This is a genomic window from Novosphingobium sp. CCH12-A3 (genome assembly GCF_001556015.1).
In the GTDB taxonomy this organism is placed as follows: Bacteria; Pseudomonadota; Alphaproteobacteria; order Sphingomonadales; family Sphingomonadaceae; genus Novosphingobium; species Novosphingobium subterraneum.
This window is the reverse complement of sequence record NZ_LSIA01000018.1, coordinates 1-54,775: the sequence shown is the minus strand read 5'-3', so window position 1 is coordinate 54,775 and position 54,775 is coordinate 1. Positions and strand designations below refer to the sequence as shown.

Annotated in this window: 48 protein-coding genes and 1 riboswitch; of the genes, 21 read left to right on the top strand and 27 right to left on the bottom strand. The window is 63.7% G+C overall.

Annotated elements, in window-relative coordinates; translation table 11 throughout:
* Positions 1 to 112: 112 nt before the first annotated feature.
* The 4 genes from AX703_RS01245 to AX703_RS01230 are packed head-to-tail and all read right to left on the bottom strand — an operon-like array spanning position 113 to position 4,300.
* Positions 113 to 1,180, bottom strand: a complete 1,068-nt coding sequence (locus AX703_RS01245; protein WP_062342058.1) for a PA0069 family radical SAM protein — start codon at positions 1,178 to 1,180, stop codon at positions 113 to 115.
* Positions 1,181 to 1,231: 51 nt separating this feature from the next.
* The gene (gene moaB / locus AX703_RS01240; RefSeq protein WP_039332003.1) at positions 1,232 to 1,759 is read right to left on the bottom strand and encodes a molybdenum cofactor biosynthesis protein B; all 528 of its coding nucleotides are present in this window, start codon (positions 1,757 to 1,759) and stop codon (positions 1,232 to 1,234) included.
* Complete coding sequence (locus AX703_RS01235; protein ID WP_062342055.1) at positions 1,749 to 3,545, bottom strand: lytic transglycosylase domain-containing protein; 1,797 nt, start codon at positions 3,543 to 3,545, stop codon at positions 1,749 to 1,751. The genes moaB and AX703_RS01235 overlap by 11 nt, the downstream gene beginning before the upstream one ends.
* Entirely contained in the window at positions 3,521 to 4,300 is a 780-nt protein-coding gene (locus tag AX703_RS01230) for a uracil-DNA glycosylase family protein (RefSeq protein ID WP_062342076.1), read from the bottom strand. Before AX703_RS01230 ends, AX703_RS01235 begins: the two co-directional genes overlap by 25 nt.
* 110 nt (positions 4,301 to 4,410) lie before the next feature.
* Between AX703_RS01230 and AX703_RS01225 the strand changes: the two genes are divergently transcribed.
* From AX703_RS01225 to AX703_RS01195, 8 genes are all read left to right on the top strand, one after another.
* Positions 4,411 to 6,060 (top strand): electron transfer flavoprotein-ubiquinone oxidoreductase, encoded by a 1,650-nt coding sequence (locus AX703_RS01225; RefSeq protein ID WP_062342053.1) that lies wholly within the window; start codon positions 4,411 to 4,413, stop codon positions 6,058 to 6,060.
* Positions 6,061 to 6,176: 116 nt separating this feature from the next.
* Positions 6,177 to 6,521 (top strand): hypothetical protein, encoded by a 345-nt coding sequence (locus AX703_RS27130; RefSeq protein ID WP_156451868.1) that lies wholly within the window; start codon positions 6,177 to 6,179, stop codon positions 6,519 to 6,521.
* The gene (locus AX703_RS01220; protein ID WP_062342051.1) at positions 6,518 to 7,315 is read left to right on the top strand and encodes a 4-(cytidine 5'-diphospho)-2-C-methyl-D-erythritol kinase; all 798 of its coding nucleotides are present in this window, start codon (positions 6,518 to 6,520) and stop codon (positions 7,313 to 7,315) included. The genes AX703_RS27130 and AX703_RS01220 overlap by 4 nt, the downstream gene beginning before the upstream one ends.
* Positions 7,312 to 8,034 carry an N-formylglutamate amidohydrolase gene (locus AX703_RS01215; protein WP_062342049.1) on the top strand — a complete coding sequence of 241 codons (723 nt, stop codon included), beginning with the start codon at positions 7,312 to 7,314 and terminating at the stop codon, positions 8,032 to 8,034. The genes AX703_RS01220 and AX703_RS01215 overlap by 4 nt, the downstream gene beginning before the upstream one ends.
* A gap of 122 nt (positions 8,035 to 8,156) precedes the next feature.
* Positions 8,157 to 10,004 carry a dihydroxy-acid dehydratase gene (gene ilvD / locus AX703_RS01210; protein WP_039332011.1) on the top strand — a complete coding sequence of 616 codons (1,848 nt, stop codon included), beginning with the start codon at positions 8,157 to 8,159 and terminating at the stop codon, positions 10,002 to 10,004.
* On the top strand, positions 10,004 to 10,360 hold the full coding sequence (locus AX703_RS01205) for a hypothetical protein (protein WP_062342047.1): 357 nt from the start codon (positions 10,004 to 10,006) through the stop codon (positions 10,358 to 10,360). Before ilvD ends, AX703_RS01205 begins: the two co-directional genes overlap by 1 nt.
* On the top strand, positions 10,344 to 11,786 hold the full coding sequence (locus AX703_RS01200; protein ID WP_062342045.1) for a bifunctional ADP-dependent NAD(P)H-hydrate dehydratase/NAD(P)H-hydrate epimerase: 1,443 nt from the start codon (positions 10,344 to 10,346) through the stop codon (positions 11,784 to 11,786). Before AX703_RS01205 ends, AX703_RS01200 begins: the two co-directional genes overlap by 17 nt.
* Entirely contained in the window at positions 11,787 to 12,992 is a 1,206-nt protein-coding gene (locus tag AX703_RS01195) for a class I SAM-dependent RNA methyltransferase (protein ID WP_062342043.1), read from the top strand.
* A 1-nt stretch (position 12,993) separates the two neighbouring features.
* Here the strand turns inward: AX703_RS01195 and AX703_RS01190 are convergent, their stop codons facing one another.
* The 3 genes from AX703_RS01190 to AX703_RS01180 all read right to left on the bottom strand — a co-directional run bounded on the left by AX703_RS01190 (position 12,994) and on the right by AX703_RS01180 (position 14,954).
* The gene (locus tag AX703_RS01190; protein ID WP_039332019.1) at positions 12,994 to 13,428 is read right to left on the bottom strand and encodes an MAPEG family protein; all 435 of its coding nucleotides are present in this window, start codon (positions 13,426 to 13,428) and stop codon (positions 12,994 to 12,996) included.
* A 25-nt stretch (positions 13,429 to 13,453) separates the two neighbouring features.
* Positions 13,454 to 13,885, bottom strand: a complete 432-nt coding sequence (locus AX703_RS01185; RefSeq protein WP_062342041.1) for an MAPEG family protein — start codon at positions 13,883 to 13,885, stop codon at positions 13,454 to 13,456.
* Between the two features lie 64 nt (positions 13,886 to 13,949).
* Positions 13,950 to 14,954 carry a threonine/serine dehydratase gene (locus AX703_RS01180; protein ID WP_062342039.1) on the bottom strand — a complete coding sequence of 335 codons (1,005 nt, stop codon included), beginning with the start codon at positions 14,952 to 14,954 and terminating at the stop codon, positions 13,950 to 13,952.
* A gap of 91 nt (positions 14,955 to 15,045) precedes the next feature.
* Here AX703_RS01180 and AX703_RS01175 point away from each other — a divergent pair, with 91 nt between their 5' ends.
* From AX703_RS01175 to AX703_RS01160, 4 genes are all read left to right on the top strand, one after another.
* Complete coding sequence (locus AX703_RS01175; protein ID WP_062342074.1) at positions 15,046 to 16,251, top strand: saccharopine dehydrogenase family protein; 1,206 nt, start codon at positions 15,046 to 15,048, stop codon at positions 16,249 to 16,251.
* A gap of 108 nt (positions 16,252 to 16,359) precedes the next feature.
* Positions 16,360 to 17,559: a carboxynorspermidine decarboxylase gene (locus AX703_RS01170; protein ID WP_062342037.1), complete on the top strand. Its 1,200-nt coding sequence runs from the start codon at positions 16,360 to 16,362 to the stop codon at positions 17,557 to 17,559.
* Between the two features lie 41 nt (positions 17,560 to 17,600).
* A complete protein-coding gene (locus tag AX703_RS01165; RefSeq protein ID WP_062342035.1) occupies positions 17,601 to 18,827 on the top strand; it encodes a serine hydrolase in 1,227 nt (408 codons plus the stop codon).
* A 172-nt stretch (positions 18,828 to 18,999) separates the two neighbouring features.
* On the top strand, positions 19,000 to 20,223 hold the full coding sequence (locus tag AX703_RS01160; RefSeq protein WP_062342033.1) for a type III PLP-dependent enzyme: 1,224 nt from the start codon (positions 19,000 to 19,002) through the stop codon (positions 20,221 to 20,223).
* Positions 20,224 to 20,280: 57 nt separating this feature from the next.
* On the opposite strand, the gene AX703_RS01155 is transcribed toward AX703_RS01160, so the two are convergent.
* The 5 genes from AX703_RS01155 to murI form a co-directional block, all read right to left on the bottom strand.
* The gene (locus AX703_RS01155; RefSeq protein ID WP_062342031.1) at positions 20,281 to 20,664 is read right to left on the bottom strand and encodes a YkvA family protein; all 384 of its coding nucleotides are present in this window, start codon (positions 20,662 to 20,664) and stop codon (positions 20,281 to 20,283) included.
* A gap of 37 nt (positions 20,665 to 20,701) precedes the next feature.
* Positions 20,702 to 21,385, bottom strand: a complete 684-nt coding sequence (locus AX703_RS01150; RefSeq protein ID WP_197423574.1) for a nitroreductase — start codon at positions 21,383 to 21,385, stop codon at positions 20,702 to 20,704.
* Between the two features lie 117 nt (positions 21,386 to 21,502).
* Entirely contained in the window at positions 21,503 to 22,723 is a 1,221-nt protein-coding gene (gene hemA / locus AX703_RS01145) for a 5-aminolevulinate synthase (protein WP_039332033.1), read from the bottom strand.
* Positions 22,724 to 22,863: 140 nt separating this feature from the next.
* On the bottom strand, positions 22,864 to 23,781 hold the full coding sequence (locus tag AX703_RS01140; protein WP_062342029.1) for an MBL fold metallo-hydrolase: 918 nt from the start codon (positions 23,779 to 23,781) through the stop codon (positions 22,864 to 22,866).
* 26 nt (positions 23,782 to 23,807) lie between these two features.
* Positions 23,808 to 24,620 carry a glutamate racemase gene (gene murI, locus AX703_RS01135; protein WP_062342027.1) on the bottom strand — a complete coding sequence of 271 codons (813 nt, stop codon included), beginning with the start codon at positions 24,618 to 24,620 and terminating at the stop codon, positions 23,808 to 23,810.
* A 94-nt stretch (positions 24,621 to 24,714) separates the two neighbouring features.
* On the opposite strand from murI, the gene plsY reads away from it, so the two are divergent.
* The 3 genes from plsY (at position 24,715) to topA (ending at position 29,080) form a co-directional block, all read left to right on the top strand.
* On the top strand, positions 24,715 to 25,284 hold the full coding sequence (gene plsY / locus AX703_RS01130) for a glycerol-3-phosphate 1-O-acyltransferase PlsY (protein WP_082734337.1): 570 nt from the start codon (positions 24,715 to 24,717) through the stop codon (positions 25,282 to 25,284).
* Entirely contained in the window at positions 25,281 to 26,396 is a 1,116-nt protein-coding gene (dprA, locus tag AX703_RS01125) for a DNA-processing protein DprA (RefSeq protein ID WP_062342023.1), read from the top strand. Before plsY ends, dprA begins: the two co-directional genes overlap by 4 nt.
* Before the next feature lie 86 nt (positions 26,397 to 26,482).
* On the top strand, positions 26,483 to 29,080 hold the full coding sequence (gene topA, locus AX703_RS01120) for a type I DNA topoisomerase (protein ID WP_062342020.1): 2,598 nt from the start codon (positions 26,483 to 26,485) through the stop codon (positions 29,078 to 29,080).
* 21 nt (positions 29,081 to 29,101) lie between these two features.
* Here the strand turns inward: topA and AX703_RS01115 are convergent, their stop codons facing one another.
* From AX703_RS01115 to lepB, 5 genes are all read right to left on the bottom strand, one after another.
* Positions 29,102 to 30,652, bottom strand: coding sequence for a hypothetical protein (locus tag AX703_RS01115; RefSeq protein WP_156451867.1), 1,551 nt, complete (start codon positions 30,650 to 30,652; stop codon positions 29,102 to 29,104).
* A 185-nt stretch (positions 30,653 to 30,837) separates the two neighbouring features.
* Positions 30,838 to 31,662 carry an SGNH/GDSL hydrolase family protein gene (locus tag AX703_RS01110; RefSeq protein WP_082734335.1) on the bottom strand — a complete coding sequence of 275 codons (825 nt, stop codon included), beginning with the start codon at positions 31,660 to 31,662 and terminating at the stop codon, positions 30,838 to 30,840.
* Positions 31,650 to 32,555 carry a GTPase Era gene (era, locus tag AX703_RS01105; protein WP_062342017.1) on the bottom strand — a complete coding sequence of 302 codons (906 nt, stop codon included), beginning with the start codon at positions 32,553 to 32,555 and terminating at the stop codon, positions 31,650 to 31,652. Before era ends, AX703_RS01110 begins: the two co-directional genes overlap by 13 nt.
* Before the next feature lie 61 nt (positions 32,556 to 32,616).
* Positions 32,617 to 33,375 carry a ribonuclease III gene (gene rnc, locus AX703_RS01100; protein WP_231735299.1) on the bottom strand — a complete coding sequence of 253 codons (759 nt, stop codon included), beginning with the start codon at positions 33,373 to 33,375 and terminating at the stop codon, positions 32,617 to 32,619.
* Positions 33,288 to 34,160 (bottom strand): signal peptidase I, encoded by an 873-nt coding sequence (gene lepB / locus AX703_RS01095; protein WP_231735297.1) that lies wholly within the window; start codon positions 34,158 to 34,160, stop codon positions 33,288 to 33,290. The genes rnc and lepB overlap by 88 nt, the downstream gene beginning before the upstream one ends.
* A gap of 155 nt (positions 34,161 to 34,315) precedes the next feature.
* Between lepB and pgi the strand changes: the two genes are divergently transcribed.
* The 3 genes from pgi (at position 34,316) to AX703_RS01080 (ending at position 38,488) form a co-directional block, all read left to right on the top strand.
* Entirely contained in the window at positions 34,316 to 35,839 is a 1,524-nt protein-coding gene (gene pgi / locus AX703_RS01090) for a glucose-6-phosphate isomerase (protein WP_062342015.1), read from the top strand.
* Positions 35,840 to 35,926: 87 nt separating this feature from the next.
* A complete protein-coding gene (gorA, locus tag AX703_RS01085) occupies positions 35,927 to 37,297 on the top strand; it encodes a glutathione-disulfide reductase (RefSeq protein WP_062342013.1) in 1,371 nt (456 codons plus the stop codon).
* A gap of 174 nt (positions 37,298 to 37,471) precedes the next feature.
* Entirely contained in the window at positions 37,472 to 38,488 is a 1,017-nt protein-coding gene (locus tag AX703_RS01080) for an NAD-dependent epimerase/dehydratase family protein (RefSeq protein ID WP_062342011.1), read from the top strand.
* Here AX703_RS01080 and AX703_RS01075 read toward each other — a convergent pair.
* The 6 genes from AX703_RS01075 to crtY all read right to left on the bottom strand — a co-directional run bounded on the left by AX703_RS01075 (position 38,485) and on the right by crtY (position 44,521).
* Positions 38,485 to 39,234: a molybdopterin-binding protein gene (locus tag AX703_RS01075; protein ID WP_062342008.1), complete on the bottom strand. Its 750-nt coding sequence runs from the start codon at positions 39,232 to 39,234 to the stop codon at positions 38,485 to 38,487. The genes AX703_RS01080 and AX703_RS01075 overlap by 4 nt on opposite strands.
* A complete protein-coding gene (locus tag AX703_RS01070; RefSeq protein ID WP_369820977.1) occupies positions 39,231 to 40,079 on the bottom strand; it encodes a cytochrome b/b6 domain-containing protein in 849 nt (282 codons plus the stop codon). Before AX703_RS01070 ends, AX703_RS01075 begins: the two co-directional genes overlap by 4 nt.
* A gap of 205 nt (positions 40,080 to 40,284) precedes the next feature.
* Positions 40,285 to 41,250, bottom strand: coding sequence for a phytoene/squalene synthase family protein (locus AX703_RS01065; protein ID WP_062342006.1), 966 nt, complete (start codon positions 41,248 to 41,250; stop codon positions 40,285 to 40,287).
* Between the two features lie 3 nt (positions 41,251 to 41,253).
* Positions 41,254 to 41,835: a TIGR00730 family Rossman fold protein gene (locus AX703_RS01060; protein ID WP_039332369.1), complete on the bottom strand. Its 582-nt coding sequence runs from the start codon at positions 41,833 to 41,835 to the stop codon at positions 41,254 to 41,256.
* A gap of 14 nt (positions 41,836 to 41,849) precedes the next feature.
* The gene (locus AX703_RS01055) at positions 41,850 to 43,328 is read right to left on the bottom strand and encodes a phytoene desaturase (RefSeq protein WP_062342004.1); all 1,479 of its coding nucleotides are present in this window, start codon (positions 43,326 to 43,328) and stop codon (positions 41,850 to 41,852) included.
* On the bottom strand, positions 43,325 to 44,521 hold the full coding sequence (gene crtY / locus AX703_RS01050) for a lycopene beta-cyclase CrtY (protein WP_062342062.1): 1,197 nt from the start codon (positions 44,519 to 44,521) through the stop codon (positions 43,325 to 43,327). Before crtY ends, AX703_RS01055 begins: the two co-directional genes overlap by 4 nt.
* Positions 44,522 to 44,623: 102 nt before the next feature.
* On the opposite strand from crtY, the gene AX703_RS01045 reads away from it, so the two are divergent.
* Together AX703_RS01045 and AX703_RS01040 are read left to right on the top strand one after the other, a co-directional pair.
* A complete protein-coding gene (locus tag AX703_RS01045; protein ID WP_062342002.1) occupies positions 44,624 to 45,217 on the top strand; it encodes a DUF2585 domain-containing protein in 594 nt (197 codons plus the stop codon).
* Positions 45,218 to 45,358: 141 nt separating this feature from the next.
* Positions 45,359 to 46,879 (top strand): NAD(P)/FAD-dependent oxidoreductase, encoded by a 1,521-nt coding sequence (locus AX703_RS01040; protein WP_156451866.1) that lies wholly within the window; start codon positions 45,359 to 45,361, stop codon positions 46,877 to 46,879.
* Positions 46,880 to 46,913: 34 nt separating this feature from the next.
* Here the strand turns inward: AX703_RS01040 and AX703_RS01035 are convergent, their stop codons facing one another.
* The 3 genes from AX703_RS01035 to AX703_RS01025 all read right to left on the bottom strand — a co-directional run bounded on the left by AX703_RS01035 (position 46,914) and on the right by AX703_RS01025 (position 51,797).
* On the bottom strand, positions 46,914 to 48,338 hold the full coding sequence (locus AX703_RS01035; RefSeq protein ID WP_231735293.1) for an NAD(P)/FAD-dependent oxidoreductase: 1,425 nt from the start codon (positions 48,336 to 48,338) through the stop codon (positions 46,914 to 46,916).
* Positions 48,339 to 48,423: 85 nt separating this feature from the next.
* On the bottom strand, positions 48,424 to 49,707 hold the full coding sequence (locus AX703_RS01030; protein ID WP_062341998.1) for a PepSY domain-containing protein: 1,284 nt from the start codon (positions 49,705 to 49,707) through the stop codon (positions 48,424 to 48,426).
* Positions 49,707 to 51,797 (bottom strand): TonB-dependent siderophore receptor, encoded by a 2,091-nt coding sequence (locus AX703_RS01025; protein ID WP_062341996.1) that lies wholly within the window; start codon positions 51,795 to 51,797, stop codon positions 49,707 to 49,709. The genes AX703_RS01030 and AX703_RS01025 overlap by 1 nt, the downstream gene beginning before the upstream one ends.
* A gap of 142 nt (positions 51,798 to 51,939) precedes the next feature.
* Positions 51,940 to 52,047: riboswitch (TPP riboswitch) on the top strand.
* Positions 52,048 to 52,095: 48 nt separating this feature from the next.
* Here AX703_RS01025 and thiC point away from each other — a divergent pair.
* Positions 52,096 to 53,979 (top strand): phosphomethylpyrimidine synthase ThiC, encoded by a 1,884-nt coding sequence (gene thiC / locus AX703_RS01020; RefSeq protein ID WP_062341993.1) that lies wholly within the window; start codon positions 52,096 to 52,098, stop codon positions 53,977 to 53,979.
* Positions 53,980 to 54,050: 71 nt separating this feature from the next.
* On the opposite strand, the gene AX703_RS01015 is transcribed toward thiC, so the two are convergent.
* Positions 54,051 to 54,775 (bottom strand): DUF2726 domain-containing protein (locus AX703_RS01015; RefSeq protein ID WP_156451865.1); only part of this gene is annotated, 725 nt, incomplete at its 5' end.

Here is a 54,775-nt window from a genome sequence, read left to right as displayed (position 1 = left end):
CCGGGCTTGACCCGGGATCCCGCTTCCTTGGTTCACAGGAAGCGCAGAAGAAAAGTGGGGGCCCGGGTCAAGCCCGGGGCGACGGTAGGTTTGGAGAATGTCTGGTGTGTGCTCAGAACAGGTCCAACTGGCCGTTGGGGCTGGGCTTTCTGAACTGCGCGCAGTCCAGATCGATGTGGGCCCTGCCGATGCCGTGCTTGCGACAGGCGACGCGGAAGCGGGTGCGGATGAGGTCGGCCCAGATGCCATTCGGCTTCATGCGGGTGAAGAACTGCGCGTCGTTGTCCTTGCCGCCGCGAACCGACTGGACGATCCCCATGACTTTCGATGCGCGATCCGGGAAGTGCGTGTCGAGCCATTCGCGGAACAGCGGGGCGACTTCGTGTGGAAGGCGCAGCATGATCCAACTGGCCGACCGCACGCCACGGTCTGCGGCGGCCTCAAGGATGCCTTCCATGAACTGGTCGGTGATCGAAGGAATGACCGGGGCGAGCGAAACATGGGTGGGGATGCCGGCGGCAACAAGCTTTCCAAGGGCTTCCAATCGCTTGGCAGGACTGCTTGCACGCGGTTCGAGAAGGCCGGACAGGCGCGGGTCGAGGCTGGTGACCGAAATGCCGACCGCGGTCAGATTGCTGCGGGCGAGTTCGGCCAGCAGGTCCAGATCATCCAGTACGCGCGCGGACTTTGTGGTGATGGTGACCGGGTGGCGCAATTCGAGGCAGAGTTCGAGAACCTGGCGGGTGATGCGGTAACGGCTTTCGATCGGCTGGTAGGGATCGGTATTTGTGCCCATGGCAATGGGAGCGGGCATGTAGCCGGGTTTGGCCAGGGTTTCACGCAGCAGCTTTGCCGCATCGGGCTTGGCAAAGAGCTTCGTTTCGAAATCGAGGCCGGGCGAGAGATCGTGCCAGGCGTGGGTGGGCCGAGCGTAGCAGTACACGCAGCCATGCTCGCACCCCCTGTAGGCGTTTACCGAACGATCAAAGGGGATGTCGGGCGAGCGGTTGAAGGTGAGGATCGAGCGGGGATGTTCTTCGGTGACCGTCGTGCGCAGCTTGGGACCGGGACCGTCGATATCCTCGCGCGCGTCGAGCCAGTCGCCGTCAACCTCGCGCGTGGCGAGGCCGAAGCGTGTCGGGACATTTGCGGATTGTGCGCCTCTGCCATGGACTGCCATGGCTGGATTGGAACATAAGTGGAACGAAAATGCAATAGCGATTAGAAAGACTTACTTTTCCAGCAGCCTCGGCATCAGTTCGACAAAGTTGCAGGGCCGGTTGCGGCTGTCGAGCTGTTCGTCGAGGATGCCGTCCCAGCCGTCCTTCACCGCGCCATTCGAGCCGGGCAGGGCGAAGATATAGGTGCCGCGCGCGACGACGGCGCAGGCGCGTGACTGGATCGTGCTGGTGCCGATGGTCTTGTAGGACAGCCAGCGGAACAGTTCGCCAAAGCCCGGGATGTCGCGCGTCTTGACGCGGTCGAGCGCTTCGGGCGTCACGTCGCGGCCGGTGAGACCGGTGCCGCCGGTGATGACGACGGCATCGACGGTGCGATCGTCGATCCAGTTGTTGAGGCGGCTGGCGATGCGGTCGGCATCGTCCTTTTCCATGGCGCGGGCAGCGAGCTTGTGGCCCTTGGCCTTGATGCGTTCGGCGAGGATATCGCCCGAGGTGTCCTCAGCCGGGCCGCGGGTGTCGGAGACGGTGAGCAGGGCGATGTTGATCGGCTTGAATTCGCGCGAAGTATCAATTGCCACGCGATGCGATCCTTATGTTCTCGGCGCCTGAAAGGCCGGGGAACTTGGGCCACATGCCCTGGACAAGGCCCATGCGGCTTTCCGACGGGCCGCCCGCCTGCTTTTCGTACATCCAGTAATTGCGCATGACGATGGAAACGTAGCCGCGCGTTTCCCAGTAGGGGATCGATTCCATCCACAGCAGCGGATCGCTGCCGCCGCGGATTTCCGTGTTCCAGCGGCTGATCGGAAGGGGGCCGGCATTGTAGGCGGCCATGACCTTGGGCAGGAGGCCCTGCGTCGCATCGGAATCGCGCAACTGCTGGAGATACTGCTGGCCGAAGGCAAGGTTGACGTCAGGGAGGTCGAGCTGGCGATCGCGCCCGGCCATTGCCGGCTCTACGCGGGCCATGTCCTTGGCCGTGCCGGGGCGGACCTGCATCAGACCCTTGGCCCCGGCCGGGCTGGTGACGGCCGTGCGGAAGTTCGATTCCTGCAGCGAATGGGCAAAGAGCAGCGCGGGATCGACCTTCCAGCCCGTGGCCGGCGTCCACTTCGGCGCAGGGAAGCGCGCGGATTCATCGGGACGGGCCCCTGCCGGGGCATTGTAGGCCATCCACAGCTGGGTGGAGGGGAGGCCCAGATCGCGGGCAAGGCGCGAGAGCGGGGCATATTGCCCGGGCGCGCCGATGCGGGCCTGATGGCGCAGGACTTCGTCGGCAAGGCCGTCTTCGCCGATTTCGGCAAGCTGCACGGCGGTGCGGATGTTCGGAACGTCGCGAAGCTGCTGCCAGTCATTCTGCGAGAAGTCCGGCGCCACCGGCGGCGTGCTTTCGCGCATGCCCAGCGCTTCGGACGCCATCATGCCGTAAAGCGTTTCGCGGAAGCGGGCGGCGTTGCGCAGCGAGGCCGAGACCTTTTCCGGCTTGCGGCAGCGCAGCCAGGCGCGGCTGGCCCAGTAGTGTGCGGCGGACGCCAGTTCGTCGTTCTGGGCTGATCCTGCGGTCTTTTCAAAGGCGTCGGCGGCGGCGAGGCAGTCGCTCAGGCGCCAGCTGGCAAGGCCTGCGGTCCAGTAGGCTTCCGCGACCCACGGGCCGGTGCCTTCGGCGGCGGTGAGCGAAAGAGCGCGGGCGGTGGCGTCGTCGTTCTCGATATAGAAGGCCCAGCCGACCTTCTGCCGCCATTCGGCGCGAGCAGCGGGCGAGAGCGTGGCATCGACCCCATCGAGCAGGACGCGGGCACCGACGGGATCGTCAAACTTGATGCGGTCCTGAATCGCGGCGGCGACGCCGGCCGGCATCGTACCGTCATCGATCGGGCGCGGCTTGATGCGCTTGGAGACGGTGGGAAGGCTGACAAGACGCTGTGCCTGCGGCAGGGCGGGCATGTCGGTGGCGCCGCGCTTCAGGGCGAGGCGACCGAGCTGTTCCGCCCACGGCAGGGCCGGAGCCTTGGTCAGCACTTCAGTGATCGGGGCGAGCTCTGCCTTGGGCGAGGTTGCGGCCAGCATGTACTGGGCGCGGGCTACCGTATGGAGAGGCCCATCGGTCCGCTGGGCGAACAGCGTCTGCACCTGCGTCCAGTCCTCGCGCTCGATCGCGGAGAACAGGCTCTTGTAATAGGAGCGATCGTCGGCGCTCAGCAGCGAGGGGACGGCGGTGCGATCGGCGCGGCCACGGAAATAGTCGACCGCGGCGCTGTTGGCGTGAGCCGGGACAGCCGGAAGCCCAAGCGACGAGGCCGCGAGCGCGAGCAGCGTGAACGTCTTGGCGCGAACCAGCTTCAAATCGTTTCGGTCCCCGTCCATTCGAGCCAGCGGCTCCACAGACCTGCCTTGAGGGCAGGGCGCTGCAGCATGGCTTCGAGATCCCACGCCGGCAGCGCGGGAAGTGGTGGCCCTTCTTGATTAATTGCCCGTAAACTTTGAGCCAAATTCGGCGGGTCGTTGCCGAGAAGCGCCGAAATGCCTGATGCGCCCAGGATCAGCAGTCGTTTCGGAGCGGCAAGAGTGATGTGGTGGAGGAGAACTTCGCCGAGGCCCGACTCCTTGTGGAGGTGCCAATCGGGCATCGGCACGTGGGCTGGAAGGGCAGAGGCGATGTAGGTTCGGGACCGGTCAAGGCCGAACGCGGCCAGCATGGCATCGAGCAATCGGCCTGCACGCCCGGAGAGAAGGGTATCGCCATCGTCTGCCGAGGGCATCGGCACCAGGATCATCAGGTCCGCACCTTGCGCGCCGACCGGAGGCAGGCGATGCAACCCGGCGGGCGCGAGGGCGGGTTCGGCCAACCACCAAGGGGCGAAGGCTCCAAAGGTCTGCGGCCAATCAGCCCTGGCGCTAACCTTGGCCACCTTGGGCGAATCATCGCGCTCTGCCGCCAGTTCACGCAGCGGTTTCATCGGCGCTGACTGAGTGGCTTCCTTGGGCTTGCGCGCTTCGGACAGCCAGTCTTGAGGATCGTCAACGAAGGCATGGTCCACGCCCGCATCGCGCCACCAATCGAGCGCGGCCGTAACGGCATCGCGCCACTGATGATTTTCTGCGTTAGCGATATCGGGCAACCTGTCTTTCCTTCCAGTCCAATTTGCGGTCTTGACCTTGCCTGTGCCCTCTTTCAAGGCACATTCGAAATTCAATCGTGCGTTTAGCAGCAGTCGGGAGATATCGGGGCATGAGCGAACGGGAATCGATGCCGTATGACGTCGTCATCGTTGGCGGAGGGCCTGCGGGCCTGGCTGCTTCGATCCGGCTGAAGCAGGAGAACCCGGAAATTTCGGTCTGCATCCTGGAAAAGGGTTCGGAAATCGGCGCGCACATCCTTTCGGGCGCGGTGATAGACCCGAAAGCGCTCGACGAACTGCTTCCGCAATGGCGCGAACAGGGCTGCCCGATGGCCGAAGTGCCGGTGACCGACAACTGGCACTGGGTGCTGTCGAAGAAGGGCAAGGTCTCGATCCCGCACTGGCCGATGCCGCCGTTCATGTCGAACGATGGCAACTATACCGGCAGTCTTGGCAACCTGTGCCGCTGGCTATCGGAACAGGCGATGGAACTGGGCGTCGAGATCTTCCCCGGCTTCCCGGCGGCAGAGATCCTGTTCGACGAGAATGGCGCGGTCATGGGCGTCGCGACCGGCGACATGGGCATTGCCAAGGACGGTTCGAAGAAGCCCGATTATCAGCCGGGCATGGAACTGCACGCCAAGTACACGCTGTTCGCCGAAGGCGCGCGCGGGCACCTGACCAAGCGGCTCAAGGCGCACTTCGATCTCGAGCGCGATTGCGAGCCGCAGGTCTATGGCATCGGCATCAAGGAACTGTGGGACATCGATCCCGAAAAGCACGTTCCGGGCCGGGTGATCCACACGCAGGGCTGGCCGCTTTCGGAATCGAATTCGTGGGGCGGCGGGTTCCTCTACCATCAGGCCAACAACCAGGTGGCATTGGGCTTCGTTACCGCGCTCGATTACGCCAACCCCTATGTCTATCCGTTCGAGGAATTCCAGCGCTGGAAGCAGCACCCGGAAATCCGCGCGATCCTGGAAGGCGGACGCCGCGTGTCGTACGGCGCGCGTGCGATCAATGAAGGCGGCTGGCAATCAGTGCCGCGCCTGTCGTTCCCGGGTGGCGCGCTGATCGGCTGCTCGGCCGGCTTCGTCAACGTGCCGCGCATCAAGGGCAGCCACACCGCGATGAAGAGCGGGATGCTGGCCGCGGAGTCCATCGCGGCGGCGATGGCAGCTGGCCGCGAGAAGGACGACATGGTCGAGTACGATGCGGCCGTGCGCGAAAGCTGGATCGCCAAGGAGTTGAAGAAGGTCCAGAACGCGCAGCCGTTGGTGGCCAAGTTCGGCGGCGAGCTGGGCACGGTGCTGGCCGGCGCGGACATGTGGCTGCGCACGATCGGCGGCTTTGGCATCTGGAAGCCGATGAAGCACCACCGAGACAGCGAGGCGACGCAGCGTGCGGACCTGTACAAGCCGATTGCCTACCCCAAGCCCGATGGCGTCATCACCTTCGACCGCCTGACCAGCGTCTCGTTCTCGTACACCAATCACGAGGAAGACCAGCCGAGCCACCTCGTGCTGAAAGACCCGACGGTGCCGACGCGGATCAACCTGCCGCTCTATGCGGGCCCCGAGCAGCGCTACTGCCCGGCGGGCGTCTATGAGTACGTTGGCGTGGAAGAAGGCAACCCGCGCCTGCAGATCAACGCCCAGAACTGCGTCCACTGCAAGACCTGCGACATCAAGGACATGACCCAGAACATCGAATGGGTCACGCCGGAAGGTGGCGGCGGGCCGAACTATCCGAATATGTGAGGTTGAGTTCCTCCCCGGCACGGGGAGGGCACACTGACTCTGGTCAGCATACATGAAGTCATGAGCTTGCGAACATCGCATCGACATTGGTAAACCGAGGCTGGAGGCGCCTGTTTATGGCCTACTCGCTGTTGGTGATGCTGTTTTCAGCTGCGCTTGCTTGGATGCTTGATTTGTATGGCAGGATGCCTTGGGGAAATGTCCGCCCTTCGAAGACTGACTTGAAGCATGTCTCGACGGCAAGCCCGGTGACCAAGCTTTCATTGAAATATCGAACCGCCTCGAGATGGGGAGGTATCGTTGGTTTCTGGTCAATTTTTATTTCAGTTTGGCTTTTTGGATCCACAATGAACGTCTGGGGGTGGTTGAGCTTGGGACTCCTCGGGGCGGTTTCCGTTGCAGCGGCGGTTTTTTCGCATTGGTGGCTTATCTCTTGCCGCACCCTTAGGCCAAAGAGATGAAAGAAACCGCTTACGCCAAGATCAACCTTGCGCTGCATGTGCGGCGGCGCAGGGAGGATGGGTATCATGAGCTTGAGACGCTGTTTGCCTTCGTGGATGCGGGGGATGTGCTGAGCGCTTCGTCTGCGCAGGCGGATTCGCTGCGCGTTGTCGGCGAGTTTGGCGGCGCTTTGGACGATCCGTTTGGCAATATCGTGGCCAAAGCCTTGCAATCCCTGCCGCATGGGCCGGGCTGGGCGGTGACGCTGGAGAAGAATCTGCCGGTGGCGGCCGGGCTGGGTGGCGGATCAGCCGATGCCGGGGCGATATTCCGGATGGTTCGGGACAGCCATGGTTTGCCGGAGGACTGGCATGCGCGAGCGGCGAAGCTGGGGGCGGACGTGCCGGCTTGCGTCGAGAGCGTGGCGTGCATCGGACGCGGAACCGGAACCGAACTGGAGCCGATCGCCAACGATCTGGCGGGGACGCCTGTGCTGCTGGTCAACCCTCGCATTCCGCTGGCGACCGGGCCGGTGTTCAAGGCTTGGGATGGCGTTGATCGCGGGCCGATGGAAGGTGACAACCTCAGGGAAATGGCGCTTGCGGGCCGCAATGATCTGGAAGCTCCGGCACTGACGCTCGTGTCAGAAATTGGCGATGTGCTGAGAGCCTTGGAGCAGACGGGCGCGTGGTTGACGCGTATGTCAGGATCAGGCGCGACGTGCTTCGCGCTCTATGATAGGCCTGAGCTGCGCGATGCCGCCAAGGTGGCTATGCCGGCGGGGTGGTGGACCTTGGCGGGGGCCCTGCGATGAGCGAGGCCTTTGCGATCCTTGGTCAGCCGCGCTTCGGGGGTATTCTGGTGGTGTCGGACCATGCTTCCAACCGCGTGCCTGATGACATCGACCTTGGCATCGCTCCCGAAGTGCTGAACCAGCATATCGCGGTTGACATCGGCGTAGCCGAAGTCGGCTCGTTGATGGCTCAGCGGCCCGGCATTGCGGCGTTTCAGGGCGGGGTGAGCCGTCTGGTCTGCGATTTCAACCGTGACGAGCATCTGCCGACCGTGGTGCCGATTGCCAGCGATGGCCATGCGATCCCCGGCAACGCGCTCGATCATGCAGGCCATGAGGCGCGGCTGGCGCGGTTCTTCCGGCCCTATCACGATGCGCTGGCCGACCTTCTGGCCGATGTGCCGCAAGCGCTGATCCTGTCCTTGCACAGCTTCACGCCGCAACTCGCCTCGAGCGATGAGCCTCGGCCCTGGCACGTGGGCGTGCTCTACAACGAGGATGATCGCGCAGCGCGGATCGCCATTCCAATGCTTGAGGCCGAAGGGCTCTGCGTCGGGGATCAGCTGCCCTATTCGGGCAGGCTGCTTAATGCGACAATGAACCGCCATGCCGAGGCGGATGGAAGGCCCTACCTGGGCATCGAGGTGCGGCAAGACCTGATCAGCGATGCTAAGGGCCAAGCTGAATGGGCCGAGCGGCTGGCGCGGATTGCCAATCAGGTTGCGGTCGCAATCAGTTAGGTTTTCTGCCACTTTTGGCTGACATAGTTGTAATTAATACTTTCGACAGCGGCTGATTCCGTCGGCTAGGGAACGATCCCAAGTCGCTCATAAAAACTGATTCCCTGTCCGGAGTTCGCACAATGCCCCCCTATCGTTCACGCACCACCACCCATGGCCGCAACATGGCGGGCGCGCGCGGGCTTTGGCGCGCAACGGGCATGAAGGACGAGGACTTCGGCAAACCGATCATCGCGGTGGTCAATTCGTTCACGCAGTTCGTGCCGGGCCACGTTCACCTCAAGGACCTCGGCCAGATGGTGGCGCGCGAGATCGAGGCGGCTGGCGGCGTTGCCAAGGAATTCAATACCATCGCGGTCGATGACGGGATCGCCATGGGCCACGACGGCATGCTCTATTCATTGCCGAGCCGTGACCTGATCGCCGACAGCGTGGAATACATGGTCAACGCCCATTGCGCCGACGCGATGGTCTGCATTTCCAACTGCGACAAGATCACGCCTGGCATGCTGATGGCGGCAATGCGGATCAACATTCCGGTCGTGTTCGTCTCGGGCGGGCCGATGGAAGCGGGCAAGGTAATCCTCAAGGGGAAGGAGCACGCGCTCGATCTGGTCGACGCTATGGTGGCCGCGGCCGACGACACGATGACCGACGAGGAAGTGACTGCGATCGAGCGGTCGGCCTGCCCGACCTGCGGTTCGTGCTCGGGCATGTTCACGGCCAATTCGATGAACTGCCTGACCGAGGCGCTGGGTCTTTCGCTGCCGGGCAATGGCTCGACGCTGGCTACCCACGCTGATCGCAAGCGCCTGTTCCTCGAAGCGGGGCGCCTCGCCGTGGACCTGTGCAAGCGCTACTACGAGGAGGACGATGCCAGCGTCCTGCCGCGCTCGATTGCCAGTTTCGATGCGTTCGAGAATGCGGTTTGCCTCGATATCGCGATGGGCGGTTCGACCAACACGGTGCTGCACCTGCTGGCGGCGGCGCACGAAGCGGGCGTGAACTTCACGATGTCGGACATCGATCGGCTGAGCCGTCGGGTGCCGTGCCTGTCGAAGGTCGCGCCGGCCAAGAACGACGTGCATATGGAGGACGTCCACCGGGCGGGTGGCATCTACGCCATTCTTGGAGAGCTGGATCGTGCGGGCCTGATCCACACGCACCTGCCGACCGTGCACAGCCGCACGCTGGCCGAAGCGCTGGATCGCTGGGACATCAAGCGCACCAATTCGCCAAGCGTGCAGGAATTCTTCAAGGCAGCGCCGGGCGGCGTGCCGACGCAGGTGGCCTTCTCGCAGGACCGTCGCTGGAAGGAACTGGACCTTGATCGCGAGACCGGTGTGATCCGTTCGGCCGAACACGCCTTCAGCAAGGACGGCGGGCTTGCCGTGCTCTACGGCAACATCGCGCGCGATGGCTGCATCGTGAAGACGGCAGGCGTCGATGAGAAGATCCACAAGTTCTCGGGGCCGGCCAAGGTCTATGAAAGCCAGGACGCGGCGGTGACGGCGATCCTGACCGGGCAGGTCGTGGCAGGGGACGTGGTGGTGATCCGCTATGAAGGGCCGAAGGGCGGCCCGGGCATGCAGGAAATGCTCTATCCCACCAGCTACCTCAAGTCGAAGGGGCTGGGCGCGGCGTGCGCACTGCTGACCGACGGGCGCTTTTCGGGCGGGACTTCGGGCCTTTCCATCGGCCATGCCTCGCCGGAAGCGGCCGAGGGTGGCGAGATCGGGCTGGTCCAGAACGGCGACATGATCGAGATCGACATCCCAAACCGCACCATCCATCTGGCGGTGAGCGACGAGGAATTGTCGCACCGTCGTGCGGCCCAGGACGCCAAGGGCTGGAAGCCGGCGCAGGAGCGGCCGCGCCAGATCTCGACGGCGCTCAAGGCCTATGCCGCGATGACCACCAGCGCGGCGCGCGGTGCGGTGCGCGACCTCAAGCAGCTGGGCATCGACTGATGCGCAAGGGGCTGCCAGCGCTGCTGATCTGCGGGGTGCTGGCTGCCTGCTCAAAGGCCGAGGACGCGCCGAAGGGGCGGGTGATCGATTGCGCAGTGGGCGGATCGGCGAAGTTCCTGCCGGAATGCTTTGTCGAGGACTCGCGCGTGGGTGACAAGCGCTTCCTGACCGTGCGGCACAAGGCCGGGGGTTTTCGCCGGTTTGAGATGGTGAACGACGGGCGCGGCGTGGTATCGGCTGACGGGGCCGACGAGGCGACGGCGCAGTGGTCGTCGCAAGGCGTGCTCGAAGTTTCGGTCGCGGGAGACCGCTATCGCTTTCCGGCAAGGATGAAGGACGATGCCCCGCAGCCGTGAGCCTGTGCTTTCGCAAGTACTCACAGTGGCGCAGATGCGCGCCGCAGAGGAGGACCTGATTGCGGCGGGCTCGACTGTCGATGCGCTGATGCAACTGGCCGGGCGCGGGGCGGGCGAGTGGGTACGCCGGATCGCGGGCGGCGGTTCGGTTACCGTGCTGTGCGGGCCGGGCAACAACGGCGGCGATGGCTGGGTCATCGCCGAATACCTTCGCGAACATGGCAATGCCGTGCAGGTCGTGCAGGCGCGCGAGCCGGTGACGGATGCGGCGCGCAATGCCAAGGCCCTGTATCGCGGGGCGGTCGTTTCGGCGGGAAGTGTGACGGCGGGGGACGTGTTCGTCGACTGCCTGTTCGGAAGCGGGCTGACGCGCGCCTTGCCGGATGATCTTCTTGCCCTGCTGTGCGATTTGGCGGCGCTGCATCGCCATCGCATTGCGATTGATCTGCCGAGCGGAATCGAAAGTGACAGCGGCGCCGCGCTGAATGAGGGCTTGCCGGAGTGGTCGTTGACAGTGGCGCTGGGGGCGTGGAAGCATGCCCACTTTGCCATGCCTGCCTGTTCGAAGATGGGCGCGGTCAGGCTGGTTGATATCGGCGTGGCGGCACTGCCGGGCGCGGCGCGGGTCCTGGCGAAACCGAAGCTGGAGGCACCTGCAGCCGATGCGCACAAGTACCGGCGCGGGATGCTCGGGATCGTCGCCGGAGAGATGCCAGGCGCAGCCTTGCTGGCGGCGACGGCCGCGCTGCGGGCAGGGGCGGGATACGTGAAGCTTGCAGCGCAGGCAGCGCCCTTGGTGGTCCCGCCGGAGTTGGTGGTGACCGGCGACGCTGCGGAAATGCTGGCCGACGCGCGGACCTCGGCGCTACTGGTAGGGCCGGGTCTGGGCCGGTCTGATGAAGTGTCGCGCCTGCTCGCTGCTGCGCTCCATGCTGGCCGACCGACAGTGGTGGATGCCGATGCGCTGGTCTTGTTGCGACCGGCGATGTTGTCTGGTGCACAATGCATTCTGACCCCGCACGAGGGCGAGATGACCGCGCTGGAGCGGGCTTTCGGGCTGTCGGGGGCTGGCTTGCGGCGAGATCGCGCGCTTGCTCTGGCTGAGGTTTCAGGCGCGGTCGTGGTGCTGAAAGGGCCGGATACGCTGATTGCCGCGCCCGGTGGCGAGACTGTTCTGGCACCGCGCGCTTCATCGTGGCTTTCGGTGGCAGGGACGGGCGACGTCCTGGCGGGAGCCATCGCCAGCCGCCTTGCCACGCATTGTCAGGACTTGGAGCAAGCCTTGCGCGCCGCCGAAGAAGGCCTATGGCTCCACGGCGAAGCGGCGCGGCTGTGCGGGCCTGCGTTCACGGCCGGAGAACTGGCCCATGCCGTGCAGGCAGCGCTGAAGGCCTGCCACGGAGGTGGCTACGAAGGAACTTCTTGAATGAGCGAGTCAGGTCTGATCGTGCGTGTTGCCGCGAAGGGGGAAGGCGCAACGGCAGACGGCAGATACGCGGCGCTGGCGGCTCCCGGCGACGTGCTGCAGGCTGATGGTTCGCTGGTGCATGGCCCGAACCATGTCGATCCGCCGTGTCGGCACTTTCCCGCCTGCGGCGGTTGCCAGTTGCAGCACCTGTCCGAGAATGCGCTGGCCGAATACGTGCACGATCGCGTCGTAGGTGCGGCAAAGGGACAGGGGATCGCGGACGTGGTAGCCACGGCGGCGCACATCTCCCCGCCACGTTCGCGCAGAAGGGCGACCTTGCATGCGCAGGCGATCGGCAAGCGCGTGGTCATCGGGTTTCGCGAGCAGGGCTCGCACAAGATCGTCGACATGCGCGAGTGCCATGTTCTGGCGCCTGCACTGTTTGCACTGGTAGCGCCCTTGCGCGCCCTGCTCGAGCAATGGGGCGACCGCAAGCTGGCGGTCGATGTCGAGCTGGCGCTGGCCGATCAGGGTGTGTCGGTTGGCTTGAAGGGGCTGACTGCCGAAGGTCTGGCGAAGACCGAAGCCTTGCTCGACTTTGCGCGGGCCAACAGCCTGGCGCGGCTGACGATGGATTCTGGCTATGGCGCCGAGGGCGTGTGGGAGCCGGAGCCGGTAACGGTCACCCTTGGCGGGACGCCGGTTTCGTTGCCGCCCGGAGCTTTCCTGCAGGCGACTGCCGATGGCGAGGCAGCGCTTGTGGGTGCGGCGCGCGAGTGGCTGGCTGGGGCACCCACGGTGGCCGATCTGTTTTCAGGACTCGGCACCTTCGCCTTTGCCCTTGCGGGTCCGAAGACCAAGGTGCTGGCAGCCGAGGCGGCGCGCGATGCGTATCTTGCCTGCCAGGCGGCGGCGCGGATGAACGGTCGACCGGTTCATCCGCTGCACCGGGACCTGTTCCGCAATCCGCTGCGGGTGGAAGAACTGGATCGCTTTGCTTCCGTCGTGCTCGATCCACCGCGGGCGGGCGCGCAGGAGCAGGTGGAGCAGATCGCCCTGAGCAAGGTTGCGCGCGTGGTCTATATCAGCTGCAACCCCGCAAGCTGGGCGCGGGATGCGATCAAGCTGATCGCGGGCGGTTACAGGCTGGCGGAGCTGCGGCCGATCGGCCAGTTCCGCTGGTCGACGCACGTGGAGCTCGCCAGCCTGTTCGTCCGCGATTGAATCAGGCGGCGAAGACGATCTTCGCGGCGTGGTAGATCAGCGCCATGAGCGCGACGCTCGACAGCGAGAACAGGATGAAGCGGACCATGACCTTGTTCACGGTCGCCTGCACCAGTGAGTGGACAACGCGCAAGGCTACATAGGCCCATGCCACGGTCGCGCTGGTGCCGTTGCCGGCCCCTGCGACAGCGATGACGAGGCAGACCGCGTAGAACAGCGTCGGCGCTTCGTGCAGGTGGTTGTAGTTGTGGGCCTTCCATTGGACGCTGGCGGGAAGCAGATCGTCGAGCGTCCTGGTGGGGTCCTTGGCGAGACTGTCTGGATCGAGCTTTGCCGCATTCATGGCCGGAATGCGGGTGACGTACATCCACAGCCACATGACCATGGTCCACGCCATCAGTGCAACGGCAGGTTGCAGGATATGGGCAATCTTCATTGGCATTTTCCCCCTTTTTTATGGCTTATCCGTGGCCCATGGTCGCTCCCAGCGCGCGCAGGGCCAGCCCGATCAGGCACAGCGTTGACAAAAGGAACAGGCTGAAGCGCACAGGCACGCGGTTGACGGTTGCCTGCCAGATCGAGTGGACGATGCGCAGGACAACGTAGCCCCATGCCAGCATGACATCGAGCGAGGCTGCCCCCATGATCGCAAGGATCATCACGGTGGCGTAGAACAGCGTCGGCTGTTCCATGAGGTGGCTGTAGTTGTGCGCCTTCCAGTTGATCTCGTCGGGCAGCACGCCTTCGAGGTCCTGTCCGCGCCCGCCGGGCTTGGCTTTGCCGAGGCCACCCTTTTGCTTGAGGGCTGGCAGCCGCGTTCCGGCCATCCAGAACAGCATGACAATCGACCACAGCACAAGCACCGCGGCGGGCGTGAGGATTTGCGCCTGCATCTTCAGATCTCCCCCGAGAATTGCCGGGAGAGTGCGAGGTGTGAGTTAGATTGTCAAATGCAACTTATCCGTGGTGCGCAATCACTTGGGCAAAGGCGGCCGGGTCGACGTTGCCGCCCGAGAGCAGAACGGCGGTACGGCCATCTGCGGCCACCTTGCCGGCGAGCAACGCGGCGAGGCCTGCTGCTCCGCCCGGCTCGACGACCAGCCTCAGCTTGCTGAAGGCATAGCGCTGGGCGGCGCGCACTTCCGCTTCGGTTACGCTCAAGCCCCTGAGGCCCCGCGCGGAGAGGACGGCGAAGTTGATGGGGAAGGTGGCGGGCGTCTGCAGCGCGTCGCACGCTGTGGGAGGGGCGTCGCGAGGGACGCGCTGGATCGCGCCACTGACGAGGCTCCGGGCGACATCGTCCCAGCCTTCGGGTTCGACGGGCACGATCTCGGCGTCGGGCAGGGCAAGGGCGAGACCGGCGGCAAGGCCGCCGCCGCCGCAGGGCGTGACGACGCGGGTCGGGCCACCATCGGCGAAACATTCCATCTGCGCGGCCAGTTCGATTCCGGCGCTGCCCTGACCTTCAATCACCCATGGATCGCCAAAGGCATGGACAAGCGTTGCCCCGCTTTGCGCAACAAGTGTAGCGGCCACGGCATCGCGATCCTCGCCGCCGGGCCGATCATAGAGCACGACGTCTGCGCCAAGCTCGCGCGTGGCGGCGAGTTTCACTTGCGGCGCGTCATTGGGCATCACGATCCGGGCCGCAATGCCGAGCCGGCGGGCGGCCCAGGCCACGCCTTGCGCGTGGTTGCCGCTCGATACGGCGATGACGCCGCGGCTGCGCTCGTCATCGGTCAGGTCAGACAGCCGGTGCCACGCGCCGCGAATCTTGAAGGCGCCGACGGGCTGGAGGCATTCGGCCTTGCACCACACGGTTCCGCCATTCGGCAGTTCAAGCGGAAGCAGCGGCGTTTGCGGCAGAAGCTGCGCCATCTTTTCCGCGGCGCGGATTACGCCTGCGCGGGTGGGAGCGCGCTGATCTGACGAAGCATTCGGGTTAGGACTTGGGTTTGTCATGACTCTACTCTAAAGGGCCTGCCCATGAATGTCCTGCGCGTTCGATCGAGAGGTCCGGAACGCGACGGGACAAATGGCATTTGGAGCAATCATGGCAAAAGTTCTCGTCATCGGCGCAGGCGGCGTCGGCTCGGTCGCGGTCCACAAGATGGCGATGAATTCCGATATCTTCACCGGCATTGCGCTGGCGAGCCGCACCAAGTCCAAGTGTGATGCCATTGCCGCTTCGGTGAAGGAGCGCACCGGAGTCACGATCGACACCTACCAGATCGACGCGGATGACGTTGCCGCAACCACGGCGCTGATCAACGAGGTCAAGCCCGTCCTCGTCGTCAACCTCGCGCTGCCGTACCAGGATCTCAACATCATGGACGCCTGCCTTGCGGCCGGCGTCAACTACATGGACACCGCGAACTACGAACCGATCGACGAGGCCAAGTTCGAATATTCGTGGCAGTGGGCCTATCAGGACAAGTTCAAGGAAGCGGGCCTGATGGCGCTGCTGGGATCGGGCTTCGATCCGGGGGTGACCAGCGTTTTCGCAACCTGGCTGAAGAAGCACAAGCTCGACACGATCCGCACGCTCGACATCCTCGATTGCAACGGCGGCGATCATGGCCAGCACTTTGCCACCAACTTCAATCCGGAAATCAACATCCGCGAAGTGACCGCGCCTGCGCGGCACTACCTCAACGGCGAGTGGGTGGAGACGCCGGCGCTGACCATCCGCCAGCAGTTCGACTTCGAGGAAGTCGGCCCGAAGAACATGTACCTGATGTACCACGAGGAACTCGAAAGCCTCGCGCATCACCTGCCCGAGATCGAGCGCATCCGCTTCTGGATGACGTTCGGCGATGCCTATATCACGCACCTGACCGTGCTGCAGAACGTGGGCATGACCCGGATCGATCCGGTGATCTACGAGGGCAAGGAAATCATCCCGCTGCAGTTCCTCAAGGCGGTTCTGCCCGAACCGGCTTCGCTCGGCCCCACGACCAAGGGCAAGACCAACATCGGCGATATCGCCACGGGCCTGAAGGATGGCGAGGAAAAGACCTTCTACATCTACAACATCTGCGACCACGAGGACGCCTATCGCGAGACCGGCAACCAGGCGGTGAGCTACACCACCGGCGTGCCCGCGATGATCGGCGCGGCGATGATGGTGCAGGGCATCTGGTCGGGCGCCGGCGTGTTCAACATGGAACAGTTCGATCCTGATCCCTACATGGACATGCTCAACAAGCACGGGCTACCGTGGCAGGTGAAGGAACTGGCGGGTCCGCTGGCGTTCTGATCTTTCTGCGTCCCCGCGAAGGTGGGGGCGTTCCACGTCTGATGTCGTGTTGGACGGAATGGGGCCCCCGCCTGCGCGGGGGTCCATTGTTTTGAAGTGAGGCTTAGCATGGAAACCAGAGCGGGCGATCCGGGGGCTTTTGCGCAGTTTGACCTGAACCGGGTGGATAGCCCGGCATTCGTGGTCGATGCAGCGAAGTTGCGGGCCAATCTGGCGGTGCTGGCCGACGTGCGGGACCGCGCCGGGATCAAGGTGCTGGCGGCGCTCAAGGCGTTTTCGATGTGGAAGGTGGCGCCGATCGTCGGGGAGTATCTCGACGGCGTGTGCACGTCCGGCCTGTGGGAAGCCAAGCTGGCGGCCGAGCACTATTCGGGCGAGATCGCGACGTACTGCGCGGCCTACAAAGCTGAGGATCTGCCCGAGATCCTGCGGCTATCGGATCATGTGATCTTCAATTCGCCCGGCCAGCATGCGCGCTTTGCGGGCGAGATCGCGGCAGCGCAGGCTGCCGGAGGCAAATTCGACATCGGCCTAAGGATCAATCCACTTCACGCCGAGGGCGAGGTGCCGCGTTATGACCCTTGCGCGCCGCATTCGCGTCTGGGCTTCCCGGTGGATCAGTTGTTGCCAGAACACCTGGAAGGCGTATCGGGCCTGCATTTCCACACGCTGTGCGAGCAGGATTTCGAGCCATTGAAGCGCACCTGGGAGGCGCTGGAGGCACGGATTGCGCCGTACTTCGGGCAGCTCAAGTGGCTGAACTTTGGCGGCGGCCACCACATCACCCGCGCCGATTACCAGCGTGAGGACCTGATCGCATTCCTGCGTGAGGTGAAGGCGCGCACGGGTTGCGAGATCTACCTCGAGCCGGGCGAGGCCGTGGCGCTGGATGCGGGAATTCTGGTCGGCACCGTGCTCGACACGCACTGGAACGGGATGCAGCTTGGCATCACCGACATTTCGGCGACCTGCCACATGCCCGACGTGATCGAGGCACCTTATCGTCCGGCAATGCTGGGCGAACTGCCCATCGACGAGTACGAGGATGGCGGGGAGGGAGGCGCTCCGGTGCGTCTTGGTGGGCCTTCGTGTCTCGCGGGCGATGTGATCGGCGATTACCGCAAGCCCGGGTTGGCGCAGCCGGGCACGCGCTTTGCGTTTCTCGATCAGGCGCATTACTCGATGGTCAAGACCACGACCTTCAACGGCGTGCCACTGCCGTCGATCTGGCTGTGGGACAGCAAGAGCGATGCGCTCGAGAAGGTGCGCGGCTTCACTTACGAGGACTTCCGCGACCGTCTTTCCTGAGGCATGCTGCCTGCTGACAACAATGTTGGCGGGAGAAGGCAATGGCGGGCGATTTGCTCGATGGTGTGACGAGCGATCCGGTGCGCATGGGCTGGATGCAAGGTTCGCCGCCGCCTGCCGACAAGATCCTGCTCGCCTCGCGCGCGGACCACACGCGGTTTCCGATGATCCGCTGGTCCTATTCCAACATGCGCCAGTTCGTGCCCTCGCGACGTGTGGCCGCGGGGGACGAGAGCAAGGCGCTTGAACGGGCAATTGACGAGGGGCTGGGGCAGATCCGTTTCGTACCGCTGAATGCGGATGAGCCGATGTCGCTGGAACAGTCGCTGACGCAGGCCTTCACCGATGGCATTCTGGTCCTGCACCGCGGCAAGGTGGTGTTCGAGCGCTGGTTCGGCGTGACCGGGCCGGAGACGAGGCATATCGCCTTTTCGGTAACCAAGAGCTTCGTCGGAACGCTTGCCGAGATGCTGGTCGAGGAGGGCAGGCTTGATCCTGCGGCGCTGGCGTCGGATTACCTGCCGGAACTGACCGGGAGCGGGTTTGGCGATGCGACGGTGCGCCAGGTGCTGGACATGACCACCGCGCTCGATTTCTCCGAGGATTATGCCGATCCCAACTCTGGCATCGGGGCCTACAGTGCGGCTCTTGGGCTGACGCCGAGGCCGGTGGACTATGCCGGGCCGATTGATCTTGCGTCGTACCTGCCCCGCATCGGCAAGGCGGGTCAGCACGGGACAGGCTTCACCTATCGCACGCCCAATACCGAAGTGCTGGCGTGGATGATTGCGCGGATCGAGCGGAAGCACTTTGCCGAGGTGCTGTCGGAGCGGATCTGGCGGCCGCTGGGCATGCGGGGCGATGCCGACCTCATCGTGGACCAGGCGGGAACGGCCTTTGCCGGTGGCGGGTTGAACCTGAGGCTGGAGGACCTGGCGCGGTTTGGCGAGGCGATGCGCCTTGGCGGGCTGGGGGTCATTCCCGAAGCCGTGGTGCAGCGGGCGACGCATGGCGGAGAGCCGGCGCATTTCGACCGCAACCGCTATCCGCAACTGCCGGGTTGGAGCTATGGCAGCCAGTGGTGGATCAGCAACAACAACCGCGGCTGCTTCTCCGCGCGGGGCATCCACGGGCAGACTCTGTGGGTCGATCCTGCAGCGGAAATGACGGTGGCACGATTCGCATCGCACCCCACAGCTGCCAATGGCGCCAACGATCCGCTGTCACTCCCGGCATGGGCTGCACTGGCCGAAGCATTAAGTTCCTGATTTTTCGCGATCTGTCTGGATTTGTTTCATTTTCCTGACAGGACTTTTGGGCAGCGTTATTTTCACTTGAGATTCATGCGCAGGGCCTTATTTACCCCCCTCTCGCTGCCCCATGGGGACTTCCAAACCGCAAGGCAGCTTCGTTCAACGTTCCGTTTGGGGGTCCCTTGAGTTGCACATCCATCCTGACGCACTGGCTGTAGTTCGCGCCTCCGCGCCTGAACAACCCGCCATTTTGAACCGTCCGCACGCCGCCGCGCGCGCTGCCCGCTTCTTCGTCGAGAAGTTTCCGGGCAAGTCGCTGTATGCGGTGAAGGCGAATCCGTCGGCCGATCTGATCCGCATCCTGTGGGATTCGGGCGTAACGCACTATGACGTCGCCTCGATCGCGGAAGTGCGCCTGGTGCGCGAGACGCTGCCCGAGGCAGTGCTGTGCTTCATGCATCCGGTGAAGGCTCCGGCTGCGATCCGCGAAGCCTATCACACCTATGGCGTGCGAGTGTTCAGCCTCGATTCGATCGAGGAGCTGGAGAAGATCAAGGCTGCGACGGCAGACTCGGAGGGCAACGTGCCCGAAGACCTGACGCTGTGCGTGCGCCTGCGCGTTTCGTCGGAATACTCGGAGCTGAGCCTCGCCTCGAAGTTCGGCTGCGATCTGGCCAATGCGGCAGAACTGCTCCAGGCGACCCGCCAGGTGGCGGACTCGCTGGGCGTGTGCTTCCATGTCGGCAGCCAGTCGATGAGCCCGCATGCCTATGTGCAGGCGTTGGAGCGTGTGCGTGCCGCGATCGTCGATGCTTCGGTCCTTGTCGACATCATCGACGTGGGCGGTGGCTTCCCCTCGATCTACCCGGGCATGGAACCGCCGCCGCTCGAAGACTACTTCGGCGTGATCGACCGTACCTATGAATCGCTGCCGGTTTCCTACTCGGCCGAACTGTGGTGCGAGCCGGGCCGTGCGCTGTGCGCGGAATACAACTCGATGATCGTGCGCGTCGAACGTCGCCGCGGCGCCGAGCTGTACATCAACGATGGCGCTTACGGCGCGCTGTTCGACGCGGCCCATGTCGGCTGGCGCTTCCCCGTCCGCGTGCTGCGCGACGAGGTGGCGAACGATGTCGACACCGAGATCGAGCTGGAGCCGTTCAGCTTCTATGGCCCAACCTGCGACGACATGGACCACATGGAAGGTCCGTTCGAACTGCCGGTGGACATGAAGGTTGGCGATTACATCGAGATCGGCATGCTCGGCGCCTATGGCGCGGCAATGAAGACCGCGTTCAACGGCTTCGGCGCCACAGAAGTGTTCGAAGTGACTGACGAGCCGATGTCGAGCCAGTATCGGGGCGATCGCCGCGATCCGCGCGTTTCGGACAACGTGGTCTCGCTGCGCTAATTGCTGGCGCGATTGAGGATACAAGGAAGGCCCTGCCGCGAGGTGGGGCCTTTCTCGTTATTGCTGTGCGAAGACGGCGTGATAGATGACTGCCGCGGCAACCAGCCACAGTACCACGACAGCGACGAGCCCGCCGGTTGAGCATGGCTTGCCGACTGCGCTGGCACGTTCGCGCAGGTCTTGCATGAGCGGTGCGGGGATCATCCTGACGGCGAGCGCGATGCCAAGCGGCACGAGGATCACGTCGTCAAGATAGCCGAGGATCGGGATGAAATCGGGGATGAGGTCAATAGGGGACAGGGCATAGGCCGCGATGATGGCGGCGGCGACTTTAGCTGCAACCGGCACGCGCGGATCGCGCGCGGCAAGCCACAGGGCCACCACATCACGCTTGATGCGCCGGGCCCATGCCTTGAGATCCTGGAGTGCCTTTACTGCCACCAGCTCGAAGTAGGAGCGCGGGCCGCTGTTACAAGCTTCAGTCGAAGCCGACGAACCGGGCGGCTTCCTCCACGCTCTTGCGTTTGCTGACGACTGCATTGGCGGGGAATTCAGGATCGGGCCAGCCCAGCGCGACCGCTTTCATGATGACATGATCGTCAGGGATGCCGGCATGTTCGCGCACGACCGGGGATTGCATGATGCCTTGCGAGTTGATCACGCAGCCAAGCCCCCGCGACCAGGCGGCGTTGACGAGCGCGGTGGTTACGGCGCCGCAGTCAAAGGCGGTATCGTCGCTGCCGGATAGCTCACGGTCATACGTGACGATAACGCAGACCGGTGCGTCGAACTGGCGGAAGCCGCGCAGCACCCAGTCCTGGCGGGCGGGCGCATCGTCGCGGGCAATGCCCATGGCGCCGAACAGCTGCTTGGCAACTTCGACCTGCCGGTCACGATGAACGCCGGCGAAGGGGTTGCCCTTGCGGAACTCGCGGCTGTCAGGCTCGCCTGCGAGGATGCGCTCGGTATTGCCTTGGCGAATTTGGTTGAGCGATTCGCCAGTGACGACATGGAAGTGCCAGGGCTGGGTGTTCATCGAACTGGGAGCGCGCATCGCCAGCGCAAGGATCTCCTCGATCAACGCGCGCGGCACCGGCTTGTCGAGATAGCCGCGGATCGACCGGCGACCGAGGACCACTTCGTCGTAGGACAGAACCGACATGCACTCTCCCGGCCTTTAATTGATCGGTTAAGGTTAGCGTCGGGGGCAGGAAAGGCAAGCCCAACGAAGAAGCCCTCCCGGTTGGGGAGGGCTTTTTGACTTGCAGAAGCGCAAAGATCAGGCCGCCTTCTGGATTTCCATTTCCATGCGCTGCCAGATCTCGACCAGCGCCTCGGTCAGCTCGTCCATCATCGCCTCGGTGTGCGAAGGGCCGGGGGTGAAGCGCAGGCGCTCCGTGCCGCGGGGGACGGTGGGGAAGTTGATCGGTTGGACGTAGACGCCGTATTCGGCGAGCAGGATATCGCTGATCTTCTTGGCACGGACCGGATCGCCGACCATCAGCGGCACGATATGCGTGGTCGATGGCATGACCGGAAGGCCCGCGTCGGCAAAAGCCTTCTTCAGATAGGCTGCAGCGGCCTGCTGGCCTTCGCGTTCCTCGCTCGACGCCTTGAGGTGGCGGACCGAGGCGAGGACGCCTGCGACCAGCACCGGCGAAAGCGAGGTGGTGAAGATGAAGCCGGGGGCATAGGAGCGGATCACATCGATGATCTTGCGATCAGCCGCAATGTAGCCGCCCATGACGCCGAAGGCCTTGCCCAGCGTACCCTCGATGATGTCGATGCGGTGGGCAGCTTCGTCACGATCGGTGATGCCGCCGCCGCGCGGACCGTACATGCCGACAGCGTGGACCTCATCGATGTAGGTCAATGCGTTGTACTTCTCGGCAAGGTCGCAGATCGCGTGGATCGGGGCGACGTCACCGTCCATCGAATAGACCGATTCGAAAGCGATCAGCTTGGGCAGGGCGGGGTCCGTCTCTGCCAGAAGCTGTTCGAGATGCTCGACGTCGTTGTGACGGAACACCTTCTTTTCCGCGCCCGAATTGCGGATGCCCGCGATCATCGAAGCGTGGTTCAGCTCGTCCGAGAAGATCACGCAGCCGGGCAGGATCTTGGCCAGAGTGGACAACGTGGCGTCGTTCGAGACGTAGCCCGAGGTGAACAGCAGCGCGCCTTCCTTGCCGTGCAGGTCGGCCAGCTCTTCCTCAAGCTGGATGTGGTAGTGCGTGTTGCCACCGATGTTGCGCGTGCCGCCCGAGCCGGCGCCGACATTGTGCAGCGCCTCTTCCATCGCCTCGATCACCTTGGGGTGCTGGCCCATGGCGAGGTAATCGTTCGAGCACCACACCGTGATCGGCTTCGGGCCATTGTGTCCGGCAAAGCAGCGCGCATTGGGATAGGCGCCCTTGTTGCGCAGGATGTCGATGAAGACGCGGTAGCGACCTTCGGAGTGCAAACGCTCGATCGCAGAATCAAAAACCTGATCGTAATTCACCCCGCCGCTCCTTCCTGCAACGAAAGCGCATCCGCGCTCCCGAGGCCCGATCCCGTTGGGCCACCGGCGAATGGGCGGCTTCTACGCCTGTTCAAAACGCATTGCCAGCCTCATTTGGCATAACTGCCCGAAAGTCGGAGCTATTTGATTGCCTTGGCCTTACGTAGTTCCGGCGCAAGCGTGATCCCGTACTCCGACCCCTTGGCCATCACCCATTCGGCGTCGTGGGAAGGGACGATCACGAGGTCTTCATGCTCTTTCTTCAGAGCCTTCAACCCCTTCAGCCAGCCCATGACGGCGGAGCGGTCCTCAGGCACCAGCCAGTCCGCCAGGAGGCGCGAACGCGGCGTTGGAATCTCGACATTGGCGGCGAGCGACGCGGTGTCTCCGGCGAAAATGTATTCCCGGCCCGAGGCGAGACGCACGTAGATCATTTCCGAGGCCGGAGTGTGCCCCGGCGTCTGGATCAGCACCACGCCCGGGGCAACTGCCTCGATCGCGGCGAACTTGCGCGGGGCGTGAAGCAGCCGGGCATTCTCGCGCCAGAGTGCGTTGATATTGCCCATCATGCCTTCGGAAACGACGGCTTTTCCTTCGATGCTCTTGAAGCGGGGGTGATCGAGGAATCCACCCACATGATCGATGTGCGCATGCGTGAACAGGATCATCGCGGCACGATCCATCCACCCGTTCACCAACTGCTGAGCCCGCGGGCTGTATACCTCGAAGCCCATGCTGCGGGCGTCGACCTCCGAGATGCCCGGATCGATCACGATGCTGCCTTCGGGAGTCTCGATCCGCCATGCCGTGATGGCGCTGGTGATCTGTCGCAGGCCCGTGCCGGCAGCCAGCGCGGCACCGGGAACATCGCGCATTGCCACTGTGGCAAAGGTGATGGCCGTGGGCTTGCCGCCCGGCATGGCATCGGCCGCCTTGCGCAGTGCACCAAGGTCAATCCTGCGTGCCGGCACTTGCGGCCCGGCGTTCACCAGAAGCCAGTAATAGGCAAAGCCGAGAACTGCCAGCAGCACGATCATGAACTTGGAAATCTTGCCCAAGGCCTGTCCTCCCGGTCGTGCCTGCGTCAAAACGTCTCTATCCGATCAAGCCCGTGCCGCGCCAGAGCCTGACGCAGGGCCGCCACGTCTTCGCCATCGCGGGTGAACAGGGCAAGATCCGGCCCGGCGCGATGCCATGACTGGCCCTGCGTCAGGTAGGCAATGCGGCGGGCGATACCATCCGAACCATCCACGAATTGAACGCCAGGCCCGAAGGCCTCGGCAAGTTCATCCTGCACCAGTGGAAAATGCGTGCAGGCAAGCACGACGGTATCGATCCGGTCGCCGCCGGGCATCTCTTTCAGCGCTTGTGCGGCGCGGCGGTAGATGGCCGGATCGACCGTCTCGCCGCGCAGCTTGGCCTCGGCTGCAGCGACCAGTTCGGGCGCGCCATGGCGCAGGAGCAGCTTGTCGCTGGCAAACTCTGCCTCCAGTCGATCGACATAGGCCTGCCGGATCGTGGCAGCCGTGCCGAGCAGGCCGATGACGCCGGTTCTGGTCATGGCCGCGGCGGGCTTGATCGCCGGCACGGTGCCGACGATGGGCACTTCCAGCACCTCGCGCACGGCGGCCAGCGCAATGGTCGAAGCGGTGTTGCAAGCGATGCACACCAGCCTCGGGCGGAGGCGCTCGGTCAGCCTGCCGAGCAGCCCGGAGACCCGCGCCGCGATCTGGGCCTCGGTCTTGTCGCCATAGGGCAGACCGGCATTGTCGGCGACATAGATCACCGGCGCATCGGGCAGGACGCTCCGCACCTTTTTCAGCACGGAAAGCCCGCCCACGCCCGAATCGAACAGGAGCAGCGGCGCGGCGGCATCGGGTTGGGGAGAAGCGGTCATCTGGCGGGCTTGTATCGGGAATGGCGATAAAATGGAAAGTGGCCTCTTTCGCTTTTGTGGAGGGACAGGATATGAGCGGGGGGTGGAAACGCTCATGCCCCTGCTCGTCGGCTATCTGCTCGGCTCCGTGCCTTTCGGCCTCGTCCTTACGCGATTGACCGGGGGTGGCGATCTGCGCGCCATCGGATCAGGGAACATCGGGGCGACGAACGTGCTGCGCACCGGCAAGAAGGGCGTCGCCGCAGCAACGCTCCTGCTCGACATGGGCAAGGGGCTGGCGGCGGTGCTGCTGGCTCGCCATCTCTGGCCGGGAAGCGAGCCGCTGGCAGCGCTTGCCGCCGTGCTCGGCCATTGCTTCCCGGTCTGGTTGAAGTTCAAGGGCGGCAAGGGCGTGGCGACGATGATGGGCGTGTCGCTGGGGCTCGCCTGGCCTATCGGCCTTGCTTATGCAGTGGTCTGGCTCGGCGTGCTCTTCGCCAGCCGCATCTCGTCGCTGGGCGGGATGAGCGCCGCTCTGGCTGCTCCGGCTGCAGCGTTGCTTCTGGGCTACACCGCCTACGTTCCGGTCTTGGCGCTGCTGGCGCTGCTTGTCCTGTTTCTGCACCGCGAGAACATTGCCCGCCTCCGCGCCGGGACAGAGCCCAGGGTCGGCAGCAAGAAGTGAGCGCGGCGGCTGAAGCCACCCTCTCTCGCGACGAGGCCTTCGCCCGCATCCGCCTGCTGCGTTCGCCCAATATCGGACCGGTCAGCTACACCCAGTTGCTGCGCCGCTTCGGCACAGCGAGTGCCGCACTCGAGGCCTTGCCCGATCTGGCGGGGCGGGGCGGGGCGCCCTACCGTCCGGCTGCCATCGACCGTGTTGAGCGCGAGATCGCTTCGGTGCGCAAGGCCGGAGCCCGCTACCTGTTCCATGACGGGCCGGATTATCCCGTTCTGTTGGCCGAGCTCGAAAGCCCCCCGCCAATCCTGACGGTCCGGGGAGACGTGGCGCTGCTGCAGCGGCCTTCGGTTGCCGTGGTCGGGGCGCGCAATGCCTCGGCCGCCGCGGTGAAGCTATCGCGCGACTTTGCCACTGCTCTGGCCGGGCAAGGGTACGCCGTGATCTCCGGGCTGGCGCGCGGGATCGATGCGGCAGCCCATCGCGGCGCGCTGGCAGGCATGGAGCATGGCGGCGGTACGGTCGGCGTGATCGCCAGCGGGATCGACATCAGCTATCCGCCCGAGAACGCCGAGCTGCAGGAACAGGTGGCCTGTGAGGGGCTGCTCATCGCGGAAATGCCGCCGGGCACCGAACCGCTCGCCCGCCACTTTCCGCATCGCAATCGCATCATCGCCGGGCTGGCCACCGGGACACTGGTGGTGGAAGCCGCGCCGAAATCCGGATCGTTGATCACGGCGCGACTGGCGGCAGAGGCGGGACGCGAGGTCATGGCCATTCCCGGATCACCGCTGGACAGCCGTTCGCACGGCTGCAACCAGCTGATCCGGGAAGGGGCCATTCTGGTGCAAAGGCCTGAGGATGTGGTGGAACTGCTGGTCGGCTTTACCGGACAGCCGCGTTCGAGCTTCCGCGAACACGCGCCCGATTACGACAACCCCCTGGACGATGACAGGGCCGACATTGCAGCGATGCTGACACTTGCCCCGGTGGCGGTTGATGAACTCATCCGCCAGAGCGGTGCCAGCGCCGGGGCCGTCCAAATGGCATTGCTCGAACTGGAACTGGCGGGCAGGCTGGTCCGTCACGCAGCAGGGCGGGTAAGCCTAATGTCCTGAGCCTTGCCCAACCATCCGCTTGACGAACCGCGAAGCCAATCCCCACCCTCGCGCGTACGTACACGTAAGGACTGCTTTTCATCGCCATGCAGCTTGTCATTGTTGAATCCCCGGCCAAGGCCAAGACCATCGAGAAGTACCTCGGCCCCGGCTTCAAGGTTCTCGCCTCCTACGGTCATATCCGCGATCTTCCGGTAAAGGATGGTTCTGTCCGTCCCGACGAGGACTTTGCGATGGACTGGGAACTCTACGGGGACAAGCAATCCCGCGTGAAAGCCATCACCGATGCGGCCAAGGATGCCGATCGCCTCATCCTGGCGACCGACCCTGATCGTGAAGGCGAGGCAATTTCCTGGCATGTCAGGGAGTTGCTGAAGAAACGTAAGGCACTTCCGAAGGAAGTGGAGCGAGTCACCTTCAACGCGATCACCAAGCAGACGGTGACCGATGCGATGAAGCGTCCGCGCGAGCTCGACCAGGACCTGATCGATGCCTACCTCGCCCGCCGCGCGCTCGATTACCTGTTCGGCTTCACGCTTTCGCCGGTGCTGTGGCGCAAGCTGCCCGGCGCGAAGTCGGCCGGGCGCGTGCAGTCGGTGGCCCTGCGCCTCATCGTCGAGCGCGAGCGCGAGATCGAGGTTTTCAAGGCGCAGGAATACTGGTCGGTCATTGCCCGGCTTGAGCAGGGCGGAACCGAATTTGCCGCGCGGCTGGTCAAGTTCGATGGCCAGAAGCTCGACAAGCTGACGTTGGGGGACGAAGGAGCCGCGATGAAGGCCAAGGCCGTGGTCGAGGCTGGCACGTTCCGCGTCGAGGACGTCGAGACAAAGCCTACGCGCCGCAACCCCTATCCGCCGTTCACCACTTCGACGTTGCAGCAGGAAGCCGCGCGCAAGCTTGGCTTCTCGGCCAGCCACACCATGCGTGTGGCGCAGACGCTGTATGAAGCGGGAGCGATCACCTACATGCGTACCGATGGCGTGCAGATGGACCCGAGCGCCATTTCGGCGGCGCGCAAGGCTATCTCAGACCGGTATGACGGGCATTACCTCCCCGAAAAACCCCGTCATTACGAGACGAAGGCGAAGAATGCTCAGGAAGCGCATGAAGCCATCCGACCAACCGACTTCTCGAAGGATCGCTATGGTTCGGGCGACGAGGCGCGCCTTTACGACCTGATCTACAAGCGGGCGATGGCGAGCCAGATGGCCTCTGCCAGCATCGAACGCACCAGCGTGACGATGCGCGACGGGACCGGCAAGCACGAGCTGCGCGCGACCGGGCAGGTGGTGAAGTTCCCCGGCTTCCTTGCTGTCTACGAAGAAGGCCGCGACCAGAAGGCCGATGGCGATGACGAGGATGGGAGCCTGCTGCCTTCGCTCAACAAGGGCGACACGCCGGCCAAGCGCGGTGTCGATGCAACGCAGCACTTTACCCAGCCGCCGCCGCGCTATTCGGAAGCCAGCCTGGTGAAGCGCCTGGAGGAACTGGGCATTGGCCGGCCCTCGACGTATGCCGCGACGCTGCAGGTGCTCAAGGACCGGAACTACGTTCGGACCGAGAAAAACCGTTTCTTCGCAGAGGAATCGGGCCGACTTTTGACATCGTTTCTTGAACGCTTCTTCACCCGCTACGTGGCTTACGAGTTCACTGCGGGCATGGAAGAGGAGCTTGACGATGTGTCGGGCGGGCGTGCCGAATGGAAGAAGGTGCTTGCCGAGTTCTGGCGCGACTTCAAGCCCAAGTCCGACGAGGTGATGGAGAAGAAGCCGAGCGAGGTGACGGCCGAGCTGGACGAATTCCTGTCCGATTATCTCTTCCCGCCGCGCGAGGACGGCAGCGATCCGCGGCTTTGTCCCAAGTGCGAGGCGGGACGCCTTTCGCTGCGCGGTGGACGTTACGGGGCGTTCGTCGCCTGCTCGAACTATCCGGAGTGCAAGTACACCCGCAAGTTTGCGCAGCCCGGCGGATCAGACGGTGACGGTGGCGAGGACGGCGTTCTGGGCAAGGATCCTGAGACCGGACTTGAAGTCGTGCGCAAGGCTGGCCGCTTCGGTCCCTACATCCAGTTGGGTGAGGGCAAGGAGGCCAAGCGTGCGTCGATCCCCAAGGACATTGGCGAACTCGATCTGGAGTGGGCGCTGAAGCTGCTGTCGCTGCCGCGCGAGGTCGGGACGCATCCGGAATCCGGCAAACCGATCACGGCCAGCATCGGTCGGTACGGTCCTTATCTTGCCCATGACGGAAAGTACGCGCGCCTTAAATCGACCAGCGAGGTGTTCGAGACCGGAATGAATGCTGCCGTCATGCATCTCGCTGCGGCAGCAGCGGGCGCGGGTGCGCGTGGGGGCCGGACGGCAGCCGAACCTCTCAAGGTTTTTGGTGCACACCCGACGTCTGGCGGTGAGATCAAGCTGATGGCGGGGCGCTATGGTCCCTATGTCACCGATGGCACCACCAATGCGACTTTGCCGAAGGACAAGCAGCCCGAAGCCCTGACGCTGGAAGAGGCGATCACCCTGATCGACGAGCGGGCTGCCAAGGGCCCGGCCAAGGGCAAGAAGGGCGCGAAGAAGGCACCGGCCAAGAAGGCGGCCCCAAAGAAGGACGCGCCGAAAAAGGAAGCGGCCAAGAAGCCAGCGGCGAAGAAGCCAGCGGCGAAGAAGGTTGCGAAAAGCCCCTAGTAAGCTTTCTACCGGTCGCGTCTAACGGCGCGGCCGGTAGAGCCAGTATTCCTTGTTGCCCAAAGGTACACGGGCATAGCGTTCATAATTGCGGGCGAGTTCCGCCTGAATCATGCGCCGCGTGTCCATGTTCGGCAGGTAAAGCTTCTTGTTCAGGCCGCGCATCACGATCACGCCGGGCTTGCTGGCCAGGATTTGCGCGAGTTCGGCGGAAGGATCGACCCCGATTGCGGGGGCTTCGACATAGGTATTGAGGTGGTTGGGGAAGATCCACCGTGTCGGCAGGCAGGTGTTGGTCGTCCGATAGAACGCCATCTCGCCTTCGTAGATATATAGGCAGCCCGCGTGCAGTTCCTGGGCGATTGCCGCGTTCATCGCCTGGTACTGCCTGGAAGTTCCGTGCTGATTAAGCTGATAGAGCATCACCACCACGCCAGCGATTGCGCCAAATCCGAGCAGCAGGCGGCCATACCACCGCTCACCTGGCGTCGCACGCGCTAAGGCCGGAGCGGCCAGGACCGCAAGCGGCATGAGCACGGGCGATACGTAATGGTCGTACCACGTGCCGAAAGCGAGAAACCCGGTGCAGGCTGCCATACCCCAGAGAGCGAGCACGCGGTGGCTGACCAGGTTGGCCCCGGCCAACGTATCGAACATCCTGGGTGCTCTGAAGATCGCCAGCCAGAACGGCGTCAGGACCACGACTTCCTTGAGCAGGCGCCAGTACGAGACCCAGCCATCCGAGCCGCGATCGAAGATCGAGACGAAATTTGCATAGATGAAGGCATCGAGCTGTCCGATTCCGGCATACCAGGCCATCGCGGCAAGCGTCGGCAAGAGTGCGACGCCAATCCAGAGCAGGCCGGTTGCAGCCAGGCGCTTGAACGACCAGACATCGGCAAAGCCGCGCGCCAGCAGGATCAGGCCGAACGCGGCACCTTCGAATATCACCGTGTACTTGATCTGGATGGCAAGCCCCAGAAGCAGCATGACGAGGCAGCCCCGCCAGATCAGCGGGGGGTGCTCAGGGCGCTTGACGCTGTCGACCACACCCCATGCCGCCATGGCGACGAGCAGGTTGTAGAAGACCGGCGCCTGTCCCATGCCGGCATTGAAGATCGGCATGAACAGGACGTAGGCGGCACCAGCCTGCCACGCGGCCCTTGGAGAGGCAATTTCGCGCGCCAACCGGGTCAGGACCATGGCCGTCAGCGTGAAGCTGATGCCTGCGCCGACCTGATAGGCAATCACAGGATCGAACGGTAGCGAAGCCAGCGCTTCGTAAAGCAGGAAGAGGCCGATCGGCTTGCGGTCCCAGATGTCGACATAGGGCACCGCCCCATCGCGCATGCGTTCCGCGACGAACAGGTAGAACTGCTCGTCGATATGGACCACCGGATTGCCGAAGAGGAAACTGCGCGTGACCATGAAGATCAGGGCGAACCCGGCGGCCTCTAGCAGCCAGGCGGGCAATACCTTGGGCCTGCGCAAGTTCCTGATGGCGGATGGCAAAGACCGGCCGGGCAGCGCGCCTACTGTGGCCGCTGCCAAAACGCCGCCAGTTTCGTTCATGCTCGCACTCCGTCCACCATTGCACCCGGGACGTTAACGGGCGAGCTGCCCGTTCCCTTCGCGCGGGCGACGCTAGGGGGCAAACGTCAATTGTCGATGTCAATTCCGTGCTGCAGTGCAACAAAGCCAGAGAACGGCGACAAACTGCCCTGTGCGGCCGACGAACCGTTAGTAACGATCGCCGGTCAGCGCAGAAACCGGGCCAGACCCTCAGCTGCGGCCTCATGACCGGCGCGGTTGGGATGGATCGGGATGCCGTCCCCCGACGGCGCATTGAGGCCGTTGCTCCAGGGATGGGCCGAGCAGGGTGCGTGATCTTTCGACATCGCAGAGAAACGGAAGAGTTCGGCGCCTTCCTCACGCGCGACCTTGGCAGTCAGCTTGGCGAGACGCTTCGCCGCGTGGCGGCTCTGGTTCATCCGCTCGACACTGATCGGAAGGGAGGCGCATGTACCCCTAGGAGGCAGGACAGTGATGTAGTCGACGAAGACAACGCGTGCTTCCGGAGCCCGCTGGCGCACTTCGCGGACGATGCGGCGCATGCGCTCCTCGTCGGCCTTCCACACGTCCTCGCCGATGTCGCGCCACTTCTGGCAGCGCGCATCCGGTGTCGGCATCAGCTCGCACGCTGCGGCAAAGATGTTGCCGACGAAGTTCACGTCGTTGCCGCCGATGGTTACAGTGACAAGCCGGACATCGGCGGTAACGCTCTCGATCTGCGCCGGTATTTCCTTCCATGGGCCGAGGACGTGTTCGGTTGTTGCGCCGCTGCAAGTGGCGTCAACCAGCGAAAGCTTCAGCCTTGTCGCCAGCAGGTTAGGATAGTTCAGGGTTCCCCGGCCACAGCGATCCGGCGTGCCGGGCGTGTTGGGGCCAACGCCCGGGCCGGCCGCGAAAGAACTGCCCAGCGCCACATACTGCGCGCCTTCCGGAAGCGGGGCGGGTCCGGCAAGAGCTGGGGTGGCAACAAGCGCAAGCGCTGCAAGAGCAAGCCGCATCACTTTACCCATTCGAGTCCGATTTCCTCGTAGATTTCCTTGGCGTCGGCCCAACGCTCGTCGACCTTCACGTGAAGGAAGAGATGCACCTTGGTGTCTAGCAGTTGTGCCAGTTCCTTGCGCGCCGCTTCACCGATCGCCTTGATCTTCGCGCCGCCCTTGCCCAGCACGATCGCGCGCTGGGTTTCGCGGGCGATCACGATCTGCTGGTGGATCTCTACCGAGCCATCCTTTCGCTGGATATACTTCTCCGGCCGCACGGTGCTGTCATAGGGCAGCTCGTCGTGAAGCTGGCGATAGAGCTGCTCGCGGGTGATCTCTGCAGCCATCAGGCGTTCGCTGGCATCCGACACCTGGTCTTCGGGATAATGCCAGGCGCCTTCGGGCATGAGTGCGGCAAGGCGCTGCTTGAGTTCGGGCACGCCATCGCCGGTGAGCGCGGAGACGAAGAACACCTCGTCGAACTCGGCTTCCTGGGTCAGTGCCTCGGCCATGACCAGAAGCGGTTCCTTTGGCGTGGAGTCCACCTTGTTCAGCACCAGGAGCTTGCGTTCCGGTCGCCCTTTGAGTGTTTCGAGAATGGGTTCGAGATAGTCGCGTTTCTTCTTGCGCGCGTCGACCAGCAGCAGGATCGCGTCGGCTTCCTGCGCGCCGTCCCATGCCGCGCTGACCATTGCACGGTCGAGGCGGCGACGGGGTTCAAACAGGCCGGGCGTATCGGCCAGGATGATCTGCGCCTTGTCCTCGCCGATATCCTTCAGCGCAATGCCCATGAGGCGCGCGCGCGTGGTCTGTGCCTTGGGTGATACGATCGCCACTTTCTGGCCGACGAGGGCGTTGACGAGGGTCGACTTGCCGGCGTTAGGTGCGCCGAGGACGGCCACGAGGCCACATTTTTCGGTCATTATTCCAGTTCTTCAGAAGAGTTGCGGCCATCTTAGGCCAAATGGGCGCGCGCCGCTAGATTTAGCCGAAATCCTGCATGAAGGCGCGGGCGGCGGAGGTTTCGGCCTCCTGCTTGCTGCTGCCGGTGGCGCTGGCCGTGCCGACGCCCTTCACTTCGACCGAGACCGTGAACCGGGCCGCATGATCGGGTCCTTCGCGCGCGACCAGAGTGTAGACCGGGGGCTTGCGGCGGTTGCCTGCTGCCCATTCCTGCAGAGCAGCCTTGGGATGCTTGCGCTGGCCGGTCCCTGTGGCCATAGGCTTGTCCCACACCCTGCGCACGAAAGCGCGTGCGGCATCGAACCCGCGTTCGACGAAGAGAGCGCCGATCAGCGCTTCCATCACGTCGCCCAGGATGTTGTCGCTCTGCGTCCCGCCATCATCGCGCGCCTGCTTGCCGAGCCGGATGTGGCTGGGGAGGGCAATATGGCGTGCAACATCGGCGCAGGTTTCGCGGCTGACCAGGGCGTTGAGCCGCTGCGAGAGCTTGCCTTCGGCGGCATCGCTCTTTTCATGCAGCCACTCGGCAATGGCAAGGCCCAGCACCCTGTCGCCAAGAAACTCCAGGCGCTGGTAATCGCGTGCCTCGCCCATCGAGCCATGGGTGAGGGCTTCGGTCCACAGATCGACGAGTGTCGGTGCCCCCCCGGTAAGGTCCGCAAGGTAGCCCAGCGTTTCAGGCGGCAGCGCGCTCAGAACGTGCCCCCGATGCGGTTCCAGCGCGCCGCGGTGAACCAGGTCCAGGGCAGGAACCAGTTGGCGCTGCCATCGGTGGACCACATCATCACCGTCGCGCGGCCAACGAGGTTCTCCTGAGGGACAAGGCCGATGCCGCCGCCTTCCATTGCCGGGAAGCGGCTGTCCATTGAGTTGTCGCGGTTGTCGCCCATCATGAACAACTGGCCCTCTGGCACCACGACCGGCACGGTATTGTCGGCATCACGCTGGCCAAGGTCGAGCACGTTGTAGCTCTTGCCGTTCGGCAGCGTCTCGCGGAATTGCGGGTAATGGCAGGTCTGGCTGCCATCAGCTTCGGTCACGACAAATTCGGCCGAGAGGCAATCGGTGTTGGGGCTGACGGGGATGACGAAATCCTCGACCTTCACCTTCGGCACGGCCTGTCCGTTCAGGTGCAGCACGCCGTCGATCATCTGTACGGTATCGCCGGGCAGGCCGATCACGCGCTTGATGTAGTCGACATCATTGCCGGGAGGCGCCTTGAAGATGGCAATATCGCCACGTTCTGGCTGACTGGCGAAAATGCGCTTGGGCAGCAGGGGCGCGCTGAACGGCAGCGAGTAGCTGCTGTAGCCGTAGGGCCATTTGGCGGCGAGGAGATAGTCACCATTCTCGAGCCGCGGCAACATCGATTCCGACGGGATGTTGAACGGCGAGAAGATAAAGCTGCGGAAGATCGCGACGACGATCACCAGCTTGATCAGGAAGACAGGGAAGCTGTCCTCCTTCTTTTCCTTCTTCGGTTTGGCCGGTGCAGGTGCGGGCGCGGCCGGCTCTACCGGAGTGGGGCTGCTGGCTTCGGGCGTGTCGTTCATCGTCGCGGTCATGTTGCCAGCAAGGCCCTTCGTCAAGTGTGTTGTTTGTATAATACAGCGGCGAAATACGTCTGCGCAGCTTGCGCGGCGATGAACAGCGCGCTTGGCGCGGCGTCCCCGAGAGGGCATTAGGGCCATTACGCAGTTGCGAAAGGATGAGGTTGGACATGTCGGAAGGCGACGCACAGCAATTTTGGACGGCACTGGAGAAGTTGCCGCGGCCAACCCTGAAGACTCTGTTTTCCGACGCCGCGCGGCTAACACGCTATTCGACCACGCTGGATCTGCCCGGCGGCCCGGTGATCTTCGACTGGTCCAAGACGCACCTTTCGCCGGAAGTCGAAGCCTTGTTCGGCTCGGTTGCAGCCGCGATGGACCTTGAGGGGCAGCGCGATGCGCTGATTGCGGGCGAAAAGATCAACAACACCGAAGGCCGCGCTGCCGAGCACACCGCGCAACGCGGGGTCGGCAAGGACACCAGTGTCGAGGAGGCCGAGGCGTTGCATGCCCGGATGCGGATGCTCGTCGAAGCGATCCATGAAGGCGCGCTCGGCGAAGTGAAGAGCCTGATCCACATCGGCATCGGGGGATCGGCGCTTGGGCCGGCGCTGGCAATCGATGCTCTGACCCGCGAAGGGGCGAAGGTTGCCGTTCATGTCGTTTCCAACATCGACGGCTGCGCCCTTGAGGCTGCGATCAAGGCCTGCGATCCCGAGACGACGCTGATTGCCGTAGCCTCAAAGACTTTCACGACGACCGAGACCATGACCAATGCGCATTCGGCGCTGGAGTGGTTGCGTGAGGGCGGTGTCGCCGATCCCTACGGACGCGTGATTGCGCTCACTGCATCTCCCGAAAAGGCAGTCGAATGGGGCGTGGATGAAACCCGCGTACTGCCGTTTTCGGAAACGGTGGGTGGACGCTATTCGCTGTGGTCATCGATCGGCTTCCCGGTGGCCATGGCGCTGGGCTGGGAAGGCTTTGCCGAGTTCCTCGATGGCGCTGCAGCGATCGACCGGCACTTCATCGACGCCGACCTTGCCGAGAACATCGTGGTGCGCGCGGCCTTCGCCGACCTTTATTACACGCAGGTTCGAGGCTGCCAGACGCGCGCGGTATTCGCCTATGACGAGCGGCTGAAGCTGCTGCCCGACTATCTCCAGCAACTCGAAATGGAATCGAACGGCAAGAGCGTGCTCGCCGATGGCTCTCCTCTGACCCGCGCCAGCGCGCCGGTAACGTGGGGCGGCGTCGGCACCGATGCGCAGCATGCGGTGTTTCAGCTGCTCCATCAGGGCACGCACTTGATCCCGGTGGACTTCCTCGCCGTGAAAACGCCTGGTCACGATCTTGACCCGGCCCACCATGAGATTCTCCTGTCGAACTGCTTTGCCCAAGGGGCGGCGCTGATGGCGGGCAAGGCGTCTGACGACGGTGCCCGTGCCTATCCCGGCGACCGGCCTTCGGCGACGATCCTGTGCGATGACCTGAACCCTGCCACGCTGGGCGCGCTGATCGCGTTCCACGAGCACCGCACGTTCGTTTCGGCCGCAATGCTGGGAATCAACCCGTTCGACCAGTTCGGCGTCGAGCTGGGCAAGGCGATTGCGAAGCAGATCGAGGCTGGCGGCGGTGCTGGCTTCGATCCGTCGACGGAAGCACTTCTCTCCGCTGCAGGAATTGGCGGCTGATAGTTTGCAAGGCTAACAATATCGCCTAAATGCCTCTGGTCTTGGCCAAGACCAGAGGCCATATGCGCTTCACCAACAGGAGTGCATATGGCTGAGCAGGTTTCCGGGCAGGACTTCGACTACGATCTCTTCGTGATTGGTGCAGGATCGGGCGGTGTGCGCGCCAGCCGCATTGCCGCGAGCCATGGCGCGCGGGTGGCGGTGGCTGAGGAATACCGCGTCGGCGGCACCTGCGTGATCCGCGGCTGCGTGCCCAAGAAGCTGCTGGTCTATGGATCGCATTTCGCCGAGGAACTGCAGGACGCGGCCAACTACGGCTGGACAGTCGAGAAGATGACGTTCGACTGGCCGACGTTACGTGACGCTGTGCTCAGGGATGTCGACCGGCTCAACACGGCCTACACCAACACGCTGGAGACCAACAAGGTCGAACGCTTCCTTGAGCGCGCAGAGGTGGCGGGGCCGCACAGCGTGCGGCTGGCCTCGGGCAAGGAGATCAGCGCGAAGTACATCCTGATCGCAACCGGCGCCTGGCCGGTGATGCCCGAATTTCCGGGTAGCGAGCACTGCATTACCTCGAACGAGGTTTTCCATCTCGAGCAGTTACCCAAGAGCGTCGTAATCTCTGGCGCTGGCTATATCGCGATGGAATTCGCCGGGATTTTCAATGCGCTGGGCTGTCACGTAACGGTGGTCAATCGCAGCGAGACGATCCTGCGCGGGTACGATGAATCCCTCCGGGACCGCCTGCTCCAGATCACCATGGCCCGCGGGATCGAATACAAGTTCAATTGTCCGTTCGATCGGGTGGAGAAGCGGGACGATGGATCGTTCGACGTCTATGTCGGCAAGCAACCCGATCCGATCCACGCCGACGTGGTGCTGGTGGCGACTGGCCGTCGGCCCAAGACCGATGGCCTTGGCCTGGAAAACGCCGGAATTACATTGGGTTCGACGGGCGAGATTCCGGTCGACGATCATGGCAGGACTGCGTGCGACAGCATCTATGCCGTGGGTGACGTAACGAACCGCGTGCAGCTTACGCCTATCGCGATCCGCGAGGGCCAGGCCTTTGCCGACCGCGTGTTCGGCGGGAAGGACACTGCGGTGAGCTATGATGCCATCCCCAGCGCGGTGTTTTCGCAGCCGCCGCTGGCGGGCGTGGGCCTGACAGAAAGTCAGGCGCGTCAAGCATTTGGCAGCAATATCAAGGTCTACTCGTCCGACTTCCGCCCGATGAAGAACATCTTCGGGCATCGGCCTGAGCGCGGGCTTTACAAGATGATCGTCGATGCCTCGACCGAGAAGGTGCTGGGCATTCACATGATCGGGCCGGACAGCCCGGAGATCCTTCAGGCGGCGGCGATTGCGGTGAAGGCGGGGCTGACCAAGGCTGACTTTGATGCGACGGTGGCTTTGCACCCGTCAATGGCGGAAGAGCTTGTTCTGATGCGATAATCCGGAGAATTGCCCGTTTTCCAACTCTCGCAGGCAAACGGGCAACTCCCCCCTGACTCTCCCGCAACGCTGCCGAACGCAGGGCCTTCTGCCGCAGGCTGAACCGTAGCGATTTGCAACCGGACGCCCCCGCGCTATCCTCTCCTCAAATCGATCGATGGGGAGAGCGGAAAAATGGCGGGCACGGTCCTCGTATCGGGTGGCAGCGGCTACATCGCCGGGTTCCTCATCCGCCAGCTTCTGGCCGAGGGGTGGACAGTCCACGCCACGGTCCGTTCCCTGTCACGCGAGGCGCAATTGCGGCCGCTCCTTGGCGGGACTGCCGACACGTTGCGGTTCTTCGCCGCGGACCTCACGGCCGATGCCGGGTGGGCCGAGGCGATGGCCGGGTGCAGCCACGTGGCGCATGTCGCCTCGCCGTTCCGGGCCGATGCGCCACGACATGAGGACGAGCTGATCATCCCGGCGCGCGAGGGGGTGTTGCGTGCGTTACGTTACGCACGGGACGCCGGGGTGACGCGGTTCGTGCAGACCTCGTCCGTCGCCGCGATTGCCTATGGCCATGGCAAGGGGGTGTTCGAGTTCACCGAGCGGGACTGGACCAACCTGGATGGGGCGGATGTCTACGCTTACGTGAAGTCCAAGACCATTGCTGAACGCGCGGCGCGGGACTGGGTGGCCTCGGAAGGCGGGGGAATGGAGTTCGTCTCTGTCAATCCGGCGGCCGTGCTGGGGCCGGTGTGGTCCGGCGACTTCTCGCCATCGATCGAGGTCGTGCGGCAACTGCTTTCGGGCGCCCTGCCGGGGTGCCCGGACTTGGGGTTCGGGATTGTCGACGTGCGAGACGTTGCGGACTTGCATGTGCGAGCGTTGACCGCGCCGGGAATCGCGGGTGAGCGGTTCATTGCCTCGGGTCCGTTCCTGAAGATTGCCGACGTGGCCACGGTGCTCAAGGCAAACCTGGGGCCACAGGCGCGCAAGGTGCCGACGCGCAAGCTGCCCGACTGGCTGGTGCGGACGGTTGCGCTGTTCAACCCGGTGATCCGTCAAGTAACGGGCGAGCTTGGCAATGTGCGTGGCGCAAGTTCGAACCATGCGCAGTCGCGGCTGGGCTGGACCATGCGGCCGGTGGAAGAATCCATTCTCGATTGCGCCCGCAGCTTGATCGAGCGGGGTGTGGTGAAGGTCTAGATCCCGGCGAACCACTGGTAGCCGGAATGGTCTTCCCAGTAGCCGCCTCCGCCACCGTGGATGCCGGCAAGAGTTTCGACCGCTTCGATCCGCATGACGTACTTGGCGTGCTTGTAGCCGAGCGCCCGTTCGACGCGCAGGCGGATCGGGGCGCCGTGGCCGACCGGAAGGGGCTGGCGGTTCATCGTGTGGGCGAGGATCGTCTGCGGGTGCATGGCGTCGATCAGGTCGATGCTCTCATAGTAGGGAATTCCTGAGAAATCATCTGCACAATGGAAGACAATGTATTGAGCAGTTGAGGAAATCTGCGCGTGACGCAGCAGCAGGCCGAGCGGCACGCCAGTCCATTCGCCGATCGCGCTCCATCCCTCGACGCAATCGTGCCGGGTGATCTGGGTACGCTGCGGTGCGGCTTTCAATTGGGCGAGAGTGAGGCTGAACGGGCGGGCGACCTTGCCGCCGATTTCCAGCTTCCAGTCGGCGAAGTTGCTGGCCATGTGGGCCTGATATTCCGCTGAAGCGGGCAAGCGATTGCCGTTCATGCGGAACCTGGGCGAGAGATCGACGCGCGTGAATTCCGGCGCGAGGGCATTGCGATCCGTCACCAGGCGCTGGCCGGACAGCGTGGCTTTCTCACCTAATGTCAGGACCTTGCGGACAGTCGGGGACGCGGTGATCTTCTCGCACCCGGCCAGAAGCAGACCGCTGGCACCGACGATGGCATTGCGCCGCGTGACGAGGGTCATGGACGTTCCTTTCGCGGTGCGGGGAGCCGATACCATCCGGTGACGATCGAGCGAAGTTCGTTGAATGGACCGGCCAGCAAAACCATGAGAAGATGGATGAGGATGAACGCCAAAAAGCCTGTCGCACAAAGGAAATGAATCGATCGCGCCGACTGCCTGCCGCCGAAGATATCGAGCAACCATGGGAAGGCAGCATTCAGCGTGGGCGACATGGTCATTCCAGTGAGCACGACCAGCGGGATCAGCACGAAGATAACGCCAAGGTAAGCGATCTTCTGCAAGGGGTTGTAGGCTTTGGCCGCTTCGCCGGTGGGAAAGCGCAGGCGGGCATGCTCCTTGATGAAGTGCCACAGATGCGCGAGCTTGCGATCTTCAGGTTTCAGGGAAAGATCGCGCGACAAGTGCTTTGAAAAAAAGGCATAAATGACGAAGAGGGTAAGAGATATTACCAGCACCCATGCGAAGAAGAAGTGCCATTGGCGACCTTCGGCCAAGCTGTAGTAATTGGGGATCGTGACGAGAGGCGGAAAAGCCCGGGTCGAGTGTTCCGTCCATCCCAGGAAGCCGGTCGTATTGAACTGGAGGCTGCCGAGGCGCAGGAAGCCTTGCTGGCCTTGTCGCCCGATCTCCAGCCATGGCGTTTCGAAGGTGGCGCCGTACTTGCCCCAGTAGAGGCGGGGGTGAGCGTTGAAGATCGTCGCCCCGCTCATCAGCATGGCGAAGATCGTGACCGCGTTGGTCCAGTGCCAGATCCTGACCGGCAACCGCGTGCGATAAACCAGAGGCTGCGACTGCGCCGCGGGGCTTGGGTCCTGTGACGTAACGATTGCTGGCGCGGCATCCACGGCGGGGTTCCTGCTCCTGTCCTGTGGTCAGAGTGCCACATTCAGCAGCGCGGACAAGCGCATGTGGCGATCGAACTTACCACTGCTGTCCCAAACTCGTCATCCTGAACTTGTTTCAGGATCCATTTTGCCGATTGGACGCCGGTCTATGCCGAGAGATGGACCCTGAAACGAGTTCAGGGTGACGAGGCTTTGAGTGTGGCGTTCAAGCCGGATGGCGGGCAGCCAGCGCGATCAGATCAGCACGGCTGAAGCGGCGCTGGCTGGCGCGGGCAATGCAGGAACGCGGGACGGGGCGCAGCGCGGACCATGCGGCCTTGCCGATGAAACCGAGCTTGCGAGCGTTAGTAACGACAGTGCGATGGTCCCAGGCATGGTCGCCGCGTTTGGCGACTTCCCGGGCAATCTCGCCGTAGATGCCGGCGGCGGCGAGGATGGCCCAGCGCTGGCGGCCCTTGAGGCGGGCGGCGCCAATACGCGCCGAGCATTCGTGAATTTCCGCCGTCTCGCACATCCGCGCGACGAGCCGGGTGAGCGCGGGGCGGTAGTGCGGCTTCATCTGTTCGCCGGGCGGGATATCGAGCTCGGAAAGCCAGTCTAGCGGGATGTAGCAGCGGTCGGCGGCGTCATCCTCCTCGATGTCGCGGGCGATGTTGGCTAGCTGGAAGGCAAGGCCGAGATCGCAGGCGCGGTCGAGCGTGTCTTCGTCATCCGGCGAGACGCCCATGACCACGGCCATCATCACGCCGACTGCCCCGGCAACATGCCAGCAGTAGCGCATCAGGTCGGCCTCGCTGTGAGGCTGCCATTCGGCGGCATCGAGTGCAAAGCCATCGATCACGGCGCGGGCCATCTCGATCGTCAGGCCGGTTTCCCGGGCGACCAGGCCGAGGGCGTCGAAAGCAGGATCGCCGGTTTCGCGGCCGGCGAAGGCGAGCGCGGTCTTCTCGCGAACCAGCGCAAGACGCTCGGCTGCGCCTTCCTGAAGGCCGAGTGCGCCGCCATGGTCCTGCGCATCGACGATATCGTCGCAGCGACGACACCAGGCGTAGAGCAGCCAGACGCGCTCGCGCGTCTCGCGATCGAACAAGTGACTGGCGGCAGCGAAGCTTTTCGAGCCCTTAAGGATCGACTTGCGGGCGTTACTAACGAGAGACTTGCGATCCTGCATCACTCAGAGGTCTTCGGCCTTCATCGCGAAGATCGGCCTGTGCGGAACGTGGGCTTCCATGCGGGCCAGCAGGATATCGAGGTCAGGCTCTGCGATGATGATTCCGGCGTGGGCTTCGCGGATGAAGCCGACTTCGATCATGTGGCGGTTGAAGGCGAGCAGGTGGTCGTAGAAGCCATAGGCGTTGAGCAGGCCGACCGGCTTTGCGTGGTAGCCCAGCTGCGCCCAGCTGACCGCTTCCCACAGCTCATCCATCGTGCCGACGCCGCCGGGAATGGTGAGGAAGCCGTCCGACAGGTCGGTAAAGGCCTTCTTGCGTTCATGCATGCCGGGGACGACGTGCAGTTCTGTACAGTCGTGATTGGCGACTTCGCCGCCGACGAGAGCTTCCGGGATCACGCCGATCACTTCGCCGCCGGCGTCAAGCGCGCCGTAAGCCACTGCGCCCATCAGGCCGAGCTTGCCGCCCCCATAGACGACGCCGATGCCGCGCCGGGCGAGTTCGGCGCCGATCTGGCGGGCGAGTGTTACGTAACGAGTGTCGGCAGGTGAGGCAGAGCCGCAATAGACGGCGAGACGTTTGATCGAAGTGCGGCCGGTCAAGCAAGATCCTCCAGCATCAGTTTCGCGGTGGCCTTGGCCGAGCCCACCACTCCGGGAATCCCGGCGCCCGGATGGGTTCCCGCGCCAACCAGATACATGTTGGAAATGGCATCGTCACGGTTGTGGGCGCGGAACCATGCGCTTTGCGTGAGCAGCGGTTCGAGGCTGAACGCGCTACCGAGATGGGCCGACAGGTCGGCCTTGAAGTCAGACGGCGCGTAGTGGAACTTCGTTACGATACGCGAATGGATGTCCGGGATGAGGCGGCGGCCGACTTCATCGAGGATTCGCTTTTCGAGGATCGGCCCGATCTCGTCCCAATCGACCGGAAGCTTGCCCATGTTGGCCACGGGAACGAGCGCGTAGAAGGTGCTCATCCCTTCAGGCGCGACAGAGGGGTCGGTCACGGTCGGGTGGTGGAGGTAGATCGAGAAATCTTCCGGAAGGACGCCGTGCTTGTAGATGTCGTCAAGCAAGCCCTTGTAGCGCGGGCCGAACAGGATCATGTGGTGCGGAATGCCGGGCCAGGTCCCTTCGACGCCGAAGTGGACGACGAACAGGCTAGGCGAGAATTTCTTTTTGGTCAAAGCCTTTGCACGACGTTGTGCATGTGGATTGTCAGGCATCAGATCGCGGTAGGAATGGACGATGTCGCCGTTGGAGGCGACGGCATCGAATTTTGCCGACCAGCCGCTCTTTGTGGTGACGCCAGTGACTCGCGTGCCCAGCGTCTCGATGTGGGTGACCGGATCGCTCATGCGCACTTCGCCGCCAAGGCGCTGGAAGTGAGTGAGCATGCCCTGGATCAGCTTGTTGGTGCCGCCCTTGGCCCACCACACGCCGCCGTCCTTCTCCAGCTTGTGGATCAGGGCATAGATCGAACTGGTGTTCATCGGGTTGCCGCCGACGAGCAGGGTGTGGAAGCTGAACGCCTCGCGCAGGCGTTCGTCCTTTACGTAGGACGACACCATCGAATAGACCGAGCGCCAGGCCTGATAGCGGGCAAGCGCGGGCGCGGCCTTGAGCATGGACGCAAAATCAAGGAACGGGACCGAGCCCAGTTTCACGTAACCTTCCTCGAACACGCCTGCGGAGTATTGCAGGAACTCGTTGTATCCGGCGACGTCGGCCGGATTGAGCTTGGCGATCTCGGCGCGGAGGTGGGTCTCGTCGTTCGAGTAATCGAAGTTGGTGCCGTCGGGCCAGTTGAGGCGATAGAACGGCATCACCGGCATGAGCTCGACGTCATCGGCCATGCGGTGGCCCTTCAGGGCCCAGAGCTCCTGCAGGCAGGCGGGATCGGTGACGACAGTGGGGCCGGCGTCGAAGGTGAAGCCGTCCTTCTCCCAGTGGTAGGCGCGGCCGCCGGGCTTGTCGCGCGCTTCGATAACGGTCGTCTGGATGCCGCCGGACTGGAGGCGGATGGCGAGGGCGAGGCCCCCGAAGCCGGAGCCGATTACGCAAGCGCGCTTCATCGTGGGGTTCCTGCAAGGGTAAGAGGCTTGGGCCGCGCGCCGAGGCCGGTGAGCACGCCCAAGGCGCGGGTGATCGGCAGCGGCGGCTTGCCCGCGAGGATGCGGGCCTTGTCGAAGACGGTGGTCTTGCCGGCGTAGAAGCGCTCGATCAGCCCGTGGCGCAGGCTGTAGAAGCGTTCGAGTACGCGGTAGCGCTTGTCAGGCTCGGCGCCTGCAAAGAGCAGCGCGGAGAGCTGGCGCAGGTAGGCGGACTGGGCCCAGTGTTCGCGCGCCCAGTATTCGCTGAACTGGGCGAGAGCTTCGCCGGACAGGTCCTGCTGGCGGGCGAGGGCCAAGGCGTACTTCACGGCATCGGGAAGCGAATAGCTGGTGACGGCCTGGAACAGCCCGGCGCGGACTCCGGCGCGGGCGACAGGGCCGCCGCTGGCGCGCCAGAAGGCGTCGAAATTGCCACCGGCGACAACAGGCAGCACGCCCTGCTCCTCTTCCAGCACTTCGGCGACATGCCAGCCCTTGGCGGCAACGTAAGCGTCGATGCGGGCGCGAATGGCGTCGGCATCGAGGGCGGGGCCGTCGGAGTAGTAGGTGTCCTCGACGAAGATTTCGTCTGCGGTGAAGGGGAGCGAATAGACGAAGCGGTAGCCGTCGATCTGCTCCACCGTGGCGTCCTTGACGATCGGCGCTTCGAGGCCGTGGGGGGTCGAGAGGCGAAAGCGACGGCCGACGAACTTCTGCCAGCCGCCGGTGAGGTCTGTTACGTTACGCAGGCCACGAGCGTCGATCACGCCCTTTGCCTCGAGCCGCGTGCCGTCGGACAGGGTGGCGTTGGTGGAGCTGCAGGCGAGGGCGCGGACGCCGGTCATGATCGATGCCTCGCCAAGGCGCTGGCGGACGACCTTGTCGAAGCGGTGGGAGCTGATCGAGTAGTAGCTGGTCTTCAACCGGCGTTCGTAGCGCGGGAAGCGGACGGTGTATTCGGGCCAGGCCGCAACGACCATGCCATCGAGCAGTTCGCGCCCGGCCTTGGTCACGTCAGTGCCGAAAAACGACCAGACGTGGTTGCCGCCGATCGTTTCGCCCTGTTCGACAAGGACGAGGTCGAGTTCGGGGCGGGCCTGGCGCAGGGCCAGGGCGACGAGGCCGCCAGCCAGCCCTCCGCCGAGGATCGCGATGTCGCAGTGTCGCACGCTCATGACCATAGCGCTTAGGGGGATGCGGTTGCCGGTGCAACCATGGGCTTGTCGCTGTCAGCTTCACCCGTCAGAAAGGGCATGGAACGGGGGGAGTGGCGGCAAATGGCAAGCAGGGTTTCATTGCGGCCCGGCAGGGCGGGGTGGATTGCGGCCGCAGGCGTCGCGCTGGGGATCGTGATAATCCTGCTTGGCATGGCGCGACCGCCGATCTGCCCGTGCGGCACGATCCGGCTGTGGCAGGGCGTGGTGGAGTCGGCCGAGAACAGCCAGCAGATCTCCGACTGGTACAGTTTCAGCCACGTCATCCATGGCTTCCTGTTCTACGGCGCGGCGCATTTGCTGTGGCGGAGGGCCGGTTTCAAGGCGATTTCGCCGCAGTGGGCGTTGGCGATGGCGGTGCTGGTGGAGGGATCGTGGGAGATCCTCGAGAATTCCCCGATTATCATCGATCGCTATCGTGCCGTAACGATTTCGTGGGGCTACTCGGGCGACAGCGTGCTCAACTCCTTCTGCGACATGGCGTTCATGGCGCTGGGCTTCGTCTTTGCCAGTCGCGCGCCGGCGACCGTGACGATACTGGTGGGTGTGGCATTCGAGCTGTTCACGCTGGCCATGATCCGCGACAACCTGACGCTCAACGTGCTGATGCTCGTTTGGCCGGTCGAAGTGGTGCGGCAGTGGCAGGCAGGCGGCTGACGGAAAGTCCTCGAGCGTTTCATTTTCTTGACCGAACGCTTCATCCTCATGCGCAGCCGGTTGCATGTTGACGACGATCAATGTCACTTTCTGCAGTGAGCCGAAAACGGCCGCAATGGCGTCAGACCATGGAGAGGCATGATGAGCGAGCACGCAGCATCGGGCGGCGACTTCGACGTATTGATCGTCGGCGCGGGCATTTCCGGCATAGGCTCTGCCTGGCATCTGCAGGAGCAGTGCCCGGGCAGGACTTATGCGATTATCGAAGCCAAGGACACGTTCGGCGGCACGTGGGAGACGCACAAGTATCCCGGCGTGCGATCGGATTCCGACCTGTACACCTTCGGCTATCGCTTCAAGCCCTGGGTCGGCGCGCCAATTGCCAGCGCGCAGGCAATTCTCGACTACATGGGCGAGGTGATCGAGGAAGGCGGGATCGACCGGCACATCCGCTATGGCCACACGATTACCAGTGCAAAGTGGGATAGTGCCAGCAACCGGTGGACGCTGGAAGCACGGACCAAGGACGGAAACACGGCCGCGTTCACGGCCAATTTCTTGTGGATGTGCCAGGGCTACTATGACCACCAGGTGCCCTACATCCCGAAGGAGTGGCAGGGCGTTTCCGACTTCAAGGGTCTGTTCGTCCACGCCCAGCTGTGGGACCCGGCGACTGACGTTTCGGGCAAGCGGGTTCTCGTGATCGGATCGGGCGCCACGGCGGCCACAGTGGTCCCGGCGCTGTGCGATCTGGGAGCCAAGGTCACGATGCTCCAGCGCTCGCCAACCTGGTTCTATGCTGCGCCTAACGTGAGCGAACTGGCCGAGCGGTTGCGCACGATCGGGATCGATGAACCGACGATCCATCGCGTTGTGCGGCAGGACTACATCTACAACTTCCATGAAATGGACCGTCGCAGCCGCGAAGAGCCCGAAGCCATGGCCGAGGACCTGCGTGCCCTGATCCGCGGGTACGTGGGCGAGGATTTCCAGTTCGAGCCGCACTTCGCCCCGCGCTATCGCGTTTGGCAGCAGCGGCTGGCCCAGTTGCCTGACGGCGATCTGTTCCAGCAGGTCGTGGCGGGCAACGCGACGGTAGTGACCGACACGATCGACCGGTTCACCGAGACAGGGGTCCTGACCAGCAGTGGCGAATTGCTGGAAGCAGACATCATCATGGCCTGCACCGGCTTCCGGCTGAAAGTGCTGGGCGAAATTCCTTTCGAGGTGGATGGCCAGGCCGTGGACTGGGGCAAGACGGTGACCTACCGTGGCATGATGTTCACCGGCGTGCCCAACATGGCGTGGGTCTTCGGCTATTTCCGCGCGAGCTGGACCTTGCGCGTCGACATGATGGCCGACTTTGTCTGCCACCTGCTGAACCATATGGCGGAGCGCGGTGCGAAGAAGGTGGAAGTCGCCTTCCGCGACGAGGATGTGGGCATGGAAATCTTGCCGTGGATCGAGGAAGACAATTTCAATCCCGGCTATCTGATGCGCGACATGGACAAGCTGCCAAGGCGCGGGTCAAACGATGTCTGGCGGCACAACCAGAACTACTGGCTGGAGCGTGAGGCCTTTCCGTCCATCGACCTGGATGGGCAGGAGTTCATCTACGACGGGGTACGGCGGGATGTGCCCCTTGCGGAGGCGGCCGAGTAGCCGCGCACGGTTGGACAAGACGATCGCGCCTTGATCAGACAGGTGGCGAGGATCGGGCCGGGATCGGCCGACGGTTGCCCTCGGCCCGGGCTCGCCTTGCGCCTGCCGCGAGTTCCTTGTTCAAGGCGCGAACATAGGCGTCGAAGTCCAACTGGATCGTATGGCGCCGTGCGGCATAGTACTGGCCGGTATGGTAGGCTTCGTCGGCGGCGATGATGCGATGCATTTCGGCTGGTGATGGCGGGGCATAGTCGCCTGCAAGGTAGGCGGCGACGAGCTTCGACTGCTGTTCGGCGAAATTGACCAGGGTCGGCAGGGGCTGGGCGAGGCCGACATAGAACAGATCTGGTACTTCGGGCTTCATGATGCGCTTGAACAAGGGGGGCGGGCGATTGTCTGCATCGGCGGTGAATGCGGGATCGTCGAAGAACGGGAAGCGAATGTCATAGCCGGTGGCCCAGATGATCACGTCCACCTGCTCGCGGGTTCCGTCGCTGAAGGCGACGCCATCGCCGTCGAGCCGCTCGATGCCAGGCTTCATGATGATGTCGCCCGAGCCGGCGCGGAGCAGGAATTCGCCCGAGACTGTGCCGTGGCTCTCGAACGGACCGATATCGGGTTCGGGCAGGCCGTACTGGCTCATCCGGCCGACCAGCTTCTTTATCATGCGCGTGGCCAGCCAGTTGCGCAGCCGCTTGGGCATCCATGATGGGGCGGGATTCTTGTCGAGCGGCTGGCCGCGGTAGTATTTTGGCAAGACCCAGACCCCGCGCCGGGTGGAAACGAACAGCCGCGAGGCGATCGGGCGCTGCGACAGCTCCGAAGCAATATCCATGGCGCTGTTGCCCATTCCGACAACGAGTACGCGCCTGCCGACGCAATCGACCGGATCGAACGGACTGCGATAGGCATGGCTGTGGATCTGGGGACCGGAGAAGTGGCCCGGATAATCGGGGATGCGCGCAGCCCAGTGATGGCCGTTGGCCACGACAAGTGCATCGAAGCGCTCGGTCTCACCCGTGGAAAGGGAGATATTCCAACCGCCTTCGCCTCGCCGCGTCGCACTCTCTACCCGCGTGTTGAACTGGATGTGCGGGCGCAGGCCGAAGTGATCAACGTAATCGTGGAAATACTGCAGAAGCTGGGCATGATGGGGGTAATCCGGCCATTCTGTGGGGACGGGATAATCTTCGAACGCCAGCCGCCATTTCGACGTGTCGATGTGCAGGCTCTGGTAGCAGGCCGACATGCCGTTGGGATTGTTGAAGTACCAGTTCCCGCCAATGTCGTCGGACGCTTCGTAAACGACGAAGGGGATGCCGCGATCCTGCAGGCGTTTGGCGGTAGTGAAACCCGAGCAGCCTGCGCCGATGATGCATACGCGCGGGAGCGGACCAGGCGCTTCGGGCGCGGCGACAGGCGCGATTTGCGGTGATGACACCAATTCGGTCATGGCCATGATCCTGCTCCATCGTCCGGGCTTGCGGGCCTGGAGCAGGAATATGCTTAATCGCGTGATTAAGTCCAGCCGGCCGGGTGATCGGTCAAGTATTTCGGACGCGGAGGGAACGACCCGCACGCGCCGAGCGCTTTTTCAGCCAGATGACCACTCCGGTGACGGACAGCATGGTGACGAGCAGACCCAGCATGCTGACGAAGATCCGGTAGGGCAGGCCAAAGACCTGCGCCATGTGCAGCGCCGTGAGCCAGTTGCTGAACGTATTGGTGCCGTTGACGCCGCTGGGCCAGTAGACAGCCTTCATCTCGCCGGTGTTGCTGTCGAAAGCGATACCTGTGCCGCCGCCGTGATGGCCGATATCTGCCGCGGTGGTAAAGCCGTAGACGTACATGCCGCTGGTTGGCACGTGCCATAGCCAGCTTTCGCCCTCTTCGAGCGGCACAAGTCCTTGCTTCATGGACTCCTGTTCAGCGAGTTGCCTGGCGCGCTCGGTTGCGGCGCGGAAATCGAGGACGGGGTTGTTCCGAGGAACAGCCAGGGCGCTTTCCTCCAAGATCAGCCGCGGATCCTGCGCGCCGAGCGCCTGCATCACGGGTACATGGACCTGCGGCAGGTTGAAGGAGACGCTCGACCAAGCAAAAACCAGCAGAAGCGGCCATAGCCACAGGCCGCCGGCGCGGTGGAGGTCGAAGTTGAGCTTGTAGGGTGTGGACTTCCAGCGGATGCGCCAGCTCGGGCGCCAGCGATCGAGGAAGGATGTGCGCGCAGGCTTCGGAGCCTTGGGCGGCAGCGTGAGGTAGAAGCCGACGAAACAGTCTACCGTCCAGACAAGCGCGGCAATCCCGAAGATCAGGGTCCCGAATGTATCGAGGGCAAGGCTGTAGTGCAGGCGATAGAGGAAGGGCATCAGGTTCTTCTGCCCTTGGGCAATGTTGCCCCATTCGCGGCGGCCTTGCTCCTCGCCGGTGACGGGATTGAGGAACAGGTCGTCCCATTCGGGCACGCCCGGCCCGTGTTCACGCTCGAGCCCGGTCTTCGGATCGAGCCAGTGGAGGTGGAGGCGCAGCGCCTTGCCCGGTTCCACCGAGAGCGGCAGGAAATCGAGCGCGGCACCGGGGTAGCGCGCCAGCACCTCTTCGCGCACGCGCAGGGGATCGGGCTTGCCGGTCCAGCTTGAATTGTGCAGTTCGGGCGCGGTGGCGGCTTCGAGTTCCTCGATCCATGGCAAGAGAGAACCGGTAAGGCCCGCCACGGCAAGGAACAGTGCAAGGGTGAGGCCTGCCCAGCGATGGACCATGACCCAGAATGCGCGCCCCGGCAGCGCGAGGCGCCGGGGCGATGGGACAGACTGTTGGGCGGTGGTGGCCATCAGAAGGTCATCCTGACAGAACCGGTGACGCTGCGCGGCGGCGAAAGGAAGGATTGATCCCAATAGAGGCTGGCGAGATGCTTGTGATTGGTGACATTGGCGACGTTGAGGTTGAAGCTCACGTTGTCATTGAGCTTGTAGCCGGCCTGGAGCTGCAGGGTGGCGTAATCGTCCTGGCGGATCGTGCCTACGCTGTTCGTGATGAACACCGAATCCTGCCAGCGCATCGCCGCGCCAAGTTGGACCTTCTCGACCGGCTCCCAGCGAAGCAGCAGGTTGGCAGTGGTGCGCGGAACATAGGTGCGGACGGGATCGCCGTTGCGCCCTTCGAGCGACAGGTGGGTGACGCCGCCCTGCACGGTCAGGCCGGGAGCAATGCGGCCGCCGACTTCCGCCTCGACGCCCTGGCTGCGCACGAAGATGCCGTTGTAGAGCGTCTGGCCGAGAGTGACGTCATATCCTGCGGCTTCGGCAAGGTTCGACTGTTCGGAGCGGAACAGGGCGAGCGAGCCGAACAGGGCCTTGTCGGCGGTCTCGCCCTTGAGGCCGGCTTCCCAGCTCTTGCCCTTGGCGGAGCCTACGGGCTTGAGGTTTGTGCCGAGTTCCTTCTGCGGATTGAAGATGTCGCTGTAGCTGCCGTAGAGGTTGATGCCCGGCAGGATCCTGAAAGTCGCGCCGACGAACGGGCTGACCGCGCTCTCGCTGCGGGCGGCGCTGACGCCGAAAGTGAAGCCGGTGGTCTGCACGTCAATGTAGTTGGCGCCAAGGATCAGGCTGAGGCGGTCGGTCAGCTCGAGATCGGTGGCGGCACGGACCCGCCATTGCTTGTCCGAGATGCGCGCGCTTTCTACGGCATCGCCAAAGGCCGGGAAGGGGACTTCCGTACCATCCCAGCCTGATTGCAGGGCGGGGAGGGCACCCCAGGCCGGGTCGGTGCCGGGGACGGGGTAGGTGAGGTAGCCGAACTTCGCTGCGGTGCGCTGGACACCGAGGGTCAGCTTGTGGTCGCGGCCGAAGAGCTTGAAGGTGCCATCGAGGCGATTGTCCCAGATCCAGCCGCGTGCGGTGGAAAGGTAGCCGCCGGGGTAGCCGAACAGGCCGAGGCCCGTTTCGGCATCGGGCGTGCCATAGACGTAGAACAGCCGCGAGGGTTCGTCGTTGATGCGGCGCGAGAGATGGGTTTTGACGCTCCAGCCAGGAGCGAAAGCCCATGTGGCTTCTCCGAACGCGGTCTGGTCCTTGCTTTTCCAGTAGGTCCAGTCCTGCGTGGTCGACGTGGAGAAGTCCCAGTCGAGCTGGTTGCCGTCGCTGTCAAGCAACGGCAGCGCGCCCCACAGCACGCCGCGCGAGGTGCCCTGCTGGCGGGCGTAGCCGAAGGACAGCGCCAGGTTATCGGCAATGCGGCCATCGACCACCGCCTGCAATGCCGTGCGGTTCGAGCGGTAGTCCCGCAAGTAGGAGTCCGCATTCTGCGCTGCACCGACAAGGCGGACGCCCCAGTTGCCATCCGACGTCAGCGGCATTTCGATATCGACTTCGCCGCGTACCCGGTTCCACGAGGCGGCAGTCAGTTCGCCGGTGACGCGGCGCTGGCCGGTGTAATGGCGACGGCGGTAATTGATCGTGCCAGAAGGATTGCCGACGCCCGACAGCAGGCCATTGGCGCCTCGCACGACCTCGATTGAATCCCACATCACGGTATCGAGCGACCCAATCGCAGGCCCCCAGATGTTCGGCAACTGGATCCCGTCCACCATGACTTCGGTGATGTCGAAGCCGCGGGCGTTGTAGTAGGTGCGGTCCGTCTCGGCCTCCTCGACGTTCACGCCGGTGACGTAGCGCAGGACGTCGTTGACCTCGTCGAAGGCAAAGTCATCGAGCAGGGTGCGATCGACGACGGTTACCGATTGCGGCGTGTCGATGATGGCCAGAGGGAGGCCGGTTGCGCCGCTGGCAACGCCCTCAGCCAGGTCTCCGATCACGGTGATGCGGTTTTCGGTGTCCTCAGCTTCATCGGCATATGCCGGATGTCCGCCAAGGACGAGGGCGGCAAGGGACGTAGCTGAAAGGAAATGCAAGCGATGCGACACGTTAGGCTCCCGTCTGTGATGGGCGGGCCTTAGTGCGATTCATTCGCAAGAGTCAATGCAAGTAAGAATCATTCGCATTAAAGATGTGTGAACCCTCATGGATTGGCTGGTTGCCAGTGTCGGCAGACCGCATTAGAAGTGCGGCCATACCCCGGGGAGCCAGTGTGGCTGAGAGGGGCTGGTCACGCAGCCCGACCCGTCGAACCTGAACCCGTTAGCACGGGCGGAGGGAAGGGCAGTGCCAGAGGTCAGAGCCATGGCACCCGCGCTCCCGATGCCTGACGAGAGGAGCGCTTGCATGGCCGACATCAACTCCAAGCTGGAAATCGGCGTTACCACCGGGCCGATCCGCGGCAGCCGCAAGATCCACGTGGAAAGCGCGCGCTTTCCGGGGCTGACCGTGGCGATGCGCGAGATTTCGCTGGAGCCTTCGAGCGGCGAGCCGCCGGTGCGCGTCTACGACACGTCCGGCCCTTATACTGACACCAACGTCATGATCGACATTGCGGCGGGCCTGCCCAAGCTGCGGCGCGACTGGATCGTCGACCGCGGCGACGTCGAGGAGTACGATGGCCGGGCAGTGAAGCCTGAGGACAACGGCCTGAAGGGGCCGGACCGGTCGGCGGGCGTGCCGCCTTTCCCGAATGTGGTGAAGCGACCGCTGCGTGCCAAGGCGGGGCAGAACGTCAGCCAGATGCACTATGCGCGCCAGGGCATCATCACCCCGGAAATGGAATATGTGGCGATCCGCGAGAACCTTGGTCGCAAGCAGGCCAAGGAAGCGCTGATCCGTGATGGGCAGGACTGGGGCGCTTCGATCCCTGACTACGTGACACCGGAGTTCGTGCGTGATGAAGTGGCGCGCGGGCGGGCCATCATTCCTTCCAACATCAACCACCCCGAGAGCGAGCCGATGGCGATCGGGCGCAACTTCCTCGTCAAGATCAATGCGAACATCGGCAATTCGGCGGTGGCATCGGACGTTGCGAGCGAAGTCGACAAGATGGTCTGGTCGATCCGCTGGGGCGCCGACACCGTGATGGACCTTTCGACGGGGCGCAACATCCACGACACGCGCGAATGGATCCTGCGCAACTCGCCGGTGCCGATCGGCACGGTGCCGATCTACCAGGCGCTGGAGAAGGTCGGCGGCGTGGCCGAGGACCTGACGTGGGAGATCTTCCGCGATACGCTGATCGAGCAGGCCGAGCAGGGCGTCGACTATTTCACGATCCATGCGGGCGTCCGCCTGCCCTACATCCCGCTGGCCGCCAAGCGCATGACCGGGATCGTCAGCCGTGGTGGTTCGATCATGGCCAAGTGGTGCCTGGCGCATCACAAGGAATCGTTCCTCTACGAGCGTTTCGACGAAATCACCGAGATCATGAAGGCCTATGACGTGGCCTATTCGCTTGGCGATGGCCTGCGCCCCGGATCGATCTACGACGCCAACGACGAGGCGCAGTTCGCCGAGCTTTACACCTTGGGCGAGCTGACCAAGCGCGCCTGGGCGCAGGACGTGCAGGTGATGATCGAGGGCCCTGGCCACGTGCCGATGCACAAGATCAAGGAGAACATGACCAAGCAGCTCGAAGCGTGCGGCGAAGCGCCGTTCTACACGCTCGGGCCGCTCGTCACCGACATCGCGCCGGGTTACGACCACATCACCAGCGGCATCGGCGCGGCGCAGATCGGCTGGTACGGCACGGCGATGCTTTGCTACGTGACGCCAAAGGAACACCTCGGCCTGCCGGATCGCGATGACGTCAAGGTCGGCGTGGTCACCTACAAGCTGGCGGCCCACGCGGCCGACCTTGCCAAGGGCCACCCGGCAGCGCAGGTGCGCGACGATGCACTGAGCAAGGCGCGCTTCGAATTCCGCTGGCGCGACCAGTTCAACCTGTCGCTCGATCCCGATACTGCCGAGCAGTATCACGACCAGACGCTGCCAGCCGAAGGCGCCAAGTCGGCGCACTTCTGCTCGATGTGCGGGCCGAAGTTCTGCTCGATGAAGATCAGCCAGGAAGTTCGCGATTTTGCCGCCAAGCAGAACCAGCCGATCGAGACGTTTGTCGCGGCTGACGAAGCCGAGGCGGAAGCCGGCATGAAGGCGATGAGCGCCAAGTACGACGAAATGGGGCGCGAGCTTTATATCGGCGCGGGTGGTCGCGAACACGATTGATCGTCAAATGCCGATCCGGCTTGCTGCGTCACCAATGCGGCAAGGCGGATCGGCGCGAGATGCGTGAACGCTCAGGCGGGCTGGCGCAGCAGACCTTGCAGCAGCAGTCTGACCTGTGCTGGCGTCTGGTTGCTCATGACCTCGACATAGCCAATGCCTGCCCGCCGCAGAGCTTCCTTCTTCACGGCGTCTCTTGCTGCGGTTTCTGCCCCGAGGTGATGACCGCTGCCTTGAAATTCCACTGCATGGACAGGACGGCAGCTGTCGTCGACGATGAGCAGATCGACGCGCTTGGAATTGATGGCCCAATAGGCATCCTTGTCATCACTCAACAGGATTTCGCCGAGCGATACCTGACCCGTTGCGCGCCATGTGGGCTTTTCTTCGCTCAAGGTCTTGTCGAGCACGGCGAGTAAGCGCCTTTCCGACTGGTTCAACAGCGGCCTGCTCTTGAAATCGGCCTCCATGACTCGGCGGAGCTGCTCTGCGGCAACTTCTGTCTGGCTCTTGTGGGAGAGCGTGGGGGCCTGGTGTGGACGGTATTTTCGTTCAGCCGATTTTCGACCCCGCCAGAAGGCCCGGCGTTCGGCGCGCTTCAAACCCTCGGCAAAGCGCTCGACCGCGATACCGATGGCAGCGCCAATGGCGAGGAGGAGGGCAAGTAGGTGCGGCTTGTCTATCAGACTGACGATTTCGGATGGCATGGCAGAGGGATAGGGCAGGGGCAGTAATCGGAATCTTAGAGTCGGATTCGAAACTAATTCGTTGAATGACAGTGTCTTGCGGCACGCCGGAT

Bases quoted from the DNA above. Each gene is read 5' to 3' on its own strand.
- AX703_RS01245 (WP_062342058.1), bottom strand. From the start codon at position 1,180: ATGGCAGTCCATGGCAGAGGCGCACAATCCGCAAATGTCCCGACACGC.
- AX703_RS01235 (WP_062342055.1), bottom strand. From the start codon at position 3,545: ATGGACGGGGACCGAAACGATTTGAAGCTGGTTCGCGCCAAGACGTTC.
- AX703_RS01225 (WP_062342053.1), top strand. From the start codon at position 4,411: ATGAGCGAACGGGAATCGATGCCGTATGACGTCGTCATCGTTGGCGGA.
- AX703_RS27130 (WP_156451868.1), top strand. From the start codon at position 6,177: ATGGCCTACTCGCTGTTGGTGATGCTGTTTTCAGCTGCGCTTGCTTGG.
- AX703_RS01220 (WP_062342051.1), top strand. From the start codon at position 6,518: ATGAAAGAAACCGCTTACGCCAAGATCAACCTTGCGCTGCATGTGCGG.
- AX703_RS01215 (WP_062342049.1), top strand. From the start codon at position 7,312: ATGAGCGAGGCCTTTGCGATCCTTGGTCAGCCGCGCTTCGGGGGTATT.
- ilvD (WP_039332011.1), top strand. From the start codon at position 8,157: ATGCCCCCCTATCGTTCACGCACCACCACCCATGGCCGCAACATGGCG.
- AX703_RS01205 (WP_062342047.1), top strand. From the start codon at position 10,004: ATGCGCAAGGGGCTGCCAGCGCTGCTGATCTGCGGGGTGCTGGCTGCC.
- AX703_RS01200 (WP_062342045.1), top strand. From the start codon at position 10,344: ATGCCCCGCAGCCGTGAGCCTGTGCTTTCGCAAGTACTCACAGTGGCG.
- AX703_RS01195 (WP_062342043.1), top strand. From the start codon at position 11,787: ATGAGCGAGTCAGGTCTGATCGTGCGTGTTGCCGCGAAGGGGGAAGGC.
- AX703_RS01190 (WP_039332019.1), bottom strand. From the start codon at position 13,428: ATGAAGATTGCCCATATCCTGCAACCTGCCGTTGCACTGATGGCGTGG.
- AX703_RS01185 (WP_062342041.1), bottom strand. From the start codon at position 13,885: ATGCAGGCGCAAATCCTCACGCCCGCCGCGGTGCTTGTGCTGTGGTCG.
- AX703_RS01180 (WP_062342039.1), bottom strand. From the start codon at position 14,954: ATGACAAACCCAAGTCCTAACCCGAATGCTTCGTCAGATCAGCGCGCT.
- AX703_RS01175 (WP_062342074.1), top strand. From the start codon at position 15,046: ATGGCAAAAGTTCTCGTCATCGGCGCAGGCGGCGTCGGCTCGGTCGCG.
- AX703_RS01170 (WP_062342037.1), top strand. From the start codon at position 16,360: ATGGAAACCAGAGCGGGCGATCCGGGGGCTTTTGCGCAGTTTGACCTG.
- AX703_RS01165 (WP_062342035.1), top strand. From the start codon at position 17,601: ATGGCGGGCGATTTGCTCGATGGTGTGACGAGCGATCCGGTGCGCATG.
- AX703_RS01150 (WP_197423574.1), bottom strand. From the start codon at position 21,385: ATGTCGGTTCTGTCCTACGACGAAGTGGTCCTCGGTCGCCGGTCGATC.
- murI (WP_062342027.1), bottom strand. From the start codon at position 24,620: ATGACCGCTTCTCCCCAACCCGATGCCGCCGCGCCGCTGCTCCTGTTC.
- plsY (WP_082734337.1), top strand. From the start codon at position 24,715: ATGCCCCTGCTCGTCGGCTATCTGCTCGGCTCCGTGCCTTTCGGCCTC.
- topA (WP_062342020.1), top strand. From the start codon at position 26,483: ATGCAGCTTGTCATTGTTGAATCCCCGGCCAAGGCCAAGACCATCGAG.
- AX703_RS01115 (WP_156451867.1), bottom strand. From the start codon at position 30,652: ATGAACGAAACTGGCGGCGTTTTGGCAGCGGCCACAGTAGGCGCGCTG.
- AX703_RS01110 (WP_082734335.1), bottom strand. From the start codon at position 31,662: ATGGGTAAAGTGATGCGGCTTGCTCTTGCAGCGCTTGCGCTTGTTGCC.
- era (WP_062342017.1), bottom strand. From the start codon at position 32,555: ATGACCGAAAAATGTGGCCTCGTGGCCGTCCTCGGCGCACCTAACGCC.
- lepB (WP_231735297.1), bottom strand. From the start codon at position 34,160: ATGACCGCGACGATGAACGACACGCCCGAAGCCAGCAGCCCCACTCCG.
- pgi (WP_062342015.1), top strand. From the start codon at position 34,316: ATGTCGGAAGGCGACGCACAGCAATTTTGGACGGCACTGGAGAAGTTG.
- gorA (WP_062342013.1), top strand. From the start codon at position 35,927: ATGGCTGAGCAGGTTTCCGGGCAGGACTTCGACTACGATCTCTTCGTG.
- AX703_RS01080 (WP_062342011.1), top strand. From the start codon at position 37,472: ATGGCGGGCACGGTCCTCGTATCGGGTGGCAGCGGCTACATCGCCGGG.
- AX703_RS01075 (WP_062342008.1), bottom strand. From the start codon at position 39,234: ATGACCCTCGTCACGCGGCGCAATGCCATCGTCGGTGCCAGCGGTCTG.
- AX703_RS01065 (WP_062342006.1), bottom strand. From the start codon at position 41,250: ATGCAGGATCGCAAGTCTCTCGTTAGTAACGCCCGCAAGTCGATCCTT.
- AX703_RS01055 (WP_062342004.1), bottom strand. From the start codon at position 43,328: ATGAAGCGCGCTTGCGTAATCGGCTCCGGCTTCGGGGGCCTCGCCCTC.
- crtY (WP_062342062.1), bottom strand. From the start codon at position 44,521: ATGAGCGTGCGACACTGCGACATCGCGATCCTCGGCGGAGGGCTGGCT.
- AX703_RS01045 (WP_062342002.1), top strand. From the start codon at position 44,624: ATGGCAAGCAGGGTTTCATTGCGGCCCGGCAGGGCGGGGTGGATTGCG.
- AX703_RS01040 (WP_156451866.1), top strand. From the start codon at position 45,359: ATGAGCGAGCACGCAGCATCGGGCGGCGACTTCGACGTATTGATCGTC.
- AX703_RS01035 (WP_231735293.1), bottom strand. From the start codon at position 48,338: ATGGCCATGACCGAATTGGTGTCATCACCGCAAATCGCGCCTGTCGCC.
- AX703_RS01030 (WP_062341998.1), bottom strand. From the start codon at position 49,707: ATGGCCACCACCGCCCAACAGTCTGTCCCATCGCCCCGGCGCCTCGCG.
- thiC (WP_062341993.1), top strand. From the start codon at position 52,096: ATGGCCGACATCAACTCCAAGCTGGAAATCGGCGTTACCACCGGGCCG.